This window comes from Streptomyces sp. NPDC048182, assembly GCF_043202555.1.
Classification (GTDB): domain Bacteria; phylum Actinomycetota; class Actinomycetes; order Streptomycetales; family Streptomycetaceae; genus Streptomyces.
Genome location: NZ_JBIDAQ010000015.1, coordinates 55,405 through 105,181 on the forward strand (window position 1 = coordinate 55,405; position 49,777 = coordinate 105,181).

General features: G+C 73.8%; 45 protein-coding genes and 2 pseudogenes (1 of these 47 cut by a window edge). 27 read left to right on the forward strand and 20 right to left on the reverse strand.

Going from position 1 to position 49,777, the window contains the following annotated elements:
* Positions 1–394, reverse strand: the 5' portion of a protein-coding gene (locus ACGFZL_RS25875) for a VOC family protein (protein WP_393695165.1). It extends 92 nt beyond the left edge of the window; the window shows 394 of its 486 coding nt (coding positions 1–394); it begins with the start codon at positions 392–394; its stop codon lies beyond the left edge, outside the window.
* Positions 395–568: 174 nt separating this feature from the next.
* On the opposite strand from ACGFZL_RS25875, the pseudogene ACGFZL_RS25880 reads away from it, so the two are divergent.
* From ACGFZL_RS25880 to ACGFZL_RS25890, 3 genes and pseudogenes are all read left to right on the forward strand, one after another.
* A pseudogene (locus tag ACGFZL_RS25880) lies at positions 569–794 on the forward strand (epoxide hydrolase); the annotation flags it as partial.
* 123 nt (positions 795–917) lie between these two features.
* Entirely contained in the window at positions 918–1,571 is a 654-nt protein-coding gene (locus tag ACGFZL_RS25885; protein WP_355175719.1) for an ATP-dependent Clp protease proteolytic subunit, read from the forward strand.
* Position 1,572: 1 nt separating this feature from the next.
* Positions 1,573–2,175 carry an ATP-dependent Clp protease proteolytic subunit gene (locus tag ACGFZL_RS25890; protein WP_355175673.1) on the forward strand — a complete coding sequence of 201 codons (603 nt, stop codon included), beginning with the start codon at positions 1,573–1,575 and terminating at the stop codon, positions 2,173–2,175.
* Between the two features lie 59 nt (positions 2,176–2,234).
* Here ACGFZL_RS25890 and ACGFZL_RS25895 read toward each other — a convergent pair whose 3' ends face one another.
* Positions 2,235–2,600, reverse strand: coding sequence for a helix-turn-helix domain-containing protein (locus ACGFZL_RS25895; protein WP_393695168.1), 366 nt, complete (start codon positions 2,598–2,600; stop codon positions 2,235–2,237).
* A gap of 204 nt (positions 2,601–2,804) precedes the next feature.
* On the opposite strand from ACGFZL_RS25895, the gene ACGFZL_RS25900 reads away from it, so the two are divergent.
* Positions 2,805–3,686: an RNA polymerase sigma factor SigF gene (locus ACGFZL_RS25900; RefSeq protein ID WP_393695170.1), complete on the forward strand. Its 882-nt coding sequence runs from the start codon at positions 2,805–2,807 to the stop codon at positions 3,684–3,686.
* 67 nt (positions 3,687–3,753) lie between these two features.
* On the opposite strand, the gene ACGFZL_RS25905 is transcribed toward ACGFZL_RS25900, so the two are convergent.
* A complete protein-coding gene (locus tag ACGFZL_RS25905) occupies positions 3,754–4,209 on the reverse strand; it encodes an ATP-binding protein (RefSeq protein ID WP_393695172.1) in 456 nt (151 codons plus the stop codon).
* Positions 4,210–4,362: 153 nt separating this feature from the next.
* Here ACGFZL_RS25905 and ACGFZL_RS25910 point away from each other — a divergent pair, with 153 nt between their 5' ends.
* From ACGFZL_RS25910 to ACGFZL_RS25920, 3 genes are all read left to right on the forward strand, one after another.
* Positions 4,363–4,941, forward strand: coding sequence for a PRC-barrel domain-containing protein (locus tag ACGFZL_RS25910; RefSeq protein WP_393695174.1), 579 nt, complete (start codon positions 4,363–4,365; stop codon positions 4,939–4,941).
* A complete protein-coding gene (locus ACGFZL_RS25915; RefSeq protein WP_393695387.1) occupies positions 4,941–5,357 on the forward strand; it encodes a PRC-barrel domain-containing protein in 417 nt (138 codons plus the stop codon). Before ACGFZL_RS25910 ends, ACGFZL_RS25915 begins: the two co-directional genes overlap by 1 nt.
* Positions 5,358–5,441: 84 nt before the next feature.
* Positions 5,442–6,713, forward strand: coding sequence for a streptophobe family protein (locus ACGFZL_RS25920; protein WP_393695176.1), 1,272 nt, complete (start codon positions 5,442–5,444; stop codon positions 6,711–6,713).
* A 23-nt stretch (positions 6,714–6,736) separates the two neighbouring features.
* On the opposite strand, the gene ACGFZL_RS25925 is transcribed toward ACGFZL_RS25920, so the two are convergent.
* Entirely contained in the window at positions 6,737–7,147 is a 411-nt protein-coding gene (locus ACGFZL_RS25925; protein ID WP_355175679.1) for a hypothetical protein, read from the reverse strand.
* A 293-nt stretch (positions 7,148–7,440) separates the two neighbouring features.
* Between ACGFZL_RS25925 and ACGFZL_RS25930 the strand changes: the two are divergent.
* A pseudogene (locus tag ACGFZL_RS25930) lies at positions 7,441–7,596 on the forward strand (nuclear transport factor 2 family protein); the annotation flags it as partial.
* A 30-nt stretch (positions 7,597–7,626) separates the two neighbouring features.
* Here ACGFZL_RS25930 and mgrA read toward each other — a convergent pair.
* Positions 7,627–8,619: an L-glyceraldehyde 3-phosphate reductase gene (mgrA, locus tag ACGFZL_RS25935; protein ID WP_393695178.1), complete on the reverse strand. Its 993-nt coding sequence runs from the start codon at positions 8,617–8,619 to the stop codon at positions 7,627–7,629.
* Positions 8,620–8,749: 130 nt separating this feature from the next.
* On the opposite strand from mgrA, the gene ACGFZL_RS25940 reads away from it, so the two are divergent.
* Together ACGFZL_RS25940 and ACGFZL_RS25945 are read left to right on the forward strand one after the other, a co-directional pair.
* Positions 8,750–9,634 (forward strand): LysR family transcriptional regulator, encoded by an 885-nt coding sequence (locus ACGFZL_RS25940; protein WP_393695180.1) that lies wholly within the window; start codon positions 8,750–8,752, stop codon positions 9,632–9,634.
* Between the two features lie 25 nt (positions 9,635–9,659).
* Positions 9,660–10,175, forward strand: coding sequence for a mycothiol transferase (locus ACGFZL_RS25945; RefSeq protein ID WP_393695182.1), 516 nt, complete (start codon positions 9,660–9,662; stop codon positions 10,173–10,175).
* Here ACGFZL_RS25945 and ACGFZL_RS25950 read toward each other — a convergent pair.
* Both ACGFZL_RS25950 and ACGFZL_RS25955 read right to left on the reverse strand, forming a co-directional pair.
* Positions 10,172–11,257: an adenosine deaminase gene (locus ACGFZL_RS25950; RefSeq protein WP_393695184.1), complete on the reverse strand. Its 1,086-nt coding sequence runs from the start codon at positions 11,255–11,257 to the stop codon at positions 10,172–10,174. The genes ACGFZL_RS25945 and ACGFZL_RS25950 overlap by 4 nt on opposite strands.
* Before the next feature lie 35 nt (positions 11,258–11,292).
* On the reverse strand, positions 11,293–11,694 hold the full coding sequence (locus ACGFZL_RS25955) for a VOC family protein (RefSeq protein ID WP_393695186.1): 402 nt from the start codon (positions 11,692–11,694) through the stop codon (positions 11,293–11,295).
* A 149-nt stretch (positions 11,695–11,843) separates the two neighbouring features.
* Here ACGFZL_RS25955 and ACGFZL_RS25960 point away from each other — a divergent pair, with 149 nt between their 5' ends.
* Complete coding sequence (locus ACGFZL_RS25960) at positions 11,844–12,302, forward strand: pyridoxamine 5'-phosphate oxidase family protein (RefSeq protein WP_393695188.1); 459 nt, start codon at positions 11,844–11,846, stop codon at positions 12,300–12,302.
* A gap of 15 nt (positions 12,303–12,317) precedes the next feature.
* On the opposite strand, the gene ACGFZL_RS25965 is transcribed toward ACGFZL_RS25960, so the two are convergent.
* Both ACGFZL_RS25965 and ACGFZL_RS25970 read right to left on the reverse strand, forming a co-directional pair.
* Positions 12,318–13,217, reverse strand: a complete 900-nt coding sequence (locus ACGFZL_RS25965) for an aldo/keto reductase (RefSeq protein WP_393695190.1) — start codon at positions 13,215–13,217, stop codon at positions 12,318–12,320.
* A gap of 30 nt (positions 13,218–13,247) precedes the next feature.
* Complete coding sequence (locus ACGFZL_RS25970; RefSeq protein WP_393695389.1) at positions 13,248–14,138, reverse strand: glycoside hydrolase family 19 protein; 891 nt, start codon at positions 14,136–14,138, stop codon at positions 13,248–13,250.
* Positions 14,139–14,353: 215 nt separating this feature from the next.
* Between ACGFZL_RS25970 and ACGFZL_RS25975 the strand changes: the two genes are divergently transcribed.
* Positions 14,354–16,345: a hypothetical protein gene (locus tag ACGFZL_RS25975; RefSeq protein WP_393695192.1), complete on the forward strand. Its 1,992-nt coding sequence runs from the start codon at positions 14,354–14,356 to the stop codon at positions 16,343–16,345.
* Here ACGFZL_RS25975 and ACGFZL_RS25980 read toward each other — a convergent pair.
* Positions 16,335–16,532, reverse strand: coding sequence for a hypothetical protein (locus ACGFZL_RS25980; protein WP_355175722.1), 198 nt, complete (start codon positions 16,530–16,532; stop codon positions 16,335–16,337). The two genes, ACGFZL_RS25975 and ACGFZL_RS25980, sit on opposite strands and share 11 nt — an antisense overlap.
* A 180-nt stretch (positions 16,533–16,712) precedes the next feature.
* Here ACGFZL_RS25980 and ACGFZL_RS25985 point away from each other — a divergent pair, with 180 nt between their 5' ends.
* Positions 16,713–17,153, forward strand: a complete 441-nt coding sequence (locus ACGFZL_RS25985) for an SPW repeat protein (protein WP_393695194.1) — start codon at positions 16,713–16,715, stop codon at positions 17,151–17,153.
* A gap of 108 nt (positions 17,154–17,261) precedes the next feature.
* The gene (locus ACGFZL_RS25990; protein WP_355175689.1) at positions 17,262–17,531 is read left to right on the forward strand and encodes a GlsB/YeaQ/YmgE family stress response membrane protein; all 270 of its coding nucleotides are present in this window, start codon (positions 17,262–17,264) and stop codon (positions 17,529–17,531) included.
* 76 nt (positions 17,532–17,607) lie between these two features.
* Here ACGFZL_RS25990 and ACGFZL_RS25995 read toward each other — a convergent pair whose 3' ends face one another.
* Positions 17,608–18,318 (reverse strand): chaplin, encoded by a 711-nt coding sequence (locus ACGFZL_RS25995; protein WP_393695196.1) that lies wholly within the window; start codon positions 18,316–18,318, stop codon positions 17,608–17,610.
* Between the two features lie 238 nt (positions 18,319–18,556).
* Here ACGFZL_RS25995 and ACGFZL_RS26000 point away from each other — a divergent pair, with 238 nt between their 5' ends.
* From ACGFZL_RS26000 to ACGFZL_RS26015, 4 genes are all read left to right on the forward strand, one after another.
* Positions 18,557–20,140 (forward strand): alpha/beta hydrolase, encoded by a 1,584-nt coding sequence (locus ACGFZL_RS26000; RefSeq protein WP_393695198.1) that lies wholly within the window; start codon positions 18,557–18,559, stop codon positions 20,138–20,140.
* A gap of 68 nt (positions 20,141–20,208) precedes the next feature.
* Entirely contained in the window at positions 20,209–21,303 is a 1,095-nt protein-coding gene (locus ACGFZL_RS26005; RefSeq protein WP_393695200.1) for a chemotaxis protein, read from the forward strand.
* Positions 21,304–21,348: 45 nt separating this feature from the next.
* Positions 21,349–22,368 carry a Gfo/Idh/MocA family protein gene (locus ACGFZL_RS26010; protein WP_393695202.1) on the forward strand — a complete coding sequence of 340 codons (1,020 nt, stop codon included), beginning with the start codon at positions 21,349–21,351 and terminating at the stop codon, positions 22,366–22,368.
* A gap of 260 nt (positions 22,369–22,628) precedes the next feature.
* Positions 22,629–23,906: a PAS domain-containing protein gene (locus ACGFZL_RS26015; protein WP_393695204.1), complete on the forward strand. Its 1,278-nt coding sequence runs from the start codon at positions 22,629–22,631 to the stop codon at positions 23,904–23,906.
* A gap of 5 nt (positions 23,907–23,911) precedes the next feature.
* On the opposite strand, the gene ACGFZL_RS26020 is transcribed toward ACGFZL_RS26015, so the two are convergent.
* Positions 23,912–25,420, reverse strand: a complete 1,509-nt coding sequence (locus ACGFZL_RS26020) for a hypothetical protein (protein ID WP_393695206.1) — start codon at positions 25,418–25,420, stop codon at positions 23,912–23,914.
* 286 nt (positions 25,421–25,706) lie between these two features.
* Between ACGFZL_RS26020 and ACGFZL_RS26025 the strand changes: the two genes are divergently transcribed.
* A complete protein-coding gene (locus ACGFZL_RS26025) occupies positions 25,707–26,834 on the forward strand; it encodes an aminoglycoside phosphotransferase family protein (protein WP_393695208.1) in 1,128 nt (375 codons plus the stop codon).
* 328 nt (positions 26,835–27,162) lie between these two features.
* Positions 27,163–29,094, forward strand: coding sequence for an N-acetylmuramoyl-L-alanine amidase (locus tag ACGFZL_RS26030; RefSeq protein ID WP_393695210.1), 1,932 nt, complete (start codon positions 27,163–27,165; stop codon positions 29,092–29,094).
* Between the two features lie 36 nt (positions 29,095–29,130).
* Here ACGFZL_RS26030 and ACGFZL_RS26035 read toward each other — a convergent pair whose 3' ends face one another.
* The 4 genes from ACGFZL_RS26035 to ACGFZL_RS26050 all read right to left on the reverse strand — a co-directional run bounded on the left by ACGFZL_RS26035 (position 29,131) and on the right by ACGFZL_RS26050 (position 31,919).
* Positions 29,131–29,628, reverse strand: a complete 498-nt coding sequence (locus ACGFZL_RS26035; protein WP_393695212.1) for a hypothetical protein — start codon at positions 29,626–29,628, stop codon at positions 29,131–29,133.
* Positions 29,629–29,711: 83 nt separating this feature from the next.
* A complete protein-coding gene (locus ACGFZL_RS26040) occupies positions 29,712–30,617 on the reverse strand; it encodes a universal stress protein (protein ID WP_355175699.1) in 906 nt (301 codons plus the stop codon).
* A 143-nt stretch (positions 30,618–30,760) separates the two neighbouring features.
* On the reverse strand, positions 30,761–31,003 hold the full coding sequence (locus ACGFZL_RS26045) for a DUF397 domain-containing protein (protein ID WP_355175700.1): 243 nt from the start codon (positions 31,001–31,003) through the stop codon (positions 30,761–30,763).
* Between the two features lie 37 nt (positions 31,004–31,040).
* Positions 31,041–31,919: an alpha/beta fold hydrolase gene (locus tag ACGFZL_RS26050; RefSeq protein ID WP_393695215.1), complete on the reverse strand. Its 879-nt coding sequence runs from the start codon at positions 31,917–31,919 to the stop codon at positions 31,041–31,043.
* 387 nt (positions 31,920–32,306) lie between these two features.
* On the opposite strand from ACGFZL_RS26050, the gene ACGFZL_RS26055 reads away from it, so the two are divergent.
* Positions 32,307–34,043 (forward strand): serine hydrolase, encoded by a 1,737-nt coding sequence (locus ACGFZL_RS26055; protein WP_393695217.1) that lies wholly within the window; start codon positions 32,307–32,309, stop codon positions 34,041–34,043.
* 44 nt (positions 34,044–34,087) lie between these two features.
* Here ACGFZL_RS26055 and ACGFZL_RS26060 read toward each other — a convergent pair whose 3' ends face one another.
* On the reverse strand, positions 34,088–35,656 hold the full coding sequence (locus tag ACGFZL_RS26060; protein WP_393695219.1) for a phytoene desaturase family protein: 1,569 nt from the start codon (positions 35,654–35,656) through the stop codon (positions 34,088–34,090).
* A gap of 41 nt (positions 35,657–35,697) precedes the next feature.
* Positions 35,698–36,771: a glycoside hydrolase family 43 protein gene (locus ACGFZL_RS26065; RefSeq protein ID WP_393695221.1), complete on the reverse strand. Its 1,074-nt coding sequence runs from the start codon at positions 36,769–36,771 to the stop codon at positions 35,698–35,700.
* A 192-nt stretch (positions 36,772–36,963) separates the two neighbouring features.
* Between ACGFZL_RS26065 and ACGFZL_RS26070 the strand changes: the two genes are divergently transcribed.
* Positions 36,964–40,239 (forward strand): LamG-like jellyroll fold domain-containing protein, encoded by a 3,276-nt coding sequence (locus ACGFZL_RS26070; RefSeq protein WP_393695223.1) that lies wholly within the window; start codon positions 36,964–36,966, stop codon positions 40,237–40,239.
* A gap of 78 nt (positions 40,240–40,317) precedes the next feature.
* Here ACGFZL_RS26070 and ACGFZL_RS26075 read toward each other — a convergent pair whose 3' ends face one another.
* Positions 40,318–41,553, reverse strand: coding sequence for a hypothetical protein (locus ACGFZL_RS26075; protein WP_393695225.1), 1,236 nt, complete (start codon positions 41,551–41,553; stop codon positions 40,318–40,320).
* Between the two features lie 65 nt (positions 41,554–41,618).
* Complete coding sequence (locus tag ACGFZL_RS26080) at positions 41,619–43,214, reverse strand: endo-1,3-beta-xylanase (RefSeq protein WP_393695227.1); 1,596 nt, start codon at positions 43,212–43,214, stop codon at positions 41,619–41,621.
* Between the two features lie 268 nt (positions 43,215–43,482).
* On the opposite strand from ACGFZL_RS26080, the gene ACGFZL_RS26085 reads away from it, so the two are divergent.
* From ACGFZL_RS26085 to ACGFZL_RS26105, 5 genes are all read left to right on the forward strand, one after another.
* Entirely contained in the window at positions 43,483–44,769 is a 1,287-nt protein-coding gene (locus ACGFZL_RS26085) for an extracellular solute-binding protein (protein WP_393695229.1), read from the forward strand.
* 82 nt (positions 44,770–44,851) lie between these two features.
* Positions 44,852–45,802, forward strand: a complete 951-nt coding sequence (locus tag ACGFZL_RS26090) for a carbohydrate ABC transporter permease (protein ID WP_393695231.1) — start codon at positions 44,852–44,854, stop codon at positions 45,800–45,802.
* Positions 45,803–45,834: 32 nt separating this feature from the next.
* A complete protein-coding gene (locus tag ACGFZL_RS26095; RefSeq protein ID WP_355175712.1) occupies positions 45,835–46,758 on the forward strand; it encodes a carbohydrate ABC transporter permease in 924 nt (307 codons plus the stop codon).
* A gap of 39 nt (positions 46,759–46,797) precedes the next feature.
* Positions 46,798–48,480 (forward strand): glycoside hydrolase family 43 protein, encoded by a 1,683-nt coding sequence (locus ACGFZL_RS26100; RefSeq protein ID WP_393695233.1) that lies wholly within the window; start codon positions 46,798–46,800, stop codon positions 48,478–48,480.
* 130 nt (positions 48,481–48,610) lie between these two features.
* A complete protein-coding gene (locus tag ACGFZL_RS26105) occupies positions 48,611–49,642 on the forward strand; it encodes a LacI family DNA-binding transcriptional regulator (protein ID WP_393695235.1) in 1,032 nt (343 codons plus the stop codon).
* Positions 49,643–49,777 lie beyond the last annotated feature (135 nt).

The following is a 49,777-nucleotide window of genomic DNA, read 5'->3' on the forward strand; positions in this document are numbered from 1 at the left end:
CGGGGTCGCGGTGCATCCGGAGCATCGCCTCCGGCACGACCTGCCAGGAGACCCCGAAGCGGTCCTTGACCCAGCCGCAGGGGCCCTGCTCGCCGCCGTCCTCGATGAGCCGGGCCGAGTAGTGGTCGACCTCCTGCTGGTCCTCGCACATGATCTGGAAGGAGATCGCCTCGTTGAACGTGAACTCCGGACCGCCGTTGAGCCCGACGAAGCGCTGGCCGTTGGCCGTGAAGTCGACGGTGAGCGCGGCGCCGGCCTGGGCGCCGGGCGCGTCGTCGGGGTAGTAGGTGGTGTCGCCGACGCTGGAGTCCTTGAACACCGAGGTGTAGAACCGCGCGGCCTCCTCCGCCTTGCCGTCGAACCAGAGACAGGTGACGAATCCGTCGGTGGCCATGGGTACCTCCCGGGTCGTGGGGTGAAGCGGTCAGCAGTAACGACCGGCGCGCGCCACGGAACTCATCGGCCGGGGGCCGACCAATCTCTGACCGACCCGGCGGCGACCCGGCCGACGCCTTCCACGTGGTGCTGCCGAGCATCCCGGGCTTCGGCCTGTCGGGGCCGGCCCCGCTACGAGCGGGCGCACGCCACCGGCGGCCGGGTCGCCGCCCCGCACTTGCCGTCGGCCGCGCCGACCGGGCTCGCACTGTTCCCCGGCGACCCGCAGATCCCGCTGCGGCACAAGGCGGACGGAGTTCGACCGGGGCGGGCACTTCGCGGCGATGGAGGAGCCGGGCCTGTTCACCGGCGATGTGCGGGCGTTCTTCCGGGAGTTGCGGGAGCGCGCGGCCGGCTGAGCGTTCTGCCGGCGGCGAATCTGCCACCGGCAGAGAAAGGTCCGCAGGGGGCGTCCGGGGGTCAAGAGTGGTGGTGCGGCGCCGATCGCCGCGCACCTCACTCCCGGCCCGACAAGGAGCCCCATGTCCCCCTTCACCGCCGGCCCCGCGCCGGTCCGCTCGCCCTTCGCCCAGGAGAGCGACGCCCCGCCGTCCCCGTTCGACGACCACCTGGCCACCGCGCTGCTCGCCCAGCGCGTGGTGGTGCTCGGCACGCAGGTGGACGAGGTCTCCGCGAACCGGATCTGCGCCCAGCTGCTCATCCTGTCCGACGAGGACCCGCGCGCCGACATCAGCCTGTTCGTCAACAGCCCCGGCGGCTCGGTCCACGCGGGCCTGGCCATCTACGACACGATGCGGCTGGTCCCCAACGACGTCTCGACGCTGGTCATGGGGTTCGCCGCCAGCATGGGGCAGTTCCTGCTCAGCGTCGGGGCGGCGGGCAAGCGCTACGCCCTGCCGAACGCGCGGGTGATGATGCACCAGCCCTCCGCGGGAATCGGCGGCACCACCGCCGACATCGAGATCCAGGCGGACAACCTGGACTTCACCAAGCGGACCATCGAGCGGATCACCGCCGAGCACACCGGCCAGAGTCCGGAGACCATCTCCCGCGACGGCGACCGGGACCGCTGGTTCACGGCCGAGGAGGCCAAGGAGTACGGCATGGTGGACCGGGTGGTGACGTCCCTCGCGGACATCCGCCCGGCCGTGGCGCGGCGACGGATGGGGCTCTGACATGGGCACGTACACGATTCCGAACGTCGTCGAGCGCACCCCGCGCGGCGAGCGGTCCTACGACGTGTTCAGCCGGCTGCTGTCGGAACGGATCATCTTCCTGGGCACCGAGATCGACGACGGCGTGGCCAACGTCGTCATCGCGCAGCTGCTCCACCTGGAGTCCGCGGAGCCGGAGCGGGAGATCTCGATCTACCTGAATTCCCCGGGCGGCTCGTTCACGTCGCTGATGGCCATCTACGACACGATGGCCTTCGTGCAGGCGCCGATCTCCACCTACTGCGTGGGCCAGGCGGCGTCCACCGCGGCGGTGCTGCTGGCCGGCGGCGACGAGGGGCACCGCTTCGTCCTCGAACACGCCCGGGTGCTGCTCGGCCAGCCGGCCAGCGGCGGCAGCCAGGGCACGGTCTCCGACCTCGCGCTGCGGGCCAAGGAGATGGTCCGCATCCGCGCCCAGGTCGAGGAGGTGCTGGCCCGGCACACCCGGCACGACCCGGCGACCCTGCGCGCCGACATGGACCGCGACAAGGTCTTCACGGCCGAGGAGGCGGTGGCCTACGGGCTGGCCGACCAGGTGCTCACCCGCAGGCAGCTGCACGGCTGAGCGTCCGCGTCCGGCGCCCCGCGGGGGAGGTGCGCCGGACCGGGCGGGTCCGTCGGGAGTCAGGCGGCCAGGCACAGACCGCCGTGGCGGGGGGCGGAGGCGGCGTGGCCGGTCGCGGAGGTGGCGTGGTGGGCGGTGACGCGGATCAGCTCCCCGTGCACCTGGGCCAGCAGGTCGCCGAGGGTCAGGCCCAGGGCGCCCGCGGCGGCGGCCAGCACCTCCGAGGACGCCTCCTTGCGCCCGCGCTCCACCTCCGACAGGTACGGCATGGAGATCCGGGCGGCGTCCGCCACGTCCTTCAGGGTCCGCCCCTGGGCCCGGCGCACCCGGCGCAGGACCTCCCCGACCAGGTCGCGCCAGAGGGGCTCGCGCGCGGCGGGGCGCAGGGCGACGACACGGACTGCGTTCGGCACGTGGCTGCTCATCACCTCAGCCTAGGGACCGGGACGGCCGGGGCAAGGGTGCGGTGTTCCGCCCTCAGGGAAACCCGGAAGAAATCGGCAGGCATGGGCCCGGCGCTGGCGGGTAGGCGAGCAGATGGGTTACAACCGCAGGGAGGCGTCCGTGGGGACGTCCGTCCGAGATGTCGCCGCATCGTCGTGCGTATCGCCGTGGGAGAGGGAGAGGTAATGGACACCGCCGTGTTCCGGCCGGAGGCACAGGTCGTCGAGGTGATCGCGGACAGCGCGGGCTGTGGGCTGCCCGGCGTCACGGACCCCCGCTCCGTGGCCCCGCGTGACGCGCGGCAGCTGTCCCGCCAGTTCTTCCAGCGCCTGTCGGAACTGACGGAGGGCACCCACGAGTACCAGTACGCGCGCAACACCCTGATCGAGATGAACATGTCGCTCGTCCGGTTCGCGGCCGGCCGCTTCCGGGGCCGCGGCGACGACATGGACGACGTCGTCCAGACCGGCATGATCGGCCTCATCAAGGCCATCGACCGGTTCGAGCTGTCGCGCGAGGTCGAGTTCACCTCCTTCGCCCTGCCGTACATCGTCGGCGAGATCAAGCGCTTCTTCCGCGACACGACCTGGGCCGTGCACGTGCCGCGCCGGCTCCAGGAGCTGCGCGTGGAGCTGGCCAAGGCGCGCGAGGAGCTGTCCAGCCGGCTGGACCGCGAGCCGACCACCGCCGAGCTGGCCACCCTGATGAACATCTCCGAGCAGGAGGTCGTCGAGGGCCGGCTGGCCTCCAACGGCTACAACTCCTCCTCGCTGGACGCCGCGCTCACCGGTGACGGGCCCGAGGGCGGCGAGGCGGTGCTCGCCGACTTCATCGGCGTCGAGGAGGAAGGGCTGCGGCTGGTGGAGGACTTCCACTCGCTGGCCCCGCTGATGGCCGAGCTGAGCGACCGGGACCGGCGGATCCTGCACCTGCGGTTCGTGGACGAGGCCACGCAGGCGGAGATCGGCGAGGAGCTGGGCTGCTCGCAGATGCACGTCTCCCGGCTGATCAAGCGCATCATCGGCCGGCTGCGCGAGGGCATGCTCGGCGAGCTGGGCTGCGCCTGAGGAAGCTCCGGGCACGCCACCGGCCCACCGCGCCGCTCGGCCCACGGGCCGGGCGGCGTTCCCGTGTTCAGTCCACGGACAGCGGCAGTTCGGCCCGGACCCGCTTGCCGACCGGCACCCGCTCGGCGACGACGGTCCGCGCGAGGGCGTGGACGATCTCCAGGCCGTGCCGGCCGACCCGCTCGGGGTCGCGCGGGAAGCGCCGGGGGACGGCGCCGCTGCTGTCGTAGACCGTGACCGAGACGGAGGCGTCGGTGCCCTCCAGCTCCAGGATGTAGGGCCCCTTGCTGTGCCGGTCGGCGTTGGTGACCAGCTCGCTGACGACCAGCAGCACGGCACCCTCGACCCGCCCGTCGACCGTGGCGCACCACTCGGTGCGCAGCTGTTCCAGGAAGAGCGAGGCGAAGGCACGGGCCTCCGCGATGCACCCCGGGTCCCCGGTGTAGTGCGCGGCCTGCCTCAGGGGCTCCACGGGGACGTCGAAACCAGTCGGTATCACTGCCTCGTCCAGGTACTCGGTCATACGTGTCTTCCTCGAAGCCGGGCGGGCCGGGCTGGTCCGGACGCTACTGCACCCGTCCTGGTACCCCGACGTCGGCTCCCCAGTCCCCCTGGTACGGGAGTGCGGGCATCGTCACACCCGCAGCGGGCACCCGGAGGGCGGGAAGGGTGTGCGATGGACGAACTGATGACCGCGCGGAGCCTCACCACCAGACCGGTGGTCACCCTGGGCGGGGACGCGGTCGCCTCGGTCAAGGACACCATCCTGGACGCGGCGGCCGGCCGGATCGCCGGCTTCACGCTGACCGGGCGCGGCCTGTCGGGGCCGCTGCGGGAGGCGCTGCCCTGGGCGTCCGTGCGCGCGCTCGGCCACGACGCGGTGATGGTGCGCGACCGGCACGCCCTGGTGGGCGCCGCGGCGCTGACGGGCCACCTGGAGACGCTGCGCTCCCGGGTGCTCGGCGCGAAGGTGCTGACGGAGGGTGGCGCCGAGGTCGGCTCGGTCCTCGACGTGGTGGTGGAGGGCGGCACGGGCGGCCGGGTGGTCGGCTTCCGGGTGGCGGCGGTGAAACGGTTCGCGCCGGGCCCCGACCGCCGCGCGCGCCGGGTGTACCTGCCGCGCGGCCAGGATCTCGCCTTCGCCGGCCGGACGCTGGTGCTGCCCGACGACACCGTCCGGTACGTCGCCGGCGATCTGGCCGGGTTCGCGGCGCTGCTCGGCTCGGTGCCCGGAGGGTGGGGTGCGCGGCCGTGATGCTCTTCACCGAGGTGCGGGGCCTGCCGGTGGTGCCGGCGGACGGGGGCGGGCGGCTGGGCACGGTGACCTCCCTGGTGCTCGACGCCGCCGCCGGCCGGGTGGGCCACGTCCGGGTCCGCGGCGGCCTGCTGCGCCGGGAGACCGTCCTGGGATGGGACGCCATGCGCTCGGCCGGACCGGCCGGACTGCTGGTGTCCCCGGCCGCCCGCGCCGAGGACCCGGCGCCCGGCGCGCGCGACCTGTTGGAGAGCCGGGTCCTGACCGAGACCGGGCACGCGGCCGGAGTGGTGCTCGACGCGGCCTTCGACCCCGGCACCGGCCGGCTGCTCGCGGTCTTCACGACCCGGGGCGAGGTGGCGCCGGACCGGCTCCTCGGGCTCGGGGACCACGCGCTGGTCGTCCGGGCCGACTGAGCGGACGGCGGGGGCGCGGCGCGGGCCGACGCGTACGGCCCCGCCCGACGGGCGTGCGGTGGAGGGGCTGCTTAGCGTGGCGACGTGAGCGCACCTGCCCCCACCGCCCGCAAGGCGTCCCCGCACGGCTGGCTCCAGGCGCTGGTGACGGTGGTGGCCGCGCTGGTCGCGATGGGCGTCGTCGCCGTCCTCGGGCTGCTCGCGGCCGGTGCGGCGGACCTGCCGGACAACGCGTTCCCCCGGGTGGCCGCGGCGACCGTCGTCTCGGCCGTGGGCGGCGCGGTCGAGCTGTCCGGGAACGCCGGGGACCTGGTCGACACGGACGCGTCGCTGAGCGTGCTCCCCCTGTCCGTCACGCTGACCGGCGCCCTGGTCGTCGCCCGGGGGTTCCTGCGTCCGCTGCGCCACCGGGCGGTGGCCGGCACCGCCGAACTGGCCGGCTGGGCGGGCCGGATCGCGGTGCTGTGGCTGCTGGGCCTGCTCGCCCTGGCCTTCGCCGCGCGGCAGACCTTCGGGGTCTCCCTCGGCGACGGCGCGCTGGAGGACCTGGGCGACCTGTTCGGCGCCGCGCCGAGGATCGGCTTCACCACCGATGTGCCGCTGACCGTGTTGTTCGGCCTGCTGTGGCTGGCCGGGGTGCTGGTCCTCGCGCTGCTCGTGGCGCGGGACGCGCCGCTGCCGGGGCGGCTGCCGCGCTTCCAGGCGTCGGTGCGGCCCGCCGCGTACGCGATGGTGGCGCTGCTGCTGGCGTACGTGGTCGTCGGCGTCGTCATCGGCCTGGTGGTCGCCGCGACCCGGGGGCATCCGGCGCAGACCTTCGCGCTGCTGCTGCTCGGGCTGCCGAACGTGGCGTGGCTCGCACTGACCCTCGGCCTGGGCGCGACCTGGGACGGGCGGGTCGACGGGCCGTTCGGGCTGCCGCTGCCCAGGCTGCTCGACGAGGTGCTGCGCACGCCCGACGTCTCGACGCTGAACCTCGGCACGCTCGCCGAGCACGACGGCCGGGCGTGGTGGCTCCTGGTGGTGGACGTGGTGCTGCTCCTGGCCGCGGGGTACCTCGCGGCGGTCCGCTCGCCCGCCGGGACGCCGGCCTGGCGGGTCGCCGGGCACCTGGGCGTGGCGCTGGCGCTCACCGTGCTGATGATCGGCCTGGTCTGCCGGATCTCCGCGCGCTACGGCCTGTCGGTGCTCGGCATCGGCGACCTCGGCGGCGGGCTCTCCGGGCAGCTGTTCCTGCGCCCCCGGCCGGCCGGTGCGGTGGGCCTCGCGCTGCTGTGGGGGCTGGTCGCCGGCTGTCTGGGCGCGCTGGGGGCCCGCTGGGCGGGGCGGCACGGACGGCGCCGCGCGAGGCGGTGACCGGGGCGGGTGCGGGGTGGGGCTCAGGCGACGGGGAGCACCAGCGCGGGCGCGGCCCGCTGCATCCGCAGCGCGTCCACCGACTCCGCCATCAGTTCGTACTCGGTGGTCTCGTCCCTCGTGGCCACCCGCACCAGGCGCCCGGCGGCCAACTCGTCGGCGACCAGTTCCTGTTGCCCGTCGTCGGCGCACCAGGTGCGCAGCACGCGCGGCACGTCGGGGGCGTCGTCGGCGACCGGGGTCAGGGCGCCGCGGGGTAAGTGGGTGGTGTCGGGCTGGGGGTCGAGGCGCTCGGCTATCCAGGAGGCCCGGTCGCGCAGCCACCACAGGGCGAGGGCCAGGGTCGGGGCGCGGTAGGTGCCCAGCGGCACCCCGACGCGCCGGCCCCGGCAGACGCCGTAGGCGGTGACATGGCACAGGAATTCGTCGTGCACTGCTCCCCTCCCCCGTCGCCCGGCCCGTCTGCCGGTCGGGCGACGGAGGAGGCGTCCGTGCGGAATCGTGTGCTGCGCGTGAGGGCCTTGTGACGCGTGTGCTGTGCGTGAGGGCGCTGTCGCATGGTGTGAGACGCCCTAGGGGTGAGTATGTTCAGCCCTGAACCACTGTCACCACGAATTTCCGGCCACTCTGCTGGCATATTCGGCGCCGCCGTTGGCCGAAACTCTGCGGCCGGGGCCGCGCGGCGGCCATGACCTCGGGGGTGATCGACCCGGCGGGCGGCTCACCGGTGGAGGGGCATCACGACAGGGCGCGCTTCGCCTGGGAGCTGGTCGCCGACGCCGACGGCTCGGCGCCGGTGGCCGGCTCGGATGTGATCACCCTGGACGCGGCGGGCCGGATCACGGCCGTACTGGGCTTCCTGGACCGGGTGCCCGCCGCGGCCTGGCGCCCGCCCCGGCCGGCGCGCGGGACGTCAGCCGTTGACGACCTCGTCGATCGCGGCCAGCTCCTCGGGGGCGAAGTCCAGGTTCTGGATCGCCGCGACGCTGTCCTCCAGCTGCGCCGGGCTGCTCGCGCCGACCAGGGCCGAGGTGACCCGGCCCCCGCGCAGCACCCAGGCCAGTGCCGTCTGGGCCAGGGTCTGGCCCCGGGAGGCGGCGATGTCGTTCAGCGCGCGCAGCTTGCCGACCAGCTCGGTGGTGAGGGCCTCGGAGTTGAGGAACGGGCTGTCGCTCGCGGCCCGGGAGTCCTCCGGGATGCCGTCGAGGTAGCGGCCGGTGAGCAGGCCCTGGTCGAGCGGGGAGTAGGCGATGGAGCCGACCCGCAGCTCGTCCAGGGTGTCCAGCAGGCCGCTGGTCTCCGGGCGGCGGTCCAGCATGGAGTAGCGCGGCTGGTGGATCAGCAGCGGCGTGCCCAGCTCGGCCAGTATGCGGGCGGCCTCGCGTGTCTGCTCCGGGGAGTAGTTGGAGACGCCGACGTAGAGCGCCTTGCCCTGCTGCACCGCGGTGTGCAGGGCGCCCATCGTCTCCTCCAGGGGAGTGTCCGGGTCGGGGCGGTGCGAGTAGAAGACGTCGACGTACTCCAGGCCCATCCGGGCGAGGCTCTGGTCCAGGGAGGAGAGCAGGTACTTGCGCGAGCCCCACTCGCCGTACGGCCCCGGCCACATCAGGTAGCCGGCCTTGGTGGAGATGACCAGCTCGTCGCGGTACGCGGCGAAGTCGGCCTTGAGCGCCTCGCCGAGGGCGGACTCGGCGGCGCCGGGCGGCGGGCCGTAGTTGTTGGCGAGGTCGAAGTGGGTGACGCCGAGGTCGAAGGCGCGGCGCAGGATGGCGCGCTGGGTCTCGACGGGGCGGTCCGGGCCGAAGTTGTGCCACAGGCCGAGCGAGAGCGCGGGAAGCTTCAGGCCGCTGTGTCCGGTGCGCCGGTAGGGCATGTCCGCGTAGCGGTCGGGGTGTGCGGTGTACAACGCGTCTCCAGAGGGGTCGGCTCGCAAAGGGAGGTCGGTGTCCACTCTGGCCTGACCTGCGGGGAGAGGTCCAACAGGAGAATCCGATGGGATTCAGCGACCGCGCTGCTCAATGACTAGGCTGCCCCGTATGGAACTCCGCCATCTCCAGCACTTCGTCGCGGTCGCCGAGGACCAGCACTTCACCCGGGCGGCGGAACGGCTGCTGGTCTCCCAGTCGGGTCTGTCGGCGTCGATCAGGGCGCTGGAGAAGGAGCTGGGGACGCCGCTGTTCGTGCGGACCACCCGCCGGGTCACGCTGACCGAGGCCGGCCGGGCGCTGCTCGGCGAGGCGGAGCGGGTGCTCGCGCAGGTGCGCTCGGCGCACGAGGCGGTCGCCGCGGTGCAGGGCGTGCTGCGCGGCACACTGTCGCTGGGCACCGAGCAGTGCGTCGCCGGGGTGCCGGTGGCCGGGCTGCTCGCCGCGTTCCGGCGCCGCCACCCGGACGTGGAGATCCGGCTGCGCCAGGCCGGTTCCGGCGAGCTGGCCGACGAGGTCGCGGCCGGGCGGCTCGACCTGGCCTTCGCCTACCGGATCCGGGAGGACACCGACCAACTCCGCTCGGTCCCGCTGGCCGGCGAGCCGATGACCGTGCTCTGCCACCCCGGGCACCGGCTCGCGACCGGCCCGGCGGTGCTGACCCCGCACGACCTGGCCGACGAGGTGTTCGTGGACTTCCACCCGGACTGGGGCCCGCGCCGGGTCACCGACGCCGCCTTCGCCGCGGCGGGCGTGCGGCGCACCGTGTCGCTGGAGGTCAACGACGTGCACGGGCTGCTCGACCTGATCGACGAGAACCTCGGCGTCGCGGTCGTGCCCCGGCACTTCCGGCACAAGCGGGCCTCGCTCACCTCGCTGCCGCTGAAGGACAGCCCGGAGACGGCGTACGAGACGGTGGCCCTGCTGCCGCCGGCCGCCGCCGCCAGCCCCGCCGCCCGGGCGCTGATGGCACTGCTGGAAACGGGGAGCGGATGAGGCCGACGTGCGCGAGGGTGGAGGCATGCATGCGAAGGACATCCTCATCGAGGCCCACGGCCGCATCCGCGACGAGGTGCACGCCGCCGTCGAGGGCCTGACGCCGGACGAGCTGAACGCCCGCCCGGACGCCGACGCCAACTCCGTCGCCTGGCTGATCTGGCACCTCACGCGCGTCCAGGACGACCACATCGCCGACGCCTTCGGCCTGGAGCAGGTGGCCAGGGCCCAGGGCTGGGAGAAGCGGCTCGGCCTGGACCTGCCCCACGGCGACACCGGCTACGGGCACAGCTCCGCCCAGGTCGCCAAGGTCCGCGTCGACTCCCCCGACCTGCTCACCGGCTACTACGACGCCGTGCACGAGCAGACGCTCGGCGCCCTGCGCGGGCTGACCGCCGGGGATCTGGAGCGGATCGTCGACGAGAACTGGGACCCGCCGGTCACGCTGGGCGCCCGCCTGGTCAGCGTGGTGTCCGACGACCTCCAGCACGCCGGCCAGGCCGCCTACGCGCGGGGGCTCGCCCGGCGGGCCGCTTCCTAGGCGGCCAGGGCCGCCTCGTACCCGGGCAGGACGACGTCGCGGAGCAGGGCGGTGCGCTCGTCGAACGGGATGAAGGCGCTCTTGACCGCGTTCACCGTGACCGTGCGCAGGTCCTCGACCGTCCAGCCGGCCTGCTCGACCAGCAGGGACATCTCCCGGGTCATGGTGGTGCCGGAGACGAGGCGGTTGTCGGTGTTCAGGGTGACCCGGAAGCCGAGGTCCTTCAGCGCGGTGATCGGGTGCTCGGCGATGGAGGTGGCGGCGCCGGTCTGCAGGTTGGAGGTCGGGCACATCTCCAGGGCGATCCGCCGGTCGCGCACCCAGCCGGCCAGCCGGCCCAGCTTGCCGGCCGCGAGGTCCGGGATGTCGTCGGTGATGCGCACGCCGTGCCCGATCCGCTGGGCGCCGCACACCTGGAGGGCCTGGTGGATGCTGGGCAGGCCGTGCGCCTCGCCCGCGTGGATGGTGAAGGGCACGTTCTCGCTCCGCAGGTGCGCGAAGGCGTCCAGGTGGTCGGCGGGCGGGAAGCCGTCCTCGGCGCCGGCGATGTCGAAGCCGACGACGCCCGCGTCCCGGAAGGCCACCGCGAGGTCGGCGGTCGCGCGGGTGCGGTCGAACATCCGCATCCCGCACAGCAGGGTGCCCACCCGCACCGGGGTGCCCGCTGCCGCCGCCCGGGCCATGCCGGCGGCCAGCCCCTCCTGGACGGTCTCCACGACCTCGGCGAGGGTCAGTCCGCCCTTCAGCATCAGCTCGGGGGCGTAGCGCACCTCCGCGTAGACCACGCCGTCGGCCGCGAGGTCGAGGACGTACTCCTCGGCGGTGCGCAGCAGGCCCTCGCGGGTCTGCATGACGGCGAGGGTGTGCTCGAAGGTGGCTATGTAGCGCACCAGATCACCGGAGTTGGCGGCCTCGTAGTACCAGGCGGCCAGCTCGTCGGGGTCGGTGGTGGGCAGGGTGTGGCCGACGGCGCCGGCCAGCTCCACCACGGTGGCGGGGCGCAGGCCGCCGTCGAGGTGGTCGTGGAGCACGGCCTTGGGCAGGGCGCGCAGGGTGTCGGTGGTGATGCGGGGCGCGGTCATGTGCGGCGGTTCCTCGGTCGTGGTTCGGGTCGCGGTCAGCGGGGGTCGGCGGGCTGGAGCAGGTCCCAGCGGTTGCCGTACAGGTCCTGGAAGACGGCGACCGAGCCGTAGGGCTCGTGCCGGGGCTCCTCCAGGAAGGTCACGCCGGCGGCGGTCATGCGGGCGTGGTCGCGGGCGAAGTCGTCGGTGTACAGGAAGAAGCCGACGCGCCCGCCGGTCTGGTCGCCGACGCGGGCGCGCTGGGCGTCGTCCTTGGCCCGGCCGAGCAGCAGCGCGGTGCCCGGCGCCCCGGCCGCCCCGGGCTCCAGGACGACCCAGCGGGAGCCGTCGGGCCGGGGCGTGTCCTCGGCGAGGCGGAACCCGAGGGCCTCGGTGTAGAAGCGGATCGCCTCGTCGTAGTCGTCCACGACAAGGGTGACCAGGGCGAGGCGGCGCATCGGGAGACCTTTCCGGAGGGCGGGTTGACGGGTGAGGTTATACGTAAAACCCACGGGACGCCAGTCTCGCGACCTAGACCTCGCGCCCGATGCGCGCCGGGGCCTGTCGCCCGATGTGCGCCGAGCCGGTGATCGTCAGCATCCCGGTCATGACGATCACCGCACCGCCGCGCGAGCCCGCCCGCCGCAAGCAGGATGTCCTCGGCCGCCTGGAGACGGAGCTGGACGTCTGGGTGGCCACGGCGGACGCCGACGGGACACCGTGCCTGGTCGCGCTCTGGTTCTTGTGGGACGGGCGGGACGTCTGGATGTCGACGCGGCCGGGCAACCCCACCGGGCGCAACCTGCGCGCGGGCGGCCGGACCCGGCTCGCGTTCGGCGACACCCGGGACGTGGTGCTGATCGACGGCGCGGTGGCGGCGTACGCGTCGGCCGGGGTGCCGCCCGCCGCCGCCGAAGCCTTCGCCGCGAAGACCGGCTGGGATCCGCGCCGGGAGAGCGCGGCCTACGACTGGTTCCGGGTGCGCCCGCACGCGGTCCAGTCCTGGCACGGCGTGCCCGAGCTGCGCGGGCGGCACCTCATGCGGGACGGCGTCTGGACCGTGTGACGCGCCGGCCGCCGGTCAGCCGGTGCGGGCGTCGTCCAGCAGGGCCAGCTCGGCGTCGGTGAGGCGCAGCGCGCCGGCCGCGACGTTCTCGGCGAGGTGCGCCGGGTCGCCGGTGCCGGGGATGGCGAGGACGTGCGGGCCCTGCTGCAAGGTCCAGGCGATCCGCACCTGGGTCGGGCTCGCGCCGTGCGCGTCGGCGACCGCGCGGACCTGCTCCTCGTGCGCGGTGCCGGCGCCCTCGGGCCCGGCCTCGCCGGCGATGGCGTAGAAGGGGACGAAGGCGATGCCCCGTTCGCCGCACAGGGGCAGGAGTTCGTCGGTGACGGGGGTGTGGAAGCCGAGGCCGTAGCGGTTCTGCACGCTCACCACGGGCGCGATCTCCAGCGCCTCGGTCAGGTGTGCCGGTGCGATGTTCGAGAGGCCGAGGTGCCGGATCAGGCCGGCCTCCCGCAACTCGGCGAGCGCACCGAAGTGTTCGGCTATCGACTCCTGCCGCATCCGGCGCAGGTACACGAGGTCGAGGTGGTCGCGGCCGAGCTGGCGGAGGTTCTCCTCCACATGGGCGCGCAGGTCCTCGGGGCGCGCCGAGGTGCCCCACTCCCCCGACCACTCGCGGTACGGGCCGACCTTGGTGGCGATCACCAGGTCGTCGGCGTACGGGGCGAGCGCCCGGTTGATCAGTTCGTTGGCGGAGCGCAGGGCGGAGAAGTAGAAGGCGGCCGTGTCGATGTGGTCGACGCCGAGCTCGACCGCCCGGCGCAGCACGGCGAGCGAGCGCTCGCGGTCGCTGGGGATGCCGAGGTGGAAGGCGGCGCTGCCCGTCAGCTGCATCGCGCCGAAGCCGACGCGGCGGACGGGCAGGTCGCCGAGGATCCAGGTGCCCGCGGACTCCGCGGTGATCGTTTCAGTGGTCATCGGCGGAGTCTCGCACGGCGCCCGACCGGGTCAGCAGGACAGGTTGCCGCCCGGCGCGACGCCGAGGATCTGGGTGAACTGCTGGTACTTCGTCACCCGGCTCTGCACCTGCGCCGGGTTGCGGCCGTCGCACTCCAGGGAGCCGTTGATGGAGCGGATGGTCTGCCCGAAGCCGGCGCCGTTGACCATGGCGTTGTGCGGGGTCATGGTGCCCGGCCCGGACTGGGTGTTCCAGTACCAGAGGCCGGTCTTCCAGGCCACGGCCGCGTCGTTCTGCACCAGCCAGGGGTTGTTCAGGAGGTCGATGCCGAGGGCGTCGCCGGCCGCCTTGTAGTTGAAGTTCCAGCTGAGCTGGATCGGGCCGCGTCCGTAGTAGGCGGCCTGGCCGGCCGGGCAGCCGTAGGGCTGGCTCGTGTCGCAGTAGTGCGGGTAGTTGGCGGTGTTCTGCTCGACGACGTAGACCAGGCCGCCGGTCTCGTGGCTGACGTTGGCGAGGAAGGCCGCGGCCTCCTGCTTCTTGGTCGTGTCGCTGCCGGTCTTGGCGAAGCCCGGGTAGGCGGCGAGGGCCGCCTTGAGTCCTGCGTAGGTGTAGAACGAGTTCCGGCCCGGGAACATCTGGTTGAACTGGGCCTCGGTGACGACGAAGTCGCCGGCTGGCGTCTGCGGGCCGCCGTCGCAGGCGTACGGCTCCCAGTACCAGGTGCTGATGACGGGGTCGTAGCCCGGGTTGGCGTGCTCGGCGATGTAGGCCTTGCCGTCGGTGTAGCGGACGATGTCGCCGGTGTTGTAGGACCGGCCGGCCGTCCAGTTCGGGTAGCTCGAACACGCGGCGGCGGACGCCTCGCCGGCCGGCAACAGGGCGGGCACGGCGCCCGCGAGGGCGAGGGCGGTCAGTACGGCGGACAAGCGGTGCCTGAGCAGGGACACGGCGCTGCCTCCTGGTGGGGGGACACGGCGTGGGGGCCGTGGGGGGGGAGGTGGGTAGCCACACTGAACCGCATTGGTATGTACCAGTCAAGGGTGTAGACCAGCTCAACCGCCTACCCGGCTCCCGGGGTCGGGGCCCGTGTGACCATCACGCGATTCACTCGTTTGAGAGGACGACCTGCACATCACCGGTCGTGGAAGGCAGCACCATGCCCCTCAGTCGGCTGCGGGACTCCGCCCGCGCGGCCCGGACGCACACCCTGCACACCGAATCCCTGCTCGTCGAGCAGTACGCCGACCTGGTACGGCTGGCCTATCTGGTGCTGCCGCCCTCGTTCGGCAGGCACCGACGGGTGCTGCTGGCCCACTCGCTGGTCCAGCGCTCGCTCCCCGAGGGCCGGCCGGGCCGGGCCCCGCACGTTCCGCCGCCGCGGGGCGGGGCCGCGCCCGAGGGCGTGCCCGCCCGGCACCGGCTGCGCGCCGCCGTGCTCGGGGCCGCGCTCCGCCACACCCGGCGCCCGCGGGGCTGGCCGGAGCGGGCCCGGCCGCCGCGCGCGCTCGTCCCCCGGCTGCCGGTCGTCCTCGGCCTGCGGCTCTTCCCGCGTTCGGGCAGCGCCGAGGACATGGTGCTCGGCCGCCTCCTCGCGGGCGTGGACGCCGGCACCCGCGCGGCCTTCGTGCTGCGCCGCCTCGACGGCCTGGCGGAGGGCGAGACGGAACTGGTCCTGCGCGCCGCGGGCGTGGCCGACCCGGCCCGGGCGCTGCGCGCGGCGGCGCGGCTCGGCCCGGCGGCCGGACCGGTGCCGGACGCGGCCGAACCCGGCGCGGGACCGCAGGAGTTCGACGCCTGCACCGTCCAGGCCCACCCCACGGACCTGCTGCGCCGCCGGCGCCGCAGCCGGCTGGCCCTCGGCGTGGTCGCCGCGACCGCGGTGACGGCGACGGCGCTGCTCGCCCTGAACGACGGCCACCGGGACCGCGGCCCCGACCGGTCCGCCACCGTCGCCGTGCCCCGCGCCGACGACCTGCACCGCAGCCCGCCGGACAGCTGGGCGGACACCTCCCGCGTCGACTTCACCGCCTGGCCGGCCCGCGGCGCGCGGATCGACGACGACGGCCTGCTCGCCCGCGCCCTGTCCACCTGGGCCGAGCCGCCCGGGGAGACGACGGTCACCCGGGCGCCGGGCACCGCCGATGACCCGCCGCCGCGCTCACCCCAACTCCTCTACGCGGGCCCGGTGTCCGGCCGCACCGTCGTCCTGCTGTACGACGGACTGCGCCTGGCCCGGTACAGCGAGCCGGCCACGGGGCGGGGTCCGGCCGCCCTCGCGGTGGCCCGCGCCGACGACGCCGACGTGACCACGGCCGCCGCGGTCGCCCTGGACGTCCGGAAGGGCTCGGCGCGCTATCTGCTGGCCCCGTGGATCGCCGAGGCCGGCACCCGGGACCTGCTGCGCCCGGACGTCGCGGCCCGGCCGCTGGGGGTCGGCCGGGACGGGGTGACCGGCCGGGTACCGGTGATCGGGAGCGGTCCGGCCTGCGGGAGCCGCGCGGTGCTGCAACTGCGGTCCTCGACCCGGATCGCCGAGGACCACGCCTTCCTACTGGCCGGCCGCGGCAGCCTCTCGCCGGTGCACCTGACCTACACGCCGCTGCCCGGCAAGGGCGCGCCACCCGCGCGCCAGCCTCGCGAGGCGACCGGTCCCGCGGCGCTGGTGGCCTGGTCCCGTTCGGCGTGCGCGCTGGCGGGGCTCGACGAGGAGGTGCGCGCGGTGAACCTCTGGGACTTCGCGGAGCAGGACCTGCCGCGCTCGGGCGGGCACGCCGTCTGGTCGTGTTCGCGCGCGGTCACCTGGCAGGGCCCCGGCGACGCGGCGGTCGCCCTGCGCGCCACCGCCGGCGCCGAGCGGACGCGGCAGTCCCGGGTGGTGGCGCTGGCGCGCTCCACGGCGCTGTGCGGCCACTTCGGCCAGGACGTCGTCGCCGCCGCGCGCTGGCGGGCGCCGGACGGCGGCCGGTACCTGCTGGCCGCCGGCAGCCGGGAGGTGGCGGGCCTCACGGTGAGCGGGGACGTCACCGCGCGCACCGACCAGCACACCCTCGCGGTGCGGGCACCGGCGGACACCTCGGTGCGGGTCGCGGGGCGGCTGGCGGACGGCGGCACGCTCGACGCGCTGGGCGGACCGGCGGTCACGCCGTAGGTGACTCCTCGTCACGGGAGACGACCACGAGGAACGCGTCGGTCTTCAGATCCATGACGACCGTCGCCGACTCGCCGGCCGCCCGGTGTGCCGCCGCACTCTCCTCCGCCGGCCACGAACCCCGCGGGGACCCGGCGGGGAAGCTTTCCAAGACCTTCGCGCCCATAACGGCACACACCTCCAGCATCGGCCAATCGACTCGAACGTACGTGGTGCGGACAATCCGCGTGCGCACCATCCGATTGCCCGGGATGAGCATGGACATGCACACCGGTCAACCTCGCGTCCAGCACTACACATAAGGGAGAAATAAGAGCAAAATGGGCATAAGTGGCCATTGCCCATCGCAAGGCGAAGGAGACGACTCATGGCCAACGTCTCGCACTCAAGCAGCGACATCACCAGCCATCCCGACGCCCCGGAGATGCAGGCGCGCTACGCCCGCATGCTGGGCGGCCGGGATGTGGCGCTCGTGGACGGACCGGCGTTCCTCGTCGGCCTGTACTGCGCGGCGTCCCCCTGGATCGTCCACTTCACGTCCAGCCAGCCCGCCCTCGTGGCGCACAACCTGATCATGGGCATCGCCCTCGGCCTGCTGGCCCTCGGGTTCACCCGTGCCCCGGAGCGCATGTACGGGCTGAGCGGGGCGATGTGCGCCATCGGCATCTGGATGATCATCTCGCCGTGGATCGTCGGCTCGTCCCCCGACACCGGCGTCATCTGGAACAACATCGTCATCGGCGCCCTGGCCCTCGCCCTCGGGTCGGTCTGCCTGCTCACCGCGGCACGGAGCGCGCGCAAGCCCTAGAACGGCGCACGGCACGGCCGCCCCGCACGCTCGAACACACCGTCGGACTGCACGCCCGAACAGCGGGCAGAAGCAGGGCAGCGGAGGGCCTGAGCAGAAGGGGCGGCAATGGAGATCGACGGCATCATCAGCGCCATCGTCATCGGTATCGTCATCGGCATCCTGGGCCGGCTGGTGGTGCCGGGCCGGCAGCGCATCGGCATTCTGTGGACCATCCTGGTCGGCATCGTGGCCGCCTGGATCGGCTCCCTGATCGCCGGGGCGTTCGACGTGGCCGACACCGACGGCGTGGACTGGATCGAGTGGCTCATCCAGATCGTCCTGGCGGCGGTCGGGGTGGCGGCGCTGGACCGGTCCCGGTCCCGGAGGCACCGCTGACGGCACCGGGCGCGGCACGGAGGGGCGGTACGTCGAGTCAGACGTACCGCCCCTCCGTGCCGTGTGGTGTACGCGATCAGCGCGCCCCCGGGCGGAACCGCCGGTAGAGGATCGCGCCGCCGACGATCAGCGCCGCGCCGCCGGCGAGGGCGGGCAGCGTCTCGTCGGCCCCGGTGTGCGCCAGGGACGCCCCCAGCTGCGGGGTCGCGGCGGGCGGCGCCGGGCGCGGGTGCGCGCGCGGGGTGGTGGGCGGCGCCGGCTTCGGTGCCGGAGCGGGCTCGGCGGGCTTCTCCGGCGGCGCGGGGGGCCGCGTGGAGCCGTTGGACGACTCGTTGCCGGTGGCCGGGTTGCCGATGCCCACCACGTTCACGCTGTTGCCCGTGACGTTGACCGGCAGGTGCACCGGGAGCTGCACGCCGTTACCGGACAGCACGCCCGGCGAGCCGAACTCGCCGCCCTTGGCGGTGGCGCCGCCGGAGCCCCCGGCCCGGTCCGTCCCCCGGCTCCCCGCGTCCCGGTGCCGCGCGCCGGAGCCCGCGTCGTTGGCGCACCGGTTGCCCGCGGCCGGGTTCAGCAGCCCGACCACATTGACGGTGTCGCTGCAGACGTTGACCGGCACGTCCACCGGGAGCTGCACGGTGTTGCCGGCGATCAGCCCGGGCGAGCCGGTCGCGGAGCCGTCCGCGCCGGCGCCGTCGGCCGCGAACGCGGCGTACGCCGGCAGTGTCACGGCCAGCGCGCCGGAGGCGGCGACGGCGAGCACACCGTTTCGGGTAACCCTTCTCATGCGGTTTCCCAGCCCTTCCAGACGAGTTCGCGGGCGCTCACCCGCACCGGGGTCAACGCGGGCGCACCATCGGAGTTATGGCTTATCGGCCTTTCACCCCATCGGGTGGCCGCCGCGTCGAACAGCCGTCGCCCCCCGCCGGTGCCGTCACCGTCCGGAGGCGGTCCGCGCACACCCCGCTTATGGTGGGCGAGGGCGCCGGCCCACCGGTCCGCGACGGGACGTCCGGGAGGCATCGATGCAGGCCAAGCTGTCGACTCGGCCCTCGGTCCGGCGCTGCGCGGTCAGCGGGGCGCTCGGTCTGGCGCTGCTCGGCGCGGGACTGCCCGCCGCCGCGGCGGACGACGCGCCGTCCGCGCTGTCCCGCTTCTACGACCAGCGGATCCGCTGGTCGGCGTGCGCGGACCGGGAGGCCCCCAGGGACCTGCAGTGCGGCAAGGTCACCGTCCCCCTCGACTACGCCCGCCCGAAGGGCCGCACCCTCGACGTGGCGCTGGCCCGCTACCGGGCCACCGGCGACCGGCGCGGCTCGGTGCTGCTGAACTTCGGCGGGCCCGGCGGCTCCGGGGTCACCGAACTCGCCGCCGGCGGGAAGGACTTCCTGCACCTCACCAACGCCTACGACGTGGTGAGCTTCGACCCGCGCGGAGTCGGCCGGTCCTCGCCGGTGAGCTGCGGCCCGGCCACCACGGAGATCTCCGACGCCACCAGCGGGGATGAGGAGATCAAGGACCCGAAGGGCGCGCTCGAGCAGCTGCGGCACGCCGCCGCCGAGTGCGCGAAGCACTCGGGCCCCGTGCTGCCGCACATAGGCACCGTCGACGCCGCGAAGGACATGGACGTCATGCGCGCGGCGCTCGGCGACAAGCACCTCAACTACCTGGGCTTCTCCTACGGCACCCGGCTCGGCTCGGTCTACGCCGCCGAGTTCCCCGGCAAGGTCGGCCGCGTCGTCCTGGACGGGGTGGACACCCTGACCGAGCCGCTGGCCGAGCAGGGCCTGGCCGGGGCGCGGGGGCAGCAGCGGGCGCTGGAGAACTTCCTCGACTGGTGCGTCGAGGACATCGCCTGCCCGTTCGGCACGGACGCCCGGCAGGCCCGTACGGAGGCGCTGCGGCTGGTCGGCGCGCTGGACGAGGACCCGGTGCCCACGGACTTCGGCGAGCCCTTCACCGGGCAGGACCTGGTGGGCGCCATCGGCCAGGGGCTCTACAGCCGGCAGCTGTGGCCCTCCCTGGAGCGGGCCGTCGGGCAGCTCATCGAGGACGGGGACACCCGGGGCCTGCAGAGCTTCGTCTCCGGCGGCGGCACCTTCCCGCTGCGCGCGGGCGGCGCCGGGCTGACCGACCAGGAGGACGTCCCGCTGGACAACCTGCCGGCCGCCCTGATGGCGATCAACTGCGCCGACGACCCCGACCGCCCGAGCGCCGCGCAGCTCACCCGCTCCCTAAGCCCGCTGCGCGCCCGCTACGAGGCGGCCTCGCCGGTCTTCGGGCGCTACCGGCTCACCCAGGTGCTGATGTGCTACGGCCGACCGCGCGGCACGGACTACGTCCGCGAGGACGTCAAGGACCTGGACACCGCGAAGATGCTGCTCGTCGGCACGCGCGGCGATCCGGCGACGCCGTACAGCTGGACCGAGGAGACGGCGAAGCGGCTCGGCCGGCCGGCCGTGGTCCTGGACAACAAGGGCGACGGGCACACCGGTTACGCCTCGTCGAAGTGCGTGCACCGCAAGGTGGACGACTTCCTGCTCTACGGCGCCCTGCCGCCCGACGGCAGCTCGTGCGGCCCGGAGGAGTCCGGGCAGGCGTCCGGCTGAGCCGGGCCGGGGCGGGCGGGCGGATTGCTCCACATGCCCGGTTCGTCCATCCGCCCTATGGTGCTGGCATGGAGCACGATCTGAGTCCCGCCATCCTCGCCGGGCTGCGGCGCCCCCGCCCCTACCCGGCGGTGTCCGTGCTGACCCCGACGCACCGCCGCGAACCCGACAACGCCCAGGACCCGGTGCGGCTGCGCAACGTGGTCGCCGAGGCCAAGCGGCGCCTGGAGGAGGACCCGGCGGTCACCCGCGAGCGGCGGACCGACGTCGCCCGCGAGCTGGACCTGGCCCTGGCCGAGGTCGACCTCGCGCACGCCGAGGACGGACTGGTGATCTACGCCGCCCCGGGCGAGCACCAGGTCTGGACGCTGGCGCGGTCCGTGCCCGAACGGGTGGTCCTCTCCGACACCTTCCTCACCCGCAACCTCGTCGCCGCGCAGACCGCCGGGCAGCCCTTCTGGGTGCTGTCGGTCGCGGCGGACCGGGCCACCCTGTGGAGCGGCGGCGTGGACCGGGTGGCCGAGGACCACGCCGGGGGCTTCCCGCTGGACCGGCCCGCGGAGGACTTCGACCCCGAGCGCCAGGAGCGGATCGGCGACGCCCCCAGCACCTTCCGGGACGAGGGCACCCGGCGGTTCCTGCGCGCGGCCGGCGACGCGATGGCCCGGGTGCTGCGTTCGCACCCCCGGCCGCTGTACGTGACCGGCCCCGAGGCGGCGCTGACCCTGCTCGACGAGGCGGGCGGCGCCGTGCGCGACGCGGTGCACGTGCCGCACGGCGGCCTGGCGGGCAGCTCCGCCGAGGCGGTGTGGCAGGCGGTGCGCCCGGCGGTCGCCGAGGCGGCGCGCGGTGCGACGGACGCCGTCGCCCGGGAGCTGGACGCGGCGCGCGGGCGCAAGGAGTTCGCGGCCGGGGTGGACGAGCTGTGGCAGTCGGTGCGCGAGGGACGGGTGCGGCTGCTGGCCGTGGAGGAGAACTACCGGGTGACGGTCCGCGACGACGGCGACCATCTCGTCTTCGCGGACGCCGGCGACCTCGACGCCCGCGAGGACGTGGTGGACGAGATCGTGGAGCAGTGCCTGGAGACCGGGGCCGAGGTCCGCTTCGTACCGGACGGGGCGCTCGGGGAGGCCGAGGGCATCGCCGGGGTGCTGCGCTACTGAGCGCCCTCGACCTCGCTGCTTGACGTCCGTGAAAGCCTGTCCTGCATGAGCGGACTTCTGGGTGTGGCGGTGCTCGGCGCGGGACACATGGGCGCCGACCATGTACGGCGGCTCGACCGGGTGGTCAGCGGCGCCCGGGTGGCCGCCGTGGCCGACCCCGATGTGGAGCGGGCGAAGGACGCCGCGGCCGGCATCGAGGGGGTGACCGTGCACGCGGAGGCGGAGGCCGCGCTGGACGCGCCCGGCGTCGGGGCCGTGCTGATCGCCTCGCCGGGGCCCGCTCACGAGGAGGCGCTGCTCGCCGCCTTCGCGCGGGGGCTGCCCGTGCTGTGCGAGAAGCCGATGGTGCCCGATCCCGCGGGCGCGCTGCGGGTGGCCGAGGCGGAGGCGCGGCTGGGGCGCCGGCTGACCCAGGTCGGCTTCATGCGGCGGCACGACGCCGAGTACCTGCGACTGAAGGCGCTGCTCGACGGGGGGAGGATCGGTCGGCCGCTGATGCTGCACTGCGTGCACCGCAACGTCTCCTCGCCGCCGCACTTCACCTCGGCGATGCTCATCGACAGCTCCGTCTCGCACGAGATCGACGCGGCCCGCTGGCTGCTCGGGCAGGAGATCACGGCGGTGACGGTGCTGCGGCCTCGGCCGTCCGCCGGCGCGCCGGAGGGGCTGCTCGACCCGCAGTTCGCGGTGTTCGAGACCGACGGCGGCGCCTTGGTCGACGTGGAGGTCTTCGTCAACTGCGGCTTCGGGTACGAGGTGCGCTGCGAGGCGGTCTGCGAGGCGGGCAGCGCGCGGATCGGCGCGGCGCACGGCATGGCGGTCACGTCGGCGGGCGGCACCCGCGAGGAGGTGCCGCAGGACTACCTCGTACGCTTCTCCGACGCCTACGACCGCGAGGTGCAGGCGTGGGTGGACGCCACCCGGCGGGGCGCGGTGACGGGGGCGAGCGCCTGGGACGGGTACGCGGCCTCCGCGGTCGCCGAGGCCGGCGTCCGCTCCCTGACGACCGGCGTCCGCACGGTGGTGGAGCTGGCCGACCGGCCGGGGCTGTACGACCTCGCTTGAGGGTGGAACGTGCGTGCGAGGACCGTGCGCACCAACGGGTGGTGACGACCCGCATCGCCCGCAATTCCCGTAGGTCGACTACGACTTGAGCAGCTGCTCGGATACGGCGTTCGTGCGGCGAGGTCGCTCGGGGGAGACGCTGGCATATGCCAGGAGCACCACCGTATCGTGTGCCGCCGAATCCCTTACGGGTCGCTGAGGGCTGTGCCACAGTCGTAGCGGTTCTTCCCGGTCGTACCTGCTGCACATCGGAGTGCGCCATGTCGTCCCCTCTCTCCGCGGACCGTCCCGCCGTCGATGCCCTGATCTCCCAGGCGCGGCGGCTGCGGGGGGACGTGGACGCGGTGCGGCGGGACACCCCGCGCGACGGGGCCGACCCGCTCGGGCGCTGGCGGCGCGCCCTGTGCGAACTGGCGTTGCATCAGCTCAGCGATCTGGACGCCCACCTCGCGCAGTTGCGGGACGAACCGGCGCCCGCACCGCGCACCGGCTCGCTGCTGAGCCGGGTCGGCAGCGCCGAGTGGAACCTGCTGACGGACGAGGCGCAGTGGTCCGCCGACCTGTACGGGATCCTCGGCCGCGACCCCGCCGACGCCCCGCTCGGCCTGGACGAGCTGCCCTCCCTGGTGGCGGCGGAGGACCGGTCGAAGCTGACCGCGATGGTCACCGACTGCCTGGTCGACGCCCGCCCGGTGGACGGGGAGTTCCGCGTCGTCCGGCCGGACGGGACCGTGCGCACCGTGCACATGATGGGCGAGCCGGTGCTCGACACCGAGGGCGGCACCGCCGCGATGTGGGCGGTGCTGCGGGACGTCAGCGAACTGCGGCGCAGCCAGCGGGCGGTGAGTAGGACCCGCGACTCGCTCGGCCGCCCCGCGCGGCCCGCCGGAGCGCCCGGGACAGTGCCGCCGCCCTGGCACGGTCCCCTGCACTCACCGCTCCCGGCGCGGCCGGGCCTGGACCTGGCCGCCGTCCGTCTGCCGCCGCCGGCCGAGGGGCCGCGCCGCGTCGGCTGGTTCGACGCCTGCGCGCTCGGCGACGACGCCTCCCTGCTCGCCGTCGGCGACCTGACCGGGCCCGGCACCGACCCGGGCAGGGACGCCGCGCTGCTGATCGGCGCGGTGCGCGGACTGGCCGCGGCGGGCGCGGGGGTCGAGGAGCTGCCGGACCGGCTGGCCCGGCTGGTGGCGGACACCGCGCTGCCCCCGCCGCACACCACCGTGTGCTGCGGCCACCGGCCCGGCGCCCTGGTGTGGGCGCGCGCCGGCGGCCCCGCGCCGCTGCTGTTCCGCGACGGCGCGGGGCGGGCCCTCGACGGACCGGGCGAGGCGGCCCTGCGGGACGGCGACCTGCTGGTGCTGCACACCGGCGCGCCGTCGCCCGAGCGCCTCCGTGACCTCTTGGACCTGGCTCCGCGGCTGGCCGGGGCCGGCTCGGCGCGGGAGGGCCTGCGGATCGTGCGCGGGGCGTTCGCCGGGGCGGGCGAGGTCTGCGTGCTGGTCGCCCGGGTGGTGCCGGTCGCCCCGGTGGTGCCGTAGCGGCGCTACACCGCGGCCGTGCCGACGCGGCCGGCGCCTCCCTTCGCGGTGCGCGGCCTGGGCATGGCCCGGGCGATCTCGTCCCGCAGCTGCCGGATCCCCAGGTGGTCGGCGTACCGGTCGGTGAGCCGGTTCATCTGGCGGAGCCGGTCCCAGGTGCGCTGGGAGGAGTTGGAGCCCATCGACTCCAGGGCGCGGCGCGCGTGCCGCTCCGCCTGCTCGGGGTCGTCGGCGATGAAGCAGGCCGAGGCCATCGACAGGTAGTCGAAGATCTTCGACCGCTGCTGGGCGTCGACCCGCAGCTGAAGGGCCTTGTCCGCGCAGGACTGGGCGTGCGCCGCCGCGGCCGGCTCGAACTCCGCAAGGGTGCGGTGGGCGAGGGCCTGCATGCCGTACAGGTCGGCCTCGTTGAACAGCTGCATCCAGCCGGGCACCGGCGCGTCGCTCCGGTCGGAGACGAACAGCTCCTCCGCCCGGCCGAGGGTGCGGCGCATCGCCTGGCCCTTGCCCATCGACGCCTGTGCCCATGCCTCGATGGTGTGGAACATCGCCCGGGTACGGGGCAGCAGCTCCTCGCCGGAGCCGGAGTGGGCGAGGCCGATGAGGTCGAGCGCGTCGCCGGGCCGGCCCAGGTGCACCATCTGGCGGGCCGCCCGGGAGAGCGCCTCGCCGGCGCGGGGCCGGTCGCCGCCCTCGCGCGCGGCGTGCGCGGCGATGACGAAGTACCGCTGCGCCGTGGGCTCCAGGCCGACGTCGTGCGACATCCAGCCGGCCAGCACGGCGAGGTCGGCGGCGACGCCCCACAGGCGGCGCTGGAGGTGCGGGGGGTGGTGGTAGGCGAGCATGCCGCCCACCTCGTTGAGCTGGCCGACCACGGCCTTGCGCTGGAGGCCGCCGCCGCGGGCGGCGTCCCAGGCGCGGAACACCTCCACGGAGCGTTCCAGGGCCTCGACCTCGTCGGAGCCGACGGGTGCGGCCTCGTAGCGGTCGAAGCCGGCGGGGTCGGCGTCGAGGGGTGGCTGGGGGTGGGAGGTGCCGGCGGTCAGCGCAGGGGGGGTGCGCAGCCAGTCGTGCATGGCGCTGCTGAGTACGGAGCCCGCGGTGAGCGCGGCGCCCGCGCCCACCAGGCCGCGTCGGTTGAGCATGAGGTCCATTCCCGTGAATTCGGTGAGGACCGCCGCGGTCCGCTCGGGCGCCCACGGCACGGCGTCGGGGTCGTGTGCTCTCCCGTCGCCCTGCCGACTTCCTGCGCGCCCCGGCCGAACCAGACCGAGGTCCTCGATGGTCACGACACGGCCGAGACGCTCGGTGAACAGCACCGCCAGCACCCGGGGCACCGGATCGCGCGGGATTTCTCCCGTGTCGATCCACCGCCGCACCCGCGAGGTGTCGGTCGCCAGTTGGGGGTGGCCGAGGGCCGCCGCCTGCCGGTTGACCAATCTCGCGAGTTCGCCCTTGGACCAGCCGGCCAGGCCGAACAGGTCCGAGAGGCGGGTGTTGGGTTCTGCGCTCACGTCAAGCCCCCAGGTTCTCGGCTGAGTTGACAGTAGCCCCGTGCGGGTTGCCGAGCGACTATTCGCCACCGTTCGCCAGGGTCCGCCAGATGGTGTGCCACGGGCCGAACAGTGTCAGGTAGATATGCGCCACCCCGACCCGGTCGCCCGGGGGCCACTCCCCAGGGTGGACCCGGCGGCCGGTCGGACGGCGCGGTGCGCTCGCCGCACGGTAGCCGCCTTCGGGCCGCTTCCGCGGCGGGCACCGCAGAGCAACCGCAGGCACACGAAGGGATCTGTCTCGCCCATGTACGCAGCATCGTCCTCCGTGTCCGCCCCGCAGCGCGCGCTGCACCCCCGCCCCGCGGCGGGCGGCGGCCCCTACCTCGCCCCCGCGCGGCCGGCCCAGGTGGCCGGCGCGGGCCGGGTGCGCGGCGCGGGCCCGGGCACGCAGCCGCTCAGCGGCAGAATCGACCTCTCGGGGCCGCAGGGTGCCCAGGTGCGCGCGGCGATCGGCACCGTGCAGCGCATCTGCCCGGAGTTCACCCCGGTGCAGGTGCTGCGCCGCAGCGGCCGGTCCGTGCTCCTGGTGGGGACGACCGGTCGCAGCACGGCGGTCGCCAAGTGTTTACTGGACCACTCCCCCGCCTGGAGCGAGCGCTTCCGGCACGAGATAGCGGCCTACCGCTCGTTCGTCCGGCACCGCCCGCCGGTGCGGGTGCCGAGGCTGATCGCGGCGGACCCGGAGAACTGCACGCTGGTCATCGAGCGGATGCCGGGCCGGGTGGCCTCGCTCCAGCGGCATCCGCTCCAGGCCCCGCCGCGGGCGGACATCCGGGCGGCACTCGACGCGGTCTGCCGGCTCAACGCCTGGCGTCCGCCGGCCGGGACCTTCGACGCGCCGCTGGACTACGCGGCCCGCATCTCCCGCTACCACGAGCTGGGGCTGCTCACCGACCGGGACCTGGGCGACCTGCAGAAGCTGCTGCACGGGATCGCGCAGGCGGCCGGGCGCCACGGCATGGGGCAGTTCTGCCACGGTGACGCGCTGCTGTCCAACATCCTGATGTCCCCGGCGGGCCCGGTCCTGGTCGACTGGGAGCACGCGGGCTGGTACCTGCCCGGGTACGACCTGGCGACGCTCTGGTCCGTCCTCGGCGACGCGCCGGCCGCCCGCCGCCACCTCAGCCAGCTCGCCCAGGCACAGGGCCCGGCCGCGCGGGACGCGTTCCTGGTGAACCTGATGCTGGTGCTGACCCGGGAGATCCGCACCTACGAGATGGCCGTGCAGCGCTCGATGCACGACCCGGCCCCGGCACCGGTCCCCGCGGGAGCGATGCCCACCGGCGAGGAGCAGCGGCTGCTCCTTCGCCGCCTGCACGACGACTGCCAGCTGGCCCGCCGGGCCGTCCGCGCGGCGGTCGGCACCCGCTGACCCGGCCCAAGTCGCCCGCGGCGCGCCTTCCGGGAACGACTCCCGGGGCGCGCCGCGGGCGTTCCGGCGCCCGACCCGCGCCGGGGCGCTCGGCCGGCACGGTCGCCTGGCCCGGCCCCCAATGGTGTACGCCACTGACGCCGCGCAGGCCCGTGCGGTGGCGTCGCGAAAGCCGTCCGTACGCGCCGGGGAGTCCGCGGTGACATGGGGAATCGCCTTTGCGGCGGCATGATTGACGGATCGTCGGGCGGCCCGGTACCACTGGTCCACGCCCGGCCCCGCACGTCGCGCCACACCCCCGCCACGCCCCACTCACCAGGAGGCCGCTTTGCGAGGATCCCCCACCCCGGCCCTGATCGCGGGGGCCCTGCTGCTGCCCCTGCTCGGCGCGGCGCCGTCCGCCGCCGGCACACCGGACGCGCCGGCCGCGGCCGACCGCCTCCAGCAGGCGTTCGCCGAGGCGTCCAGGGAGTACAAGGTGCCGCAGAGCGTGCTGCTCGGCGTCTCCTACCTCCAGTCCCGCTGGGACGGCCACGGCGGCGCCCCGAGCGTCACCGGCGGCTACGGCCCGATGCACCTCACCGACGCCCGCACCGCGCTGGCCGGGGCCTCGCACCACGGCGAGGGCGCCGAGGACCCGCGCGGCGACGACGCCCGCGCGGCCCTGCACCCGACGGCGACGGCCGCCGCCCCCACCACGCTCCCGGCCCGGCTGACGACGCTGCCGCGGGCGGCCGAGCTGACCGGCCTGAGCCCCCAGGCGCTGCGCACCGACCAGGCGGCCAACGTGGCCGGCGGCGCCGCCCTGCTCGCCGCCGCCCAGCGCGCGGCGGGCGAGCCGCTGAGCGCGGACCCGGCCGACTGGTACGCGGCGGTGGCCCGCTTCTCCGGCGCCGACGACTCCGGCACGGCGGCGGCGTACGCGAACGACGTGTACGACGTGATCCGCACCGGCGAGGCCCGCACCACCGACGCCGGCCAGCGGGTCGCCCTGGCCGCCCGCCCGGGCACCGCCCCCGACACCGCGCAGCTGCCCCGCACCGGCCTGCGCGCCGGCTCGGCGGCCGGCACCGAGTGCCCGAAGTCGGTGTCCTGCGAGTGGATCCCGGCGCCGTACGAGGAGTTCGGCGACGGCGACTACGGCAACCACGACCTCGGGAACCGGCCCGCCTCGCAGCGCATCCGGTACATCGTCGTGCACGACACGGAGGGCGCCTGGGACGGCGTGCTGAACCTGGTCCAGGACCCGACCTATGTGTCCTGGAACTACACCCTGCGCTCCACCGACGGGCACATCGCCCAGCACGTGAAGGCGAAGGACGTCGCCTGGCACGCGGGCAACTGGTACGTCAACGCGAACTCGATCGGCCTGGAGCACGAAGGCTTCCTCGCCGAGCCGGACGCCTGGTACACGGAGGCGATGTACCGCTCCTCCGCGCGACTGGTGCGCTACCTGTCGGCGAAGTACCGCATCCCGCTGGACCGGCAGCACATCCTCGGCCACGACAACGTGCCGGGCCCGACCTCCTCGACGGTGCCGGGCATGCACACCGACCCGGGCCCGTACTGGGACTGGCGGCACTACTTCCGGCTGCTCGGCGCACCCGTCACGCAGACCGGCGGCAAGCACTCCGGCGTGGTGACGATCCGCCCCGACTACGACACCAACCAGCCGGTGTACACGGGGTGCGAGACCGCCGGCACGCCCTGCGCGGCGCACGGCTCCAGCGAGGTCCGGCTGTACACCGACCACGACGTGAACGCGCCGCTGGTGAAGGACATCGGCCTGGGCACCACCCCGACGACCGGCGTGAACGACCTGTCGTCCCGGGTCTCCACCGGCCAGCAGTACGCGGTGGCCGACCGGTGGGGCGACTGGACGGCCGTCTGGTACCTGGGCCAGAAGGCGTGGTTCCAGGACCCGGAGCGGCACCCGGCGTCGGTGCCGGCCCGGGGGAAGACGATCACCCCGCGCGAGGGCCTGGAGAGCGTGCCCGTGTACGGGCGGGCGTACCCGGAGGCGGGCGCGTACCCGGCGGACGTCCCGGTGCAGGCGGTCTCGCCGCTGAAGTACACGCTCCCCAAGGGCCAGAAGTACGTGGTCGGGGACAAGGTGCCGGGCGAGTACTACTACGCGGTCACCTTCGACGAGTCCTCGCACCGGGTGGTGCGCGGCTCCGACCTGTACTACGAGATCCAGTACGGCCACCGGGTCGCGTACGTGCGCGCCGCCGACGTGAGCGTCGCGACCGCGAAGTAGCCGCCGGGTGAGCCGGGGATGAGCCGTGGGTGAGCGTCAGCCCTGCTGGAACAGCTCCGCCGGGAGCGGCTTCAGCAGGGCGTACAGGTCGTCGGTGATGGGGCGGTCCCAGGCGGCGATGGTCACCAGGACCTGGTCGCTGCGGTCGAACTGCACGCAGGAGATGCGGCTCTCGGAGAGCTTGAGGCGGCGCACGATCAGCAGGTTGTCGCCCTGCATCACCGGCACGTCCTCGGAGCCGACGACCGTGATCTCCTCGTCGTTCTCCAGCGCCAGGAGCAGTTGGGCGACCTCGAAGGGGATCTCGCCCTCGGCGGTCTCGCGGGCCGGGGAGCCCTCCGGGAGATTGCCGATGATCATCGCGGGGCCGCGCCCGCCGAACAGGTCGTAGCGCAGGAAGACGCCCTGGCAGGTGCCGTCCGGCGCGGGCAGCAGGCCGGCGCCGAGGTTCCCGGGCCAGTCGCCCGGGTCCATGGCCAGTACGTCGAAGTCGGGCCCGGCGGGGGTGGCGCTGCGGCGGCGGAGGAACGACATGCCGCCATGGTACGTGCCCGGGACCGGCACCGGCCGCGTGCCCGGAGACCGGTCCCGGGGTCCGGGCACGCGGCCGGCGCCGGTCACTCCTCGGCCGGGGCCGGCTGGACCACCGCGACGGGTGCCGCCGCGTGCAGCAGGACGGCGTGGGTGACGGAGCCCAGCATCCTGGCGGGGGCGAGCAGGCGCCTGCGGTGGCGGCCGACGACCACCAGTTCGGCGTCCCGGGAGGCCGCGACGAGGTGCCCGGCGGTGTCGCCCTGGAGGACGTCCAGGTCGGTCTGGACGCCGGGGTGGCGTTCGCGGTGCTCGGCGAGGAGGCCGTCGGCGAGCACCCGGGTCTCGCTCTCGATGGAGACCTCGTCGATCACGGGCGGCACCATCTGTCCGGCGCCGGCCCAGCTCTGCACGGGTGCCGGGTAGGCGGCGACGGCCTGGAGCCGGGCGCCGCGCAGCGCGGCCTCGGTGAAGGCGAAGGCGAGGGTGGTCTCGTCGGGGCTGTCCACGTTCAGGCCGACGACGACCCGGGGCCCGGGTCCGGCCGGCCCCTCGCCGTGCACCTCGCGTCCGGGCCGGGGGACCACCACGACGGGGCACGCGGCGTCGCGGGCGGCGGCGATGCCGTTGGAACCGAGCAGCAGCCCGGCGAAGCCGCCGCGGCCCCGGGAGCCGAGCACCAGCAGCTGGGCGTCGGCGCCCAGCGCGGGCAGGACGGCGCCGGGCAGGCCCTCCGCGGAGGTGAACTCGGTGGCCGGCTTCTCCTCGCGGCCCCGCACGTGGTCGCGGGCCCGCTCGAGCACCGGGTCCTCGCCGGTGTCCGGCGGGCCCGCGGTCAGGACCTCGGTCTGCGCCCAGGACGCGGCGTACTGGCGCACATGCACCACCCGCAGCGGGGCCCGGCGCCGGCGGGCGGCGTCGAGGGCCCAGTCCAGGGCGCGCAGGCTGTCGTCCGAACCGTCGACCGCCGCGATGACCGGCAGGGTGCTCATGGGTTCCTCACCTCCGGGGTTACGACCTTCCCCCCGGGCGTCAGCCTGGCCCAGGTGACGGCGCCGGGAGGGCCCTGGGGGTCGCGTGTCCGGAAATCGGGCGGGAACACCCCCTCATCGGACGCCCGGCGGCCCCCGGCGGTTCAGGTGAGGTCGAAGTCCCCGTCCCGGGCCCCCGAGACGAACGCGCCCCACTCGGCGGGGGTGAAGATCAGGGAGGGGCTGTGCGGGCTGCCGCCGTTGCGCATGGCGATGAAACCCTCGACGAAGGCGATCTGTACGTCCCCCAGGCCCCGGCTGCCGGGCTGCCACTGCGCGTTGCTGAGATCAAGCTCAGGCTTGTCCCAGCCGGCGAGCGGGCGCTGGTGGGTGGTGCTCTCGGTCACGTCCGTGCTCCTCCCGGATGCGTCGTCCGGGGTCAGCCTAGCGAGCGGCCCCGGGGGCCGACAGGGCATCGCCGGAGCCGGCGAGGAAGGCGGCGACCCGGGTGGTGAAGTCTTCCGGGTCGTCCAGCCAGGGGTAGTGCCCGGCGTCCGGCTGGACGCTCACCTCGGCGTGCGGGAAGACCTCGGCGGTGCGGCGGGCCAGCGCGGGGTTCGGGCCGCCGTCGCGGGCGCCGGCGAGGACGAGGACCGGGGCGGTGCAGCGGACGAGCGCGGCGCGGGTGGCCGGCGGGTCGTAGGCGCCGGGCGCGCCGAAGACGTCGGCGGCCCCTTCGTTGGTCTCGCTCTCACCACGGGCCACGTGCTCACGGGCCGCGTCGTCCCAGCGGCCGTGGAAGAAGGGGAGGAAGACGTCGTCGAAGTCCCCGGTGCCGGCCAGCCACGCCTCGAAGGGCCCGATGGCCTCGGGGTACCAGGGCTCGTCCGCGCGCAGCCGCGCCGCGGCCAACCGGTCCTCGGCGGTGGCCGGCATGCCGAGCGCCCACGGCGTGACGGCGACCAGCACCAGGCGGGCCACCCGCTCCGGGTACCGGGCGGCGTAGAGCATCGCGAGGCTGCCGCCCGCGGAGTGCGCGAGCAGGTCCACGCGGTCGAGGCCGAGGTGGAGCCGCAGCGCCTCGACGTCGTCCACGAGCCGGTCGCAGCGGTAGCTCGCCGGGTTTGCGGGCACGGCGGAGTCGCCGGTGCCGCGCAGGTCGAGCAGATGCAGCCGACGGTGGGCGGCGCCGGCCAGCCCGCCGAGGTCGCCGAGGTAGCGGGAGGCCCGCATCGGCCCGCCGGGGAGGACGAGCAGCGGGGTGCCCTCGCCCGTGACGTGGTGGGCGAGGCGGGTTCCGTCGGGGGCGGTGAAGGTCGGCATGGCGCCGATCATGGCCGGTGCGGACGGCCGCCCGCAACGGGGTTCGGGGCGTGGGTCGTGGCGAGCCCGATCACCGTGCACCCCGCGGCGACTCCCGCGGCCACTCCTGCCGGGGCGCCCTCGACGACCACGCACCCGGCGGGTGGGACCCGAGCCGTTCGGCTGCCAGGAGGTAGCCGTCCGGTGCCGGCCGTCGGCCGAAGGTCGACCGGTGACCGCGCCCCCATTGACAGGGTCCGCCGTTGACAGGAAAGTTTCACTCCACGCGAGGATCTGGGAAAGATACTTTCAGCGTCGGCGGCGGGAGGCCCTGCGGTGACCGGACGGGTGTCGAGCGGTTCGCAGAGCAGTCCCCCTGCGTCGGGTGATGGTCTCACCCGGCGTCAGATGGGCGCCGGTGCGCTGGCCCTGGGCGGCGCGCTGGCCCTCGCGCCGTTCGCGGCCGGGCCCGCCGCGGCGGCCGGGGACCGCACCGCCCGGCCGACCCTGCGGCACGGCTCCGCCGAGCGCGCCGGGCTGCTCGCCGGGCATCTGCGGCAACTCGTCGCCGACGCCGAGACCTTCCTCGGCCCCTCCCCCGCGCACCCCTGGTACGCGGGGGCGGTGCTGCTGGCGGGCCGGGGCGGCGCCGTGGCGCTGCACGAGCCGATCGGCATGGCGGTGCGCTATCGGGCGTACGACGAGAAGACCGACACCGGCGTGGAGTTCCCGCCCGGGGAGCAGATTCCCATGGCGGCGGACACCGTCTTCGACCTGGCGTCGGTCTCCAAGCTGTTCACCTCGATCCTCGCCGTGCAGCAACTGGAGCGGGGCGCGCTGGAGCTGACGGCGCCGGTCGCCGCGTACCTGCCGGACTTCGGACGGGCCGGCAAGCAAGGGGTGACGATCCGCCAGCTCCTCACGCACACGTCGGGGTTCCGGGCGTGGATCCCGCTCTACGGCGCGCCGACCCGCGAGGAGCAGATCCGGCTGATCTACGACGAGGCGCCGGTCAGCGCGCCGGGCACGGCGTACCTCTACTCGGACCTGAACATGATCTCGCTCCAGCTGGTCCTGGAGCAGGTCACGGGCCGCCCGCTGGACGTGCTGCTGCGCGAGGAGGTCACCGCCCCGCTGGGCCTGACCCGCACCCGCTACAACCCGCCCGCCTCCTGGCGGCCCCGCGTCGCGGCCACGGAGGACGCCCGGCAGCCCTGGTCGGGCCTCGACCGCGGGCTGGTGTGGGGCGAGGTGCACGACGAGAACGCCTTCGGCCTGGGCGGGGTGGCCGGCCACGCCGGGGTGTTCTCCACCGCCTGGGACCTGGCGGTCCTCGGCCGCACACTGCTCAACGGGGGCAGCTACGGGCGGGCGCGCGTCCTCCGCCCGGAGTCGGTGGAGCTGATGTTCACCGACTTCAACACCGCCTTCCCGGGCGACGCGCACGGCCTGGGCTTCGAGCTGTACCAGCACTGGTACATGGGCGCGATGGCCACCCCGCGCACCGCCGGGCACACCGGCTTCACCGGCACCTCGCTGGTCCTCGACCCGACGACCGACTCCTTCCTCGTGGTGCTGGGCAACTCGGTGCACCCGGTGCGCACCTGGCGCTCCGGCTCGGCGCCCCGCGTCGCGGCCGGCACCCGATTGGCCCGGGCCGTACCGGTCCGCCCCGTGCAGGGCCGCACCGCCTGGTTCTCCGGCACGGCGAACGCCACGACGGCCACGCTCACGCTGCCCGCCCTCGACACCTCGGCCGGCCGAGCGCGGCTGCGCTGCGCCCTGTGGTGGGACACCGAACCGGCCGCGGACACCCTCGTCCTGGAGTCCAGCACGGACGGCGGCACCACCTGGCAACCGCTCCCCTTCACCACCACCGCCCACGGCGAGGCCCCCGAGCCCCGTCCGACAGGCTCGGTCACCGGCTGGTCGGGCCGCGCCTGGCACCACCTCTCCGCCGACCTCCCGTCCACCCGCTCCCTCACCCTGCGCTGGCGCTACACGACCGACCGGCTCTACGTGGGCCGCGGCGCCTACGTCGACGCCCTGCGCGCCGACTCCCCCGGCCGACTCCTCTTCCACGACGCCCGCCCGGCGGACGCGGCCCGGGTGGGGGCGTCGGGGTGGGTGCGTTCGGCGGACTGAGGAGCCCGTGACGGTGAGCCGGCGGGCACCGGGGCCGACCCCGCTCAGTGCGGGGGATGCCCGCCCGTCAGCACGGCCATCGCCGCGTTGTGCCCCGGCACCCCGCTCACCCCTCCCCCGCGCACCGCGCCCGCCCCGCACAGCAGCACGTTCGGCTGGGCCGTCGCCACGCCCCAGGGGCCGGCGGCGCCCTCCTCGGCGTAGGGCCAGGACAGGTCGCGGTGGAAGATGTGGCCGCCGGGCAGCCGCAGGTCGCGCTCCAGGTCGAGCGGCGTGCGCGCCTCGACGCAGGGCCGGCCGTCGGCGTCGGTGGCCAGGCAGCCGGCCAGCGGTTCGGCCAGGTGGGCGTCGAGCTGGGCGAGGGTCGCGGCCAGCAGCTCCGCGCGCACGGCGTCGTTGTCACGGGCGAACAGGCGGGCGGGGGTGTGCAGGCCGAAGAGAGTGAGGGTGTGCAGCCCGCGCTCGGCGAGGTCGGGGCCGAGGATCGTCGGGTCGGTCAGCGAGTGGCAGTAGATCTCCGCGGGCGGGGCCTCGGGCAGCGCCCCCGCGGCGGCCCGGGCGTGGGCGGCGGCCAGTTGCCCGTAGCCCTCGGCGATGTGGAAGGTCCCGGCGAACGCCTCGCGGGGGTCGACCGCGGGGTCGCGCAGGGCCGGCAGCCGGGTCAGCAGCATGTTGACCTTCAGCTGGGCGCCCTCGGCGGGCGGGGGCGGCGACGCGCCGGTGAGGGCCGCCAGTTCGGCGGGCGAGGCGTTCACCAGGACGTGCCGGGCGGCGGCGGTGCCCTCGGCGTCGCGCGAGCGCCACGTCACCTCGGCGGTGCGGCCGTCGGTGTCGATCCGTACCGCCTCGTGCCCGGTGGCCAGGTGCGCGCCGGCGGCCCGGGCGGCGTCGGCGAGGGCGTCGGTGAGCGCGCCCATGCCGCCCACGGGGACGTCCCAGGCGCCGGTGCCGCCGCCGATCACGTGGTAGAGGAAGCAGCGGTTCTGCTTCAGGGACGGGTCGTGTGCGTCCGCGAAGGTGCCGATCAGCGCGTCGGTGAGGACGACGCCGCGCACCAGGTCGTCCGCGAAGGTCTCCTCGATCGTGACGCCGACCGGCTCCTCGAACAGCGCCCGCCAGGCGTCGTCGTCGTCGACCCGGCGGCGCAGCTCCTCGCGATGAGGGAGGGGTTCGGTGAGGGTGGGGAAGACCGCGCGGGCGACGCGGGCGGTCATGGCGTAGAAGCGTCGCCAGGCCGCGTACTCGCGCTCGGAGCCGGTGAGGCGGGCGAAGGACTCCCGGGTCCGCGCCTCGTCCCCGCCGACCAGCAGGCCGGTGGGGCGGCCGTCCCGGTCGGCGGGGGTGTACGAGGAGACGGGGCGGGGGCGGGTGCGGAAGTCCAGGCCGAGATCCCGCACGATCTTCGGCGGCAGCAGGCTGACCAGGTAGGAGTACCGGGACAGCCGCGCGTCGACGCCGGCGAAGGGGCGGGTGGAGACGGCCGCGCCGCCGGTGTGGTCGAGGCGCTCCAGGACCAGCACGGAGCGCCCGGCCCGGGCCAGGTAGGCGGCGGCGACCAGTCCGTTGTGGCCGCCGCCGACGATCACGGCGTCGTAGGAGCCTGAGGGCAGCATGGCTTCCTTCTAGCACGCCTGGCCGCGCACGATGCCATCGCTCACTCGAAGAACTTCAGGCTCCAGCCGGTGTCGGTCGTCGGGCCCGGCACGTTGGCCCGGCGGTAGGTCGTGTTGCCCCACCAGCAGAAGGAGCCGGTGTACCAGTAGCGGTTGGCCCAGGAGTACAGCGTGCCCTTGGGCACCGCGTGGAACATCAGCGGGAAGCGCGGGCCGGCCGGCGGGCTGGTGCCGATGTCCCCGTCGAGCAGCACGAAGCTGTGGTGGCCGGGGCCGTTGACATGGAGCGTGGGGTCCCAGCCGGCCATCATCGTGGCCCGGTTGGAGCCGAAGAGGCAGCCGTTGGACTTGTACCAGTCCCACACGTATGCCGGGTCGCCGCCGGCCCGCAGCCTCAGGTCGGCCAGGCAGTACTGGTCGCTCCAGCTGCCGTTGGCGGAGTACACGACGTGCAGTTGGCCGTTCGGGTCCTTGATGGCCTCGGGCCCCTCGTTGATGAACGGGTTGCCGACCACCCGCTCCCAGCTCTCGCGCGGCTGGGAGATGACGTACCGCGCGCCGGTCGGCGTGGTCGGGCTGCTCATCCGGGCGATGTAGAGGTTCTGCTCGACGTTGGTGTCCCCGGCCCAGCCGGACCAGACGAACCAGCGCTGCCCGTTGAAGGTGAACAGGGTGCCGTCGATGGCCCACTTGCCGTCCGGCAGGGCCAGTTGGGTCTCGCCGGTGTAGCCGCTGTCCGGGTTCGCCGAGCTGATCACGTACATGCGGTGGGCGTTGCCGCGGCCGGCCGAGAAGTAGACGTGGTACCGGCCGCCGTCGCGCACGACCTCCGGGGCCCAGACCTCGCCGAGGTTGCGGGTGTCGGACCAGATCTGCCGCGCGGGCGCGGCGGCGAGGCCGTCGGTGGAGGACGCCTGCCGCACGGCGATGCCGCCGCCGGTCGACTGGACGGAGACGTAGGTGCCGCCGACGCGCAGCACGCTGGGGTCGGCGGCGCGCAGGGCGGTCTGCCCCGCGCGGGCGTCGCCGGCCGAGGACAGGGTCAGCAGCAGGGCGGCGAGCGCACCGGACAACAGGGCGGCAACGGGGCCGCGCAGACGGCGGACGAGCTTCATGGTCACCTCCACGGACGGGTTTACATCGATGAAAGGACGCGGTCACAGCATGGTGACCTGCGCAGCACCTGTCAACGCCCCGCGCAGCACGGCGCACAGGGTCTGGACAGTCCACAAGTGGCGTGTTGTCATTCCGCTGTTACTCGCTTTCCAACGTTGAAAGAGCCGCACCCCGGTACGAGGAAAGGTCCGATGACACCACGACACCCCCGTCCCAGAGCCGGAACCCGGGCCCTGCTGATCGCCGCCGCGCTGCTGCTGCCGACAGCCGCGCTGGCCCCCGTCGCGACGGCCGCGCCCGCCGCGCGGCCCGCCGCCGGGCAGGCCGCCGTCCAAGTACACGGCCTCAAGGGCGAGTACTTCCGCATGTCCGCGCCCGGCGCCCGGGACTTCGCCGAGCTGGGCGGCACCTCGCTCGACCCGCAGGTCAACTTCTCGGGCCTGACCGGCACGTTCCAGGAGCTGACCGGGCAGACCGAGAACACCACCGCCCGCTGGACCGGCAAGATCGAGGCGCCGGCCACCGACGACTACACCTTCTACGCCATCGGCGACAACGGCTTCCGCCTCTTCATCGACGGCAAGCCGGTCATCGACCACTGGCAGCCGGACTGGGACAAGGAGCAGACCAGCGCGGCGGTGCGGCTGACCGCCGGGACGCAGCACGAGTTCCGCCTGGAGATGTTCCAGGACACCGGCGGCGCGAACATGTTCCTGCGCTGGTCCACGCCGACGCTGCCCAAGCAGATCGTGCCCCAGACGGCCTTCACCCCGCCGGACGGCTTCGAGGTCTACCCGGTCGAGCCGTCGGTCACCGAGGACGGCCGCACGCTGCGCGCCCGCTTCGAGGGCCGCGTCGGCGGCGACCTGTCGACGGTCGCGGAGCACCTCGAGGTCGAGGCCGACACCACCCCGATGCCGGTGAAGTCGGTCAGGACCGTGCCGGGCGACCGCAACTCCCTGCAGATCACGCTCGCCGAGCCGATCCAGCAGAACCAGCAGGTGAAATTCAGCTACGACGGCGCGGGCGGGCTGACCGACGGCGGCAAGGCGGTGCCGAAGATCGTCCGCTGGGCGCAGAACGACTCCGCGCACCGGCTCACCACCAAGTGGGGCGACCAGGTCGACCCCAAGCACCCGCTGCCGGAGTACCCGCGCCCCCAGCAGGTGCGGTCCAAGTGGAAGAACCTCAACGGTCCCTGGCAGTTCAGCGGTGCGAAGGCGGGCGAGCAGCCGGTCTTCGGCAAGGACCTGAACGAGAAGATCACCGTGCCCTACCCGGTGGAGTCGCAGCTCTCCGGGCTCGAGCGGCACGAGGACCACATGTTCTACCGCAAACTGATCGACGTGCCGAAGAACTGGCAGGTCGGCAAGGGCGGGCAGCACAACCGGCTCAAGCTCAACTTCGGCGCCGTCGACTACCAGGCCACCGTCTGGGTGAACGGCAAGAAGGTCACCGAGCACACCGGCGGCTACAACGCCTTCAGCGCCGACATCACCGACGCGCTGAAGGGCTCCGGGCCACAGGAGGTCGTCGTCGGGGTCACCGACACCGGCGCCTCCGAGCAGCCCAAGGGCAAGCAGTCCACCAACCCGAGCGGCATCTTCTACACCCAGTCGTCCGGCATCTGGCAGACGGTGTGGATGGAGCCGGTCGCGAAGACGGCCATCGACACCCTGGTCACCACGCCCGACATCGACGCCGGCGAGCTGGCCGTGACCGTCGACGCCGAGGGCGCCTCGCCGAGGGCGCGGGTGGAAGCGGTCGCCCGCGACAAGCGCGGCAACGTTGTCGGCAAGGTCAGCGGTCCCGCGGGCCAGAAGCTGCACCTGCCGGTGGCCCGGCAGCACCTGTGGAGCCCGGACGACCCGTACCTGTACGACCTGGACGTCAAGCTCACCGACGGCCGCTCGACCGACAAGGTCGGCAGCTACTTCGGGATGCGCAAGATCGCCGTCCAGAAGGTCGGCGGCTTCCAGAAGCTGGTGCTGAACAACAAGCCGATCTTCTCGCTGGCCACCCTGGACCAGGGCTTCTGGCCGGACGGCCTGTACACCGCGCCGAGCGACGACGCCCTCGCCTTCGATCTGAAGGCGCACAAGGAGCTGGGCTTCAGCGCGGTGCGCAAGCACATCAAGACGGAGCCGGACCGCTGGTTCTACCACGCCGACCGGCTGGGCCTGCTGGTGTGGCAGGACTTCGTCTCCGGCGACACCGCCACCGACTCCGGGCAGCAGGCGTTCACCGACCAGGGCATGGCCGCCATGCGGCAGCACCACAACTCCCCCTCGGTGATCGGCTGGATCGTCTTCAACGAGGGCTGGGGCGAGCGGAGCAAGGACGCGACCGGCAAGATCGTGCAGGCCGTCGAGGCAGCCGACCCCTCCCGGGTCGTCAACGCGCACAGCGGCGTCAACTGCTGCAACTCCAAGGGTGACTCCGGCACCGGGGACATCATCGACCACCACGACTACAACAACGAGGACCCGCCCTTCCCGGACGACAAGCGGGCCGCGATGGACGGCGAGCACGGCGGCTTCGTGCTGCGCACCCCGGGCCACATCTGGCCGGGCGCCCCGACCGTCATCTACAGCGGCGTCGACGACAAGGAGGCGCTGACCCGCAAGTACGTCGAGAACACCGAGAAGTACTACCTCGACCAGGCCGGCGCCGAGCTGTCCGGCTCGGTGTACACACAGATCACCGACGTCGAGAACGAGCTGAACGGGCTCTACACCTACGACCGCCGGGAGATCAAGGTCGACCCGGTCCGGGTGCGGGAGATCAACCGCAAGGTCATCGCGGCCGGCGCCGCGGCGGGCGGTCCCGGCAGTGAGCTGAAGGGCGGCGGCCACTGGGCCCTGGACGAGGGCAGCGGCACCACCGCCGCCGACTCCGGGCCGAACGGCAAGGCCCTGAAGCTGTCCGCCGGCACCACCTGGACGCCCGGCGTCAAGGGCAGCGCGCTGAAGTTCGACGGCAAGGACCAGTCCGCCGAGACCGCCGGTCCCGTCCTGGACACCACCGGCAGCTACGCGGTCTCCGCGTGGGTGCGGCTCGACGGGCTGCCCGGCAACTACGCCACCGCGGTCAGCCAGGACACCCGCCGCCAGGCCAGCCCGTTCTACCTCCAGTACGGCCAGGGCGCCTTCGCCTTCAGCACGCCCGGCGAGCAGCGGGCCCGGCTGGTGACCACCCCGCAGACCGGCCGCTGGTACCACCTGGTCGGCGTGCGGGACGCCACGAGCAACCAGATCAAGCTGTACGTCGACGGCAAGCTCGCGGCGACGGCCGCCGGCGGCCCCGCCTACGCCAGCACGGGCCCGCTCACCGTGGGCCGCGCCCAGTGGGACGGCAACCCGGGTGACTTCTGGAACGGGGCCGTCGACGAGGTGCACGCCTACGACAAGGCGCTCACCGACCAGGAGGTGACCGCGCTCTACGAGCAGGAGCGCCCGCAGCAGTAGCCACGGGCGCGTGGGGGCGGCCCCGGCGGGAGGAGGGTTCCTCTCCCGCCGGGGCCGCGTCGTGTGTGCGGTGCCTGCTCAGGCCCCGCAGCGGGTGGTGAAGCCGCGGGCGGCGAGGCCCTGGCAGAAGGCCGTGCGGGCGTCGGAGTAGCGGGAGAGCCTGCCGTCGGCGAACCAGGTGGAGTTGGGCGGGAAGTCGAAGGTGCCGTCCTGGATGCCGTCCCAGCCATAGCGGAAGTCCAGGTTGATGTACGCCACCGTGGTGATGACGTCGGAGAGGTCGTAGGTGCCGGACAGGTTGGGGATGGGGCCGCGGTAGTCCATCAGGCCGAAGAGGCGGCGGACCCAGGTGGCGCCGCGGACCGGCTCCAGGCCGCTGGTGTCGGCGCCGTCGTCGGTGAAGTTCATCATGCCGCTCTCGGACACGATCATCTTCTTGCCGTGGTCCTTGGCGAACTTCATCATCTTCAGCACATTGCCGTCGTAGTCCCAGTTCTTCCACACGGCGGCCTGGTTGCCGTTGCTGTCCGTGCCGATGTAGGCGTTGCGGCACTGGAGGGCGGCGGTGTCGTAGTTGGTGGGCGGGGTGCCGTTGTAGAGGTAGCCGCCGAGGTCGTGGATGGGCAGGCACAGCTCGTGCGCGAAGACCGAGACGCCGATCTGGTCGGTGACGGCGTCACCCGGGTAGAGCGCCTCGTACTCGCCGCGCACCGGGTGGAAGACGAAGCGGGCGTTGTCCTGGTGGATGCGGCTCTTGATCAGGGAGCGGATGCGGGCGAAGGCGCCCTTGTAGGAGGAGCAGTCGGGGGTGGTGCAGTGGTAGTAGCTGCTGACCTCGTAGTCCAGGCGGAGCAGGAACATGGAGCCGGGGTGGGCGTTCATGTAGTCGGTCAGGCGGGTGAAGCGGTCGGCCCACTGGCCGTTGGCCAGCTCCTGGGTGACCTGGCGGGAGCGGGCGGCCTTGGCGTTCTCGTCGCCGCCGGTGAAGCCGGGCGGGTTGTCCTTCCAGCTGATGCCGACCTGCACGGTGGCGTTCCGGCTGGTGAGGAAGTCGGCGTAGGCGGCGTGGCCGGCGCCGACCCAGTTGCCCGAGTTGACCTCGTAGTACACCGAGCCGCCGGCCGGGGTGCCGCTGCCGGAGGCGGTGTAGTCGTCCCAGGCTGACTTGGTGGACTGGCCGATGAGCAGGGTGCGGTTGGTGGCGGCGGCGGGGGCCGGTGCGGGTGCCGCCGCGGTGGCGGTGCCGGCGGTCAGGCCGAGCAGGACGGCGAGGGCGAGGAGGGCCTGCGCGAGGCGGGTGGGGCGGGGGTGCATGGGGGCTCCTGACTGCGGGGCCCGCACGAGGGGGGTGTGCGGGCCCCGGTGGGGGAAGGGGTCGGTCAGGGGGTGCGGTAGGTGTACGAGGGGGTTCTGATCTGGGCGGTCTGGCCGCTGGGCTGGTAGTCGAAGGTGTAGGTGAGCGTGTCGCCGGAGCGCAGGCTCACGGCCTTCTCCCAGCGGCCGGCGCCGGCGTTGTAGTCGAGGAAGTAGTTCTGCTCGGCGCCGCCGTTGACGCGGTAGTGCACGGTGACGAAGGACGCGGTCTTGGCCGGCTTGAACCAGATGACGCCGTTGCTGACGCCCTGCGTGTAGTCACCCTGCGGCTGGGTGGGCGTGGGGGTCGGGGTGGGGGTGGGCGTCGGCGTGGGAGTCGGGGTCGGGGTCGGGGTCGGGCCGGGGGTGCCGGTGCCGTTCACCCACTGGGCGGTGCGCAGTTCGGCGAGGAAGCGGTCGCGGATGGTGGGGTCGGCCTGGATGCGGGCGTCGCCCCAGTAGCCGTTGGCGCAGCCGGGGCCGCCGGCCGCGGCGCCGTCGGCGCACTGCCACTGGGTCTGGCTGTCCCAGTCGGTGTTGATGTAGGCGGCGGCGCGGATCACGTCGCGGTTGGCGGTGATCCAGGCGAAGTAGGGCTTGTACCACTCGTTCCAGATGGTCTCCGCGCTGGTGCCGGCCGGGCTCTTGCGCATGATGCAGCTCTTGGTGCGGGCGCCGTTGTCGTAGCCCTGCGGGGAGGACTCGGCGATCATCGCCGGTTTGCCGTGTGCTCGGGCGAAGTCGAGGACGCGGTTCTGCAGGCCGGTCGGTGAGGTGTCGTAGCTGCTGCAGCCCCACTGGGTGCCCACCGAGCCGGCGCCGTAGAAGGCGGACAGGCCGACCCAGTCCACGTACTGGTCACCGGGGTACCACGTGTCGTAGTGGGCCGGGTCGGTGACGACGTAGTTCCACTCGGGGTGGTCGGGGTTGGTGTTGAGCGGCCAGGCGGCGGTCTGCCAGACGGTGGCGACCTTGGTGGCGCCGAGGGCGTCGATGCGGCCCTTGATGTACGCGAACGTCTTCTTGTAGTAGTCGGCGTTGTAGCAGTTCCAGGGGCCGTCGAACTCGTAGCCGATGCGCAGGAAGACCTGGCGGTCGTAGCTCTTGAGCTTGGTGACCATCTGGTCGACCTTGGCCCGGTACTGGCTGATCAGGCTGGGGTTGCCGGCCGTGACGTCGCTGTCGTTCGTGCCGATGATGGCGCGCAGCGGCTGGTTGTTGCAGCCGCTGGTGGCGTCGGAGAGGTAGAGGCCGACGGCGAGCGCGGAGTTCGGGTACTGGGCGAGGGTGCCGGCGAAGTCCACCGTGCCGCTGCCCCAGTTGGCCGGGGAGTTCATGCCGGCCAGCGGCTCGGGGCTGCCGCCGAGGACCAGGTTGGTGTAGAGCGTGACGCCGCCCGGCTTGGGGGCGTTCAGGCCGGAGTTGTCCAGGACGTCGCGCTTGTAGGCGGCGAGGGTGTCGCTGTCCTGGCCCATCAGGGCGAGGACCTTGCCGTCGGCCGGCAGGTTGCGGGCCGCCACGGCGGCCTCGGCGGTGCCGGAGGCGAAGCCCAGGGAGCCCAGGACAGCGGCCGTGGCCAGGCCGGCCAGGGCGGCGGCGGCTCGTCTTCGCAGGGATTTCACGGTGAAGTCTCCTCGTCCCGTTCGTGCTGTGCGGAGGTGTTGCCCGGCATCGTGGAGACACCGGATTGTTACGTCAATGGGTCGCGTAAGTTTCGGGCGAAGAAGCTGGTAGCGGCGGCTCCGGCGTAACCAGTCGACGGCTAGTGCGGCGGGTGTTCAGCGAAACTTCTCCGTAACCATTGACAGAGAGTTTCGCTCGACGGCACCTTGTCGGTCGGACTTCACACCGTCCCTCCTTCCTTCGCTCACTCCTCACTGGAGGTCCCGCATGGGCTCCTCACGCCTGCGCCGCTCCCTCGCCGCCGCGGCCGGCCTGACCACCCTCTTCTCGCTGGCCGCCTGCTCCTCGGGCGACTCGGTCTCGGCCGACGGGAAGATCACCCTGACCGTCGCCACCTTCAGCGACTTCGGCTACAAGCCGCTCATCGCGGAGTACCAGAAGACGCACCCGGACGTGGTGATCAAGGAGCGGGTCTCCCAGCTCGACCAGCACCACAACAGCCTCTCGACGCAGCTGGCCTCGGGCAGCGGCGCCGCCGACGTGGTGGCGATCGAGGAGGGCTACATGCCGAAGTTCCGCGAGGTGAGGGACAAGTTCGTCAACCTCGCCGACTACGGCGCCGCCAAGCGCCAGGGCGAGTACCTGCCCTACAAGTGGTCGCAGGCCACCGCGGACGACGGCAAGTTCGTGATGGGCTACGGCACCGACGTCGGCGGCCTCGCCATCTGCTACCGCAAGGACCTGTTCGCCAAGGCCGGGCTGCCCACCGACCGCGAGGCCGTCGGCAAGCTGTGGCCCACCTGGGACGCCTACTTCAAGACCGGCGAGACCTTCCGGGGCAAGGTGAAGGACAAGGCCTGGTTCGACGCGGCCGGCAACGTCTTCAGCGCCCTGATGAACCAGACCGAACTGGGCTTCTTCGACAAGAGCGACTCCTACATCGGCGACAGCAACCCCGCCGTGAAGTCCGCCTTCACCGCCACCGCGAAGGCCGCGGCCGACGGCCAGTCGGCGAACCTGGTGCCCTTCAGCCAGCAGTGGAACGCCGGCATCAAGCAGGGCCGGATGGCCACCATGACCTGCCCGGCCTGGATGACCGGCCTGATCCAGACCGCGGCCGGCAGCGACGGCGAGGGCAAGTGGGACATCGCCGCGGTGCCCGGCGGGGGCGGCAACTGGGGCGGGTCGTTCCTGACCGTGCCCAAGCAGAGCAAGCACGCCAAGGAGGCGGCGGAGCTGGCCGCGTTCCTGACCTCGGCCGACTCGGAGAAGAAGATCTTCACCGGCCCGACGGGGTCGCTGCCCTCGGTGACCTCGGCGCTGTCCGACCCGGCGGTGCAGGGCACCCGCAAGGAGTACTTCGACAACGCCCCGACCGGGAAGATCTTCGCCGCGTCCGCCAAGGACCTCAAGCCCAGCTTCCGCGGCACCAAGGACCAGCAGGTCCGGCTGCCCTTCGCCAACGCGCTGCAGACCGTCGAGCAGGGCAAGGCCTCCCCGGACGAGGCGTGGGACAAGGCGCTCTCCGAGGCCGAGAAGAACCTGAAGCACTGACGCCGTGACCCTCGCGGGTGCCGTCCGGGGGACGGCACCCGCGCCCTCTTCCCAGCCCGTTCGTCCCTGCCAGGAGGACACCATGGCGGTCGTCACCGCCCCGAAACCGCCCCGCCGCAAAGGCGCCGGCGTCACGATCCGCGGGCGGCGGCTGTTCGTCCCCTACAGTTTCGTCGCGCCGTTCTTCCTCGTCTTCGGTGTCTTCGGTCTCTACCCGCTGATCTACACCTTCTGGGTGTCGCTGCACGACTGGGACCGGCTGTCCGGCGACGCCGGCTTCGCCGGTCTGGACAACTTCCGTGACCTGTTCGCCGACCCCGACTTCTACAACGCCACCTTCAACACCTTCAGCATCTTCCTGCTCTCCACGGTCCCGCAGCTGATCCTCGCCCTGGCCGTCGCCTGGCTCCTGGACCGCCGGCTGCGCGCCCGCACCACCTGGCGGGCGCTGGTCCTGGTGCCGCAGTACGTGTCGGTGGTCGCCGTCGCGCTGGTCTTCTCCCAGCTGTTCGGGCGGGACTTCGGCGTCGTCAACTGGGTGCTCGAGCACCTCGGCCTGATCAGCGACCCGGTCGACTGGACGGCGGACACCTGGAGTTCGCACCTCGCGGTCAGCTTCATGGTGATGTGGCGCTGGACCGGCTACAACGCGCTGATCTACCTCGCCGCGATGCAGGCCGTGCCGCGCGAGCTGTACGAGTCGGCGATGGTCGACGGGGCCGGCCGGTTCCTGACCTTCCGCCGCATCACGCTGCCCTCGATCCGGCCCACCCTGCTGTTCACCGTGGTCATCTCCACCATCGGCGGCCTCCAGCTGTTCGCCGAGCCCTTCCTCTTCGACTCCCAGGCCAACGCGGAGGGCGGCACGGAGCACCAGTTCCAGACGCTGACGCTGATGCTCTACAAGTACGGCTTCATCAACAACGACGCCGGTTACGCCTCCGCCATCTCCTGGGTGCTCTTCCTGGTCATCGCGCTCGTCGCGGCCCTCAACTTCTACCTGACCCGACGCCTGAGCGGCTCCGACCGCTGACCGGCCGGCCGCCCACCGAAAGGAGCCCGCTCATGGCACCGTCCGTGACCGCCCCCGCGCCCCCGGCCGAGACCGGCCGAGGCACCCGACCGGCCCGCGCCGCCGCGAAGGCCCCCCGGGCCACCGGACCCCGGCACCACGACTCGGCCGGACCGCTGGCCTACGCGATGCTCGCCGCCGTCGTTCTCGCCTCGGTCTTCCCGCTGTACTGGACGGTGGTCGTCGCCTCGCACAGCGACAACTCCGTCCTCGGCGGTTCCACCCCGTCCCTGGTGCCGGGGGGCCATCTGATCGAGAACATGCGGCGGGTCTTCGACACCGTCGACTTCTGGAAGGCGCTCGGCAACTCCTTCACCGTCGCCGGCACCACCGCCGTCAGCAACGTCCTGCTGTCCTCGCTGGCCGGCTACGCCTTCGCCAAGCTCCGCTTCCCCGGCCGCAACGCGCTGCTCGTCGTCGTGGTCGCCACCGTGATGGTGCCCACCCAGCTCGGCATCATCCCGCTCTACCTGCTGGTCACCGACATGGGCCTGTACGGCAAGCTCAGCTCGCTGATCGTGCCGGCGCTGGTCTCCGCGGTCGGCGTGTTCTGGATGCGGCAGGCGATGGAGGAGAACGTCCCGGACGAGCTGATCGAGGCCGCCCGGATGGACGGCGCGGGGCAGCTGCGCACCTTCTGGTACGTGGCCTGGCCGGCGGTGCGCTCCACCGCGGCCGTGCTCGGCATGTTCACCTTCATGTTCGCCTGGAACGACTACTTCTGGCCGCTGATCGCGCTGCCGCCGGAGAACGGCACGGTGCAGATCGCGCTCAACCAGCTGGCCGCCGGCTACTACACCGACTACACCCTGATGCTCGCCGGCGTCGTCGTCTCCGTCCTTCCGGTCCTGGCGCTGTTCGCGCTGCTGGCCCGCCGCATCGTCTCCGGCGTGATGGCCGGCGCCGTCAAGGGCTGACCCGGACCTCCTCCACCACCGACCGAGACCGAGGACCTGATGACCGCCGCCGTCCCCACCACCGGGAACGACACCCCGGCCCCCGAGGACCGTCCGACGCCGACGATCCGCAATCCCGTCCTGACCGGCTTCCACCCCGACCCCTCCCTGCTGCGGGTCGGATCCGACTACTACCTGGCCACCTCGACCTTCGAGTGGCTGCCCGGCGTCACCCTGCACCACTCCCGCGACCTGGTCACCTGGCGTCCGCTGGGCGGCGCGCTGACCGAGGAGCGGCTGCTCGACCTCACCGGCGTCCCCGACTCCGGCGGCGTGTGGGCGCCCTGCCTGTCCTACGCCGACGGGCTGTTCCACCTCGTCTACTCCAACGTGACCAGCCTGGCGGGCGCGTTCAAGGACGTCCGCAACCACGTCGTCACCGCCACCGACATCACCGGTCCCTGGTCCGACCCGGTCCCGCTGCCCGGGCACGGCTTCGACCCGTCCCTCTTCCACGACACCGGCGCGGGCGGCACCGGCCGCAGCTGGCTGCTGTGGCTGGAGTGGGAGCACCGGCCCGGGCGCGATCCGTTCGCCGGCATCCTGATGCAGGAGTGGGACCGCGCAGCGCGCACCCTGACCGGCCCCGCGCGCCGCGTCTTCCGGGGCACCGCCCTTGGCCGCACCGAGGGCCCGCACCTCTACCGCCGGGACGGCTGGTACTACCTGATGACCGCCGAGGGCGGCACCTCCTGGGAGCACGCCGTCACCGTCGCCCGCTCCCGCGAGGCCACCGGCCCCTACGTCCCCGACCCGGCGGGCCCGCTGCTCACCTCCTGGGGCGACGACGCCCTGGACCTGCAGAAGGCCGGCCACGGCAGCCTGGTCGACACCCCCGGCGGCGAGTGGTACCTGGCCCACCTCACGGCACGCCCGCTCAGCCCGCGCGGCGCCTGCGTGCTCGGCCGGGAGACCGCCGTGCAGCGCGTGCACTGGACGGCCGACGGCTGGCCCCGGATCACCGGCGACGCCGGCGAGGGCCGCCCGGCTCGGCGGGTGCCCGCGCCCCGCGCCCGGGCCGCCACGCCCCTGACCGCGCCGAGCTCCGGCGGGGTGCTGCCCCCCCAGTGGATGACGCTGCGCCGCCATCCCGACCCGTCCTGGCTCTCCCCCGCCCCAGGCGGCGACGGCCTGCGGCTGCGCGGCGCCGAGTCGCTGTCCTCGCGGCACCGGCAGAGCCTGGTCGCCCGCCGCCAGCAGCACACGGACTTCACCTTCGAGGCCGAGGTGTCCTTCGCCCCGTCCTCCGCGCGGCACATGGCCGGGCTGGTGCATCTGTACAACACCACGCTGTGGCACTACGCCCACCTCACCCACGACGACGAGCGGGGCCGCGTGCTGCGCCTCGCCACCTGCGACCGCGGCCGGTACGCCGAGCCGGCGGCCCCCGTGCCGGTACCCGGGTCGGGCCCGGTGCGGCTGCGGCTGGCCTGCGCGGGCGGCACCGGCACCTTCGCCTGGTGGGACGCGGCGGACCAGCGGTGGCGGCAGCTCGGCCCGCGCCTGGACGTGGCCCGGCTGTCCGACGAGTACGCCACCGTCGGCGGCGACGACGGCCACTTCGACAGCTGGGGCTTCACCGGCGCCTTCGTCGGCGTCGCGGCCCAGGACCTCACCGGCGGCGGGCACCCGGCGGACTTCGCCGGGCTCGACTACCGCGCCGACGGCGAGGACGGGGCGTGAGGGGACGGGCCCGGCCGGGGCGGCGGCGGCATAGTCTTCGGGGAGGACTCCGGACCGGTGCGGCAGCCCGGCCGGCGGCCACCGCGTGCCCGGCCGGGCACGGCGGCAGCGGACGGGGACGGGACGGCCGATGAGCACACGACCAGCGGCGAAGGTGACCATCGGCACCATCGCGGCCGAGGCCGGAGTCTCCACGGCCACCGTCTCCAAGGTGCTCAACGGACGCGCCGACGTCTCCACCGCCACCCGCGACCGCGTCCGGCAGATCATGGCCCGCCACCACTACCAGCCGCGCCGGGCCAGACGCCGCGGCGGGGTCGTCGACCTCGTCCTGAACGAGCTGGACAGCCTCTGGTCCATCGAGATCATCCGCGGCGCCGAGGAGGCCCTGCGCGGCGACGGCGTCAGCATGATGCTCTCCGCCGTGCACGGCAGCACCGCCGGCACCAACGCCTGGCTCGACCAGCTCGCCGCCCGGCGCTCGGACGGGGCGATCCTGGTCGTCTCCGACCTCACCGTGCGCCAGCGCACCAAGCTGGGGGCGCTCGGCATCCCGTACGTCCTCGTCGACCCGGTCGGCAACGTGGACCCGACGGTGCCGACGATCGGGGCGACCAACTGGGCGGGCGCCATCGCCGCCACCGAGCACCTCATCGAGCTGGGCCACCACCGCGTGGCGCATCTCGCGGGTCCCCGGCAGCTGCTGTGCAGCCGGGCCCGCGCGGACGGCTTCCACGCGGCGATGGAGGCGGCCGGGCTGCCGGTGGCCGAGGGCGCGGTGCGGCACGGGGAGTTCAACGACCGCTCGGGGCACGACGAGATGGCGGCGCTGCTGACCCAGGCGGAGGACGCCGGGCGCCCGTGGCCGACGGCCGTCTTCGCGGCCAGCGACCTCCAGGCGTTCGGCGCCTACACGGCGCTGCGCGAGCGGGGCCTCAGGGTCCCCGAGGACATCAGCGTGGTCGGCTTCGACGACGTGCCGGTGACGCGGTGGAGCGACCCGGCACTGACCACGGTCCGCCAGCCGCTGCAGGAGATGGCCGCGATGGCCGCCGGCACGCTGCTGCGGCTCATCGACGGCGAGGACGTGAACCTGCCCCGGGTGGAGCTGGCCACCCAGCTGGTGGTCCGGGACAGCACGGCGGCGCCCGCCGGGGCCTGACAGACGCGAGGGGTGGGGGGCCCCGCCCGGGCCCCCCCCCCCCGGGGGGGGGGGGGGCCCCCCGGGCGGGGGGCCCCCGCGGCCCCCCCCCCCCCCCCGGGGGCGCCCGGCAACGGGGCCGGCCCGCCCCCCCGG

Bases quoted from the DNA above. Each gene is read 5' to 3' on its own strand.
- ACGFZL_RS25885 (WP_355175719.1), top strand. From the start codon at position 918: ATGTCCCCCTTCACCGCCGGCCCCGCGCCGGTCCGCTCGCCCTTCGCC.
- ACGFZL_RS25890 (WP_355175673.1), top strand. From the start codon at position 1,573: ATGGGCACGTACACGATTCCGAACGTCGTCGAGCGCACCCCGCGCGGC.
- ACGFZL_RS25895 (WP_393695168.1), bottom strand. From the start codon at position 2,600: ATGAGCAGCCACGTGCCGAACGCAGTCCGTGTCGTCGCCCTGCGCCCC.
- ACGFZL_RS25900 (WP_393695170.1), top strand. From the start codon at position 2,805: ATGGACACCGCCGTGTTCCGGCCGGAGGCACAGGTCGTCGAGGTGATC.
- ACGFZL_RS25905 (WP_393695172.1), bottom strand. From the start codon at position 4,209: ATGACCGAGTACCTGGACGAGGCAGTGATACCGACTGGTTTCGACGTC.
- ACGFZL_RS25910 (WP_393695174.1), top strand. From the start codon at position 4,363: ATGGACGAACTGATGACCGCGCGGAGCCTCACCACCAGACCGGTGGTC.
- ACGFZL_RS25915 (WP_393695387.1), top strand. From the start codon at position 4,941: ATGCTCTTCACCGAGGTGCGGGGCCTGCCGGTGGTGCCGGCGGACGGG.
- ACGFZL_RS25940 (WP_393695180.1), top strand. From the start codon at position 8,750: ATGGAACTCCGCCATCTCCAGCACTTCGTCGCGGTCGCCGAGGACCAG.
- ACGFZL_RS25945 (WP_393695182.1), top strand. From the start codon at position 9,660: ATGCATGCGAAGGACATCCTCATCGAGGCCCACGGCCGCATCCGCGAC.
- ACGFZL_RS25950 (WP_393695184.1), bottom strand. From the start codon at position 11,257: ATGACCGCGCCCCGCATCACCACCGACACCCTGCGCGCCCTGCCCAAG.
- ACGFZL_RS25955 (WP_393695186.1), bottom strand. From the start codon at position 11,694: ATGCGCCGCCTCGCCCTGGTCACCCTTGTCGTGGACGACTACGACGAG.
- ACGFZL_RS25960 (WP_393695188.1), top strand. From the start codon at position 11,844: ATGACGATCACCGCACCGCCGCGCGAGCCCGCCCGCCGCAAGCAGGAT.
- ACGFZL_RS25965 (WP_393695190.1), bottom strand. From the start codon at position 13,217: ATGACCACTGAAACGATCACCGCGGAGTCCGCGGGCACCTGGATCCTC.
- ACGFZL_RS25975 (WP_393695192.1), top strand. From the start codon at position 14,354: ATGCCCCTCAGTCGGCTGCGGGACTCCGCCCGCGCGGCCCGGACGCAC.
- ACGFZL_RS25980 (WP_355175722.1), bottom strand. From the start codon at position 16,532: ATGCTGGAGGTGTGTGCCGTTATGGGCGCGAAGGTCTTGGAAAGCTTC.
- ACGFZL_RS25985 (WP_393695194.1), top strand. From the start codon at position 16,713: ATGGCCAACGTCTCGCACTCAAGCAGCGACATCACCAGCCATCCCGAC.
- ACGFZL_RS25990 (WP_355175689.1), top strand. From the start codon at position 17,262: ATGGAGATCGACGGCATCATCAGCGCCATCGTCATCGGTATCGTCATC.
- ACGFZL_RS25995 (WP_393695196.1), bottom strand. From the start codon at position 18,318: ATGAGAAGGGTTACCCGAAACGGTGTGCTCGCCGTCGCCGCCTCCGGC.
- ACGFZL_RS26000 (WP_393695198.1), top strand. From the start codon at position 18,557: ATGCAGGCCAAGCTGTCGACTCGGCCCTCGGTCCGGCGCTGCGCGGTC.
- ACGFZL_RS26005 (WP_393695200.1), top strand. From the start codon at position 20,209: ATGGAGCACGATCTGAGTCCCGCCATCCTCGCCGGGCTGCGGCGCCCC.
- ACGFZL_RS26010 (WP_393695202.1), top strand. From the start codon at position 21,349: ATGAGCGGACTTCTGGGTGTGGCGGTGCTCGGCGCGGGACACATGGGC.
- ACGFZL_RS26015 (WP_393695204.1), top strand. From the start codon at position 22,629: ATGTCGTCCCCTCTCTCCGCGGACCGTCCCGCCGTCGATGCCCTGATC.
- ACGFZL_RS26025 (WP_393695208.1), top strand. From the start codon at position 25,707: ATGTACGCAGCATCGTCCTCCGTGTCCGCCCCGCAGCGCGCGCTGCAC.
- ACGFZL_RS26035 (WP_393695212.1), bottom strand. From the start codon at position 29,628: ATGTCGTTCCTCCGCCGCCGCAGCGCCACCCCCGCCGGGCCCGACTTC.
- ACGFZL_RS26040 (WP_355175699.1), bottom strand. From the start codon at position 30,617: ATGAGCACCCTGCCGGTCATCGCGGCGGTCGACGGTTCGGACGACAGC.
- ACGFZL_RS26050 (WP_393695215.1), bottom strand. From the start codon at position 31,919: ATGCCGACCTTCACCGCCCCCGACGGAACCCGCCTCGCCCACCACGTC.
- ACGFZL_RS26055 (WP_393695217.1), top strand. From the start codon at position 32,307: ATGGGCGCCGGTGCGCTGGCCCTGGGCGGCGCGCTGGCCCTCGCGCCG.
- ACGFZL_RS26060 (WP_393695219.1), bottom strand. From the start codon at position 35,656: ATGCTGCCCTCAGGCTCCTACGACGCCGTGATCGTCGGCGGCGGCCAC.
- ACGFZL_RS26065 (WP_393695221.1), bottom strand. From the start codon at position 36,771: ATGAAGCTCGTCCGCCGTCTGCGCGGCCCCGTTGCCGCCCTGTTGTCC.
- ACGFZL_RS26070 (WP_393695223.1), top strand. From the start codon at position 36,964: ATGACACCACGACACCCCCGTCCCAGAGCCGGAACCCGGGCCCTGCTG.
- ACGFZL_RS26075 (WP_393695225.1), bottom strand. From the start codon at position 41,553: ATGCACCCCCGCCCCACCCGCCTCGCGCAGGCCCTCCTCGCCCTCGCC.
- ACGFZL_RS26085 (WP_393695229.1), top strand. From the start codon at position 43,483: ATGGGCTCCTCACGCCTGCGCCGCTCCCTCGCCGCCGCGGCCGGCCTG.
- ACGFZL_RS26090 (WP_393695231.1), top strand. From the start codon at position 44,852: ATGGCGGTCGTCACCGCCCCGAAACCGCCCCGCCGCAAAGGCGCCGGC.
- ACGFZL_RS26095 (WP_355175712.1), top strand. From the start codon at position 45,835: ATGGCACCGTCCGTGACCGCCCCCGCGCCCCCGGCCGAGACCGGCCGA.
- ACGFZL_RS26100 (WP_393695233.1), top strand. From the start codon at position 46,798: ATGACCGCCGCCGTCCCCACCACCGGGAACGACACCCCGGCCCCCGAG.
- ACGFZL_RS26105 (WP_393695235.1), top strand. From the start codon at position 48,611: ATGAGCACACGACCAGCGGCGAAGGTGACCATCGGCACCATCGCGGCC.